At 45.3% G+C, this 57,671-nt stretch carries 33 protein-coding genes and 2 pseudogenes (1 of these 35 running past the window's edge); 14 read left to right on the top strand and 21 right to left on the bottom strand.

What is annotated here, in order from left to right; translation table 11 throughout:
• Positions 1–134 carry the 3' portion of a hypothetical protein gene (locus JGK22_RS15815; protein WP_293186052.1) on the top strand. It extends 34 nt beyond the left edge of the window, so only the last 134 of its 168 coding nucleotides appear in the window; its start codon lies off the left edge, out of view; it ends in the stop codon at positions 132–134.
• Positions 135–300: 166 nt separating this feature from the next.
• On the opposite strand, the gene JGK22_RS15810 is transcribed toward JGK22_RS15815, so the two are convergent.
• From JGK22_RS15810 to JGK22_RS15775, 8 genes and pseudogenes are all read right to left on the bottom strand, one after another.
• A complete protein-coding gene (locus JGK22_RS15810; RefSeq protein WP_293197053.1) occupies positions 301–2,208 on the bottom strand; it encodes an ATP-binding protein in 1,908 nt (635 codons plus the stop codon).
• Positions 2,209–4,143, bottom strand: coding sequence for a response regulator (locus JGK22_RS15805; protein WP_293186050.1), 1,935 nt, complete (start codon positions 4,141–4,143; stop codon positions 2,209–2,211). It lies immediately after the preceding gene.
• A 618-nt stretch (positions 4,144–4,761) separates the two neighbouring features.
• Entirely contained in the window at positions 4,762–7,941 is a 3,180-nt protein-coding gene (locus JGK22_RS15800; RefSeq protein ID WP_293313158.1) for a PAS domain S-box protein, read from the bottom strand.
• Positions 7,938–8,336: a response regulator gene (locus JGK22_RS15795; protein WP_293186045.1), complete on the bottom strand. Its 399-nt coding sequence runs from the start codon at positions 8,334–8,336 to the stop codon at positions 7,938–7,940. Before JGK22_RS15795 ends, JGK22_RS15800 begins: the two co-directional genes overlap by 4 nt.
• A gap of 52 nt (positions 8,337–8,388) precedes the next feature.
• On the bottom strand, positions 8,389–10,944 hold the full coding sequence (locus tag JGK22_RS15790; protein ID WP_293313156.1) for a CBS domain-containing protein: 2,556 nt from the start codon (positions 10,942–10,944) through the stop codon (positions 8,389–8,391).
• A 281-nt stretch (positions 10,945–11,225) separates the two neighbouring features.
• Positions 11,226–14,279, bottom strand: coding sequence for an ATP-binding protein (locus JGK22_RS15785; RefSeq protein WP_293313154.1), 3,054 nt, complete (start codon positions 14,277–14,279; stop codon positions 11,226–11,228).
• A 109-nt stretch (positions 14,280–14,388) separates the two neighbouring features.
• Positions 14,389–15,084: pseudogene (locus JGK22_RS15780) on the bottom strand (IS1 family transposase).
• Positions 15,085–15,151: 67 nt separating this feature from the next.
• Positions 15,152–15,796: pseudogene (locus tag JGK22_RS15775) on the bottom strand (serine/threonine-protein kinase); the annotation flags it as partial.
• 1,205 nt (positions 15,797–17,001) lie between these two features.
• Here JGK22_RS15775 and sds point away from each other — a divergent pair.
• Positions 17,002–17,973 carry a solanesyl diphosphate synthase gene (gene sds, locus JGK22_RS15770; protein ID WP_293193419.1) on the top strand — a complete coding sequence of 324 codons (972 nt, stop codon included), beginning with the start codon at positions 17,002–17,004 and terminating at the stop codon, positions 17,971–17,973.
• A 425-nt stretch (positions 17,974–18,398) separates the two neighbouring features.
• Here sds and JGK22_RS15765 read toward each other — a convergent pair whose 3' ends face one another.
• Positions 18,399–18,863 (bottom strand): hypothetical protein, encoded by a 465-nt coding sequence (locus JGK22_RS15765; RefSeq protein WP_293197056.1) that lies wholly within the window; start codon positions 18,861–18,863, stop codon positions 18,399–18,401.
• Between the two features lie 538 nt (positions 18,864–19,401).
• Here JGK22_RS15765 and hetZ point away from each other — a divergent pair.
• The 3 genes from hetZ to JGK22_RS15750 all read left to right on the top strand — a co-directional run bounded on the left by hetZ (position 19,402) and on the right by JGK22_RS15750 (position 24,382).
• Positions 19,402–20,583, top strand: a complete 1,182-nt coding sequence (gene hetZ, locus JGK22_RS15760) for a heterocyst differentiation protein HetZ (RefSeq protein ID WP_293218245.1) — start codon at positions 19,402–19,404, stop codon at positions 20,581–20,583.
• Positions 20,576–21,649, top strand: coding sequence for a hypothetical protein (locus JGK22_RS15755; protein ID WP_293181761.1), 1,074 nt, complete (start codon positions 20,576–20,578; stop codon positions 21,647–21,649). The genes hetZ and JGK22_RS15755 overlap by 8 nt, the downstream gene beginning before the upstream one ends.
• 339 nt (positions 21,650–21,988) lie before the next feature.
• Positions 21,989–24,382: a transglutaminaseTgpA domain-containing protein gene (locus JGK22_RS15750; protein WP_293313152.1), complete on the top strand. Its 2,394-nt coding sequence runs from the start codon at positions 21,989–21,991 to the stop codon at positions 24,380–24,382.
• A 458-nt stretch (positions 24,383–24,840) separates the two neighbouring features.
• Here JGK22_RS15750 and JGK22_RS15745 read toward each other — a convergent pair whose 3' ends face one another.
• The 3 genes from JGK22_RS15745 to JGK22_RS15735 form a co-directional block, all read right to left on the bottom strand.
• On the bottom strand, positions 24,841–25,455 hold the full coding sequence (locus tag JGK22_RS15745; protein ID WP_293181765.1) for a type II toxin-antitoxin system PemK/MazF family toxin: 615 nt from the start codon (positions 25,453–25,455) through the stop codon (positions 24,841–24,843).
• 4 nt (positions 25,456–25,459) lie between these two features.
• A complete protein-coding gene (locus JGK22_RS15740) occupies positions 25,460–25,942 on the bottom strand; it encodes a type II toxin-antitoxin system antitoxin SocA domain-containing protein (RefSeq protein ID WP_293181767.1) in 483 nt (160 codons plus the stop codon).
• A gap of 292 nt (positions 25,943–26,234) precedes the next feature.
• Positions 26,235–26,705: a DUF4079 domain-containing protein gene (locus tag JGK22_RS15735; protein WP_293270389.1), complete on the bottom strand. Its 471-nt coding sequence runs from the start codon at positions 26,703–26,705 to the stop codon at positions 26,235–26,237.
• Between the two features lie 96 nt (positions 26,706–26,801).
• On the opposite strand from JGK22_RS15735, the gene JGK22_RS15730 reads away from it, so the two are divergent.
• Entirely contained in the window at positions 26,802–28,283 is a 1,482-nt protein-coding gene (locus tag JGK22_RS15730) for an ankyrin repeat domain-containing protein (RefSeq protein ID WP_293181771.1), read from the top strand.
• Between the two features lie 232 nt (positions 28,284–28,515).
• Here JGK22_RS15730 and JGK22_RS15725 read toward each other — a convergent pair whose 3' ends face one another.
• Together JGK22_RS15725 and purH are read right to left on the bottom strand one after the other, a co-directional pair.
• A complete protein-coding gene (locus tag JGK22_RS15725) occupies positions 28,516–29,466 on the bottom strand; it encodes a 2OG-Fe(II) oxygenase (protein WP_293233333.1) in 951 nt (316 codons plus the stop codon).
• Between the two features lie 296 nt (positions 29,467–29,762).
• Positions 29,763–31,307: a bifunctional phosphoribosylaminoimidazolecarboxamide formyltransferase/IMP cyclohydrolase gene (gene purH, locus JGK22_RS15720; protein WP_293181775.1), complete on the bottom strand. Its 1,545-nt coding sequence runs from the start codon at positions 31,305–31,307 to the stop codon at positions 29,763–29,765.
• A 548-nt stretch (positions 31,308–31,855) separates the two neighbouring features.
• On the opposite strand from purH, the gene JGK22_RS15715 reads away from it, so the two are divergent.
• Positions 31,856–33,673, top strand: a complete 1,818-nt coding sequence (locus tag JGK22_RS15715; protein ID WP_293181777.1) for a PAS domain S-box protein — start codon at positions 31,856–31,858, stop codon at positions 33,671–33,673.
• A 360-nt stretch (positions 33,674–34,033) separates the two neighbouring features.
• Here the strand turns inward: JGK22_RS15715 and glcD are convergent, their stop codons facing one another.
• From glcD to JGK22_RS15700, 3 genes are all read right to left on the bottom strand, one after another.
• Positions 34,034–35,509 carry a glycolate oxidase subunit GlcD gene (gene glcD, locus JGK22_RS15710; RefSeq protein ID WP_293181779.1) on the bottom strand — a complete coding sequence of 492 codons (1,476 nt, stop codon included), beginning with the start codon at positions 35,507–35,509 and terminating at the stop codon, positions 34,034–34,036.
• A gap of 13 nt (positions 35,510–35,522) precedes the next feature.
• Positions 35,523–36,386: a DUF6671 family protein gene (locus JGK22_RS15705; protein WP_293181781.1), complete on the bottom strand. Its 864-nt coding sequence runs from the start codon at positions 36,384–36,386 to the stop codon at positions 35,523–35,525.
• A 283-nt stretch (positions 36,387–36,669) separates the two neighbouring features.
• On the bottom strand, positions 36,670–37,062 hold the full coding sequence (locus tag JGK22_RS15700) for a transporter (RefSeq protein ID WP_293150051.1): 393 nt from the start codon (positions 37,060–37,062) through the stop codon (positions 36,670–36,672).
• A 157-nt stretch (positions 37,063–37,219) separates the two neighbouring features.
• Here JGK22_RS15700 and JGK22_RS15695 point away from each other — a divergent pair, with 157 nt between their 5' ends.
• Both JGK22_RS15695 and JGK22_RS15690 read left to right on the top strand, forming a co-directional pair.
• Positions 37,220–38,398, top strand: coding sequence for a glycosyltransferase family 2 protein (locus tag JGK22_RS15695; protein ID WP_293181783.1), 1,179 nt, complete (start codon positions 37,220–37,222; stop codon positions 38,396–38,398).
• A gap of 263 nt (positions 38,399–38,661) precedes the next feature.
• Complete coding sequence (locus tag JGK22_RS15690) at positions 38,662–39,342, top strand: class I SAM-dependent methyltransferase (RefSeq protein WP_293181785.1); 681 nt, start codon at positions 38,662–38,664, stop codon at positions 39,340–39,342.
• 284 nt (positions 39,343–39,626) lie between these two features.
• Here JGK22_RS15690 and JGK22_RS15685 read toward each other — a convergent pair whose 3' ends face one another.
• A complete protein-coding gene (locus tag JGK22_RS15685; protein ID WP_293313150.1) occupies positions 39,627–41,594 on the bottom strand; it encodes a hypothetical protein in 1,968 nt (655 codons plus the stop codon).
• A 252-nt stretch (positions 41,595–41,846) separates the two neighbouring features.
• On the opposite strand from JGK22_RS15685, the gene JGK22_RS15680 reads away from it, so the two are divergent.
• Entirely contained in the window at positions 41,847–42,104 is a 258-nt protein-coding gene (locus JGK22_RS15680; protein WP_293181789.1) for a hypothetical protein, read from the top strand.
• Between the two features lie 135 nt (positions 42,105–42,239).
• Positions 42,240–42,473 carry a hypothetical protein gene (locus JGK22_RS15675; RefSeq protein WP_293151796.1) on the top strand — a complete coding sequence of 78 codons (234 nt, stop codon included), beginning with the start codon at positions 42,240–42,242 and terminating at the stop codon, positions 42,471–42,473.
• A gap of 363 nt (positions 42,474–42,836) precedes the next feature.
• On the opposite strand, the gene JGK22_RS15670 is transcribed toward JGK22_RS15675, so the two are convergent.
• The 3 genes from JGK22_RS15670 to JGK22_RS15660 all read right to left on the bottom strand — a co-directional run bounded on the left by JGK22_RS15670 (position 42,837) and on the right by JGK22_RS15660 (position 45,438).
• Positions 42,837–43,532, bottom strand: coding sequence for a TrkA family potassium uptake protein (locus JGK22_RS15670; protein ID WP_293181801.1), 696 nt, complete (start codon positions 43,530–43,532; stop codon positions 42,837–42,839).
• 267 nt (positions 43,533–43,799) lie between these two features.
• Complete coding sequence (locus tag JGK22_RS15665) at positions 43,800–45,134, bottom strand: TrkH family potassium uptake protein (protein WP_293218229.1); 1,335 nt, start codon at positions 45,132–45,134, stop codon at positions 43,800–43,802.
• A 145-nt stretch (positions 45,135–45,279) separates the two neighbouring features.
• Positions 45,280–45,438: a hypothetical protein gene (locus JGK22_RS15660; protein WP_293181793.1), complete on the bottom strand. Its 159-nt coding sequence runs from the start codon at positions 45,436–45,438 to the stop codon at positions 45,280–45,282.
• Here JGK22_RS15660 and JGK22_RS15655 point away from each other — a divergent pair.
• The 3 genes from JGK22_RS15655 (at position 45,432) to JGK22_RS15645 (ending at position 57,605) form a co-directional block, all read left to right on the top strand.
• Positions 45,432–46,385 carry a methyltransferase domain-containing protein gene (locus tag JGK22_RS15655; protein ID WP_293191414.1) on the top strand — a complete coding sequence of 318 codons (954 nt, stop codon included), beginning with the start codon at positions 45,432–45,434 and terminating at the stop codon, positions 46,383–46,385. The two genes, JGK22_RS15660 and JGK22_RS15655, sit on opposite strands and share 7 nt — an antisense overlap.
• A 300-nt stretch (positions 46,386–46,685) precedes the next feature.
• Positions 46,686–47,681 (top strand): homogentisate phytyltransferase, encoded by a 996-nt coding sequence (locus JGK22_RS15650; RefSeq protein ID WP_293313148.1) that lies wholly within the window; start codon positions 46,686–46,688, stop codon positions 47,679–47,681.
• 123 nt (positions 47,682–47,804) lie between these two features.
• On the top strand, positions 47,805–57,605 hold the full coding sequence (locus tag JGK22_RS15645) for a tetratricopeptide repeat protein (protein WP_293313146.1): 9,801 nt from the start codon (positions 47,805–47,807) through the stop codon (positions 57,603–57,605).
• The last annotated feature ends 66 nt before the right edge of the window (positions 57,606–57,671 follow it).

Raw genomic sequence — 57,671 nt, 5'->3', positions numbered from 1 at the left:
CTCTGGGAGAACCGGCAAACGGCAAAGACATCAGAAATGCTTGTCCGGAAATTCCTACTAAAACTACTGTATCCCAAAGCCAGGTGCTCTGGATACAGTTGAAACAAACTGACAAGTCTGGCGCACACCGCTGATTTTTAAGTTGTATAGGGAGCGAGCTAATATCTTTATACTGAATGATTTTTAGCTTGATGTCATCAGTGAATATGCTAAAATTTATGAGTATTTGTATAAAAAAATGATAAATATATTTAGAGTTTAAGCAAATGACTGCTCACCGATCCAAGCAGAATGCTGATTTCAATGTGTAACAGGAACAGAAAAATAAAAAGTCGAGCCTCGACCAGGTGATGATTCTACCCAAAGCCGGCCGCCATGCCGATCGACAATTCTCTGACAAATCGCTAAACCGATACCTGTTCCCGAATACTCTTTTTGGGTGTGCAAGCGCTGAAAAATCTGAAAAATTCGTGGATGGTGCTGTTCGGGAATGCCAATACCGTTGTCCTGCACCGCAAACACCCAGTTATCCCCCTGAAGCGAAGCGCCCACCTGTACCACCGGCGCCTCGCTGCTACGGTATTTAATGGCATTGCCAATTAAATTTTGAAACAGTTGCAACAGTTGAAAACAGTCACCTCTTACCATTGGCAAATCGCCCCTAGTTACAGTAGCTTGATGCTTGCGGATTGCCAACTGCAAATTAGCGCAAGCATCCTCAAAAACCTGATTGCAATTTATCAGCTCAAAAGGTTTTTGACTGCGACCGACTCGCGAATACTCCAGCAAGTCATCAATCAGCGCCTGCATCCGCACGCAAGAATTAACAATATTGCCGACAAATTTATTCCCCTGGGCATCAAGTTGGTTTTGATAACGCCGTTCTAATAGTTGAGCGTAGCCTGCAATCGTGCCCAAAGGTGCTTGCAAATCGTGAGAAGCCACGTAGGCAAACTGTTCTAATTCGGCATTAGAACGAGTCAGTTCTTCAGCATAACGGGTTTGAGTTTCTAAACTTGCTTGCAGCAATTCTTGTACCAGCTTGCGCTCGGAAACATCCTCGATCGCACAAATCAAATATTGCGCGGTTCCCTCAGCATCGCGCATTACCGAAACAGTAACATTCGCCCAGCGCACTTCCCGATCTTTGCAGATCAAACGCTTTTCCCGAGAAAAAGTTTGAATTTCCCCGCATAACAGCAACCGCACGTATTCTCTGCCAGCTTCGATGTCATCAGGGTGAGTAATTGCCTGCCAATCAAGCTGCAACAATTCCGATTCTGCATAGCGGACAATTTGGCAAAAGCCGGGATTTACTCGCAAAAATTCACCTGAAAGTGTAGTTTTAGCGATGCCCACTGCTGCTTGCTCAAATATCGCGCGGAAACGTTCTTCACTTTCTCGCAGGGCAATTTCTCCTCGTTTGCGATCGGTGATATTGCGAAATGTGACTGCCAGACCGTCGTTTAATTTGACCGCGACAATGTGCAGCCAAGCACTTGTCTCTGAATTGTGTTCGTAATAAAATTCTTGGTCTAAAATTTCTCCGGTTTCTACGACAGAAACGTACAAATCAAATAACCCATTATTGCGAATTTCGGGAATTTCTGCCAACAAATGATTGCCAACTATCGCATTTAATGGCCGACCAGAAATATTGTTGGCAGCAGGGTTGACTAACAGCCACAGGAAATCTACAATCTTTCCCTGACTGTTGCGGACGGCAGAATAAGCCACCACACCGTCTAAGGAACTATTTAAGACGCTAGCAAGCAGCGACTGCGACTGTTGCAGTTCAGTGTTTTGCTCTTTTAGTTGCTGTTGCAGTTTTTGCAAGCAGACTTGCTTGTCGATGCGCGCTAAAACTTCTTCTACTTGAAATGGCTTGAGAATATAGTCGGCGCCGCCCACTCGAAAAGCTTGTAATTTATCATTAATCTCATCTAATACACTTAAAAAAATTACCGGAATTTGTTCAGTTTCCGGTGTAGCTTTCAGTCTCCGACAAACTTCATAACCGTTCATTTCCGGCATTCTGATGTCGAGCAAAATTAAATCGGGGCAATGGGCGATCGCAGCCTTCAACGCCAGTTTACCGCAAATAGCTCGACAAACTTGATACCCCTGGGCAGTTAGCAGCTCGGATAAGAACCGCAGATTGCTCGGTTGGTCGTCAACCACCAATACTTTAATTTCACTATGCTCCATTTATTTTAAAATAGATTGAGTTAAATCCATTATCCTATCGAGTCGGTAATCTGCCAGCAAATCTTTTAAAGCCTCAGCTAACGTTGGATGAGTTTCCGAAATGCGATCGACAATTTGAATCGCCAGCTCTTCATCAACATCATTAACTGCGTCGTAGAGTTCCTGCACCCAACTTCGAGGCATCTGGGCGAGCAGCGGCGAGAAAAATGAATCTGGTTTTTCGCTCACAAAATAACGCCGTAAAGCCCCGACAGGGAGCGCGGGCAATTCTTGATAGATATAGCGCACTCCCAAGTAAGAAGCGATCTTATCAAAGAGCATTTGCTCTTGAAAAGGTTTCCGCACAAAATCGTCGCAACCTGCGGCAAGAATTTCGCCTTTTTTTTCCTCAAAAGTGCTAGCAGTCAGAGCAATAATTACAGTTCGACGCTCAGATGGTTTCTCTTTAGCTCTAATTTGTCTGACGGCTTCAAAACCGTCCATTACAGGCATTCGCGTATCCAGCCAAATTAAATCAGGGTGCCAACTTTCCCAAAGTTCAAGAGCTTGGAAGCCGTTTTCCGCTTCTCGGACTTCAAAACCAATTGGTTGCAGCATTTTCACCAGCAGCAGCCGATTTTCTTGATTGTCGTCAACTGCTAAAATCCGATAAATCGGTTGATCTGGTTGTAGTGCGATCGCCCGCTGCGATGTCGCCACTGTTATTTCAGATGAAGTAGCGGGAAATACTCGGATATTAAATTTAAAAATGGTTCCCTCACCTAAAACACTTTCTACCTCAATATCTCCGCCCATGATCTCTACATATTTTTTAGTGATTGTCAAACCCAATCCCGTACCGTCAGCCGCTTGTTTGCCAGCTTCTGTTTGCACGAAAGCCTCAAATAACTTGTCAATTTCTGCTGTTGCTATGCCAACTCCCGTGTCTTCAACTTCAAACAAAATAAAATAGCAATCGTCCGAAGTAGAATTAGGATAAACCTCCGATTTTGCGGGCTGGTGGTTGGCTTGCACAGCGCGCAGCCAAATACTGCCGCAGTTTGGTGTAAATTTTAGGGCATTTCCCAGCAAATTAATTAAACATACGCGCAGCTTTTTTTCATCAGTTTTGATGTATTGGGGAACATTCGGCTGCACGGAAAATCTTAGTTGCAAATTTTTGGTTTCAGCTTTGATTTGAAACATCTCTTCGAGAGTGTCGAGGAGTTGATAAAGGTCAAAGCTGCGTTCATCTAAGCCAATGATCCCGGCTTCTATTTTGGACAAGTCTAAAACATCGTTAATTAATTCCAGCAAATGTTGACCGCTGCGGTTGATAATTCGGAGATTTTCAATATTTTCGTGGCTGAGTAAAGAGTCGCGGCTCATGACTTGGGTAAAACCCAGGATGGCGTTCAGGGGAGTCCGCAATTCGTGGCTCATGTTGGCAACGAATTGACTTTTTGCTAGGGATGCAGCGGCTGCGGCTTCTTCGGCTTTTTTGCGTTCTATTATTTCTTGTTGCAGTTCGGTATTGCGATCGATCAATTGTTTTTTCAGTCTTTGGATGGTCAGTTGATGTTCGATTCTCGCTAAAACTTCTGCTACATGAAACGGTTTGGTGATAAAATCTACCCCTCCTACTTTAAAGGCGGTTACTTTGTCTAATACTTCATCTAAAGCGCTAATAAAAATAACTGGAATTTCTGATGTTTTCGGATCGAGCTTGAGCTGCGTGCAGACTTCATAGCCGTCCATTTCCGGCATTTTTATGTCGAGCAAAATCAAGTCTGGAGAACCTGAACGCGCTGCTCTGATTGCCATTTTGCCGTTGATTACGCCCCGGACTTTGTAGCCGCGATCCGACAGCGTTGCTGATAAAACTTGCAAATTTTCGGGAGTGTCGTCAACAATTAATATGTTGCCTTTATTATTTTCTGTTTTATTGGTGGTCATTGATGGTATTTTGTGTTAAATTTATAATTGCTGAAATTATGAAAACCGATTAAATCGTCATTATAGCACTCGCTCCAGCATCAACTACTTCTATATTTACAGAACTTACCTACAAAAAAACGATAAACCGGGTTTTTCAACCAAGATAGAGAGCCTTCAACAGTTGACAGTTGACCGCTTGACAGTTGACAGTTTGAGAGCGACCTCTACCTATAAAGAAGAGGATTGGAGTAATGAATAGTCTGATTTTAATTTCTCCCTCGAAGGCGGGCGGGCTTTCAACCAATTCTTTCTGGTAATACGATTTTAGATGGGGAATGAATGATTCCATCAGGGTTGGGAGTGCTGGCAAAGCAGTTGCTTTTTTTGTGTAACTGGTATAACGAGATATTTTCGTTATAAAACCCAGTTTCTTCGTCCACCTTTATACTGATTTAAATAATCATCAAAGATAGTTTAGCCGATCGCCCACGAGCAAGTTTAGCAATAGTCGATCGACCTCAACCATCAATAATCCTGAGCCCGCCCCTCTCCTCTCCCCTCTCCCTTCCCCCCTCTTCCTGATGACTGATGACTAATGACTGATGACTGATGACTAATGACTTCTTCCTTCTTCCCTCAAACATTTCTAAATTCCTCAATCAAATCAATAATCCGATCGCACCGGAAGTTATTCGCCAAATCGGCGATCGCGCTGCGGTAAGGAGCATCAACAGGAGGAATCGACAACAGCAGCCGAAAAATCTCCTCGTTATCAACCGAATCCGCCGCCTCGTACAACTCATCAACCCATTGGGGAGGCATAGCTTCAAAAAATGAAGAATTCAGCGCAACAGGCAAAGGAGCCGTCACAGTCGGCGCCGAAACGTCACCACCAGCCACAGCATCAGAACTTAGCGAAGCTTCTCGATCGTAAACATAGCGGACACCCAGATACTTAGCCATCTTTTCCAGAATGACTTGTTCCCGAAAAGGCTTCGCGACAAAATCATCGCACCCAGCAGACAAAATCACCGATCGCTCTTCATCAAAAGCACTCGCCGTCAGAGCAATAATCACCGTTGCTTGACCCTTCAAATGCGCTTTAATCTGTTTAGTAGCTTCGTAGCCATCCATCACCGGCATCCGCATATCCATCCAAATCAAATGAGGTTCCCAACTCGACCACATGGACAAAGCTTCAACGCCATTTTCAGCCTGCCGCACAGTAAAACCGAGACATGACAGCATTCTCACCAGCAACAAACGGCTTTCCAGGCGATCGTCCACAGCTAAAATGCGGTATTCCGGCTGTCCGGGTTCCAGGCCCACAACGCGACGAGTTGTTTGAGCCACCTGAATTTCCACTTCATTAGGGAGCGAAACTTTAACATCAAATCTAAAAATGCTGCCGTTACCGACGCTGCTTGTCACCGTCATTTCTCCTCCCATTAACTCAACGAACTGTTTGCTGATCGGCAAGCCTAAACCAGTTCCTTCATGAGCTTTTTTTCCGCTTTCTGTCTGAGCAAAAGGCTTAAACAAACTATCCATTTCTTGGGCAGAAATTCCCGCCCCCGTGTCTTCCACTTCAAAGAGCAAGCAGCAATTTGCGATCCTCTTCGAGGGCTGCGCTAACGGCGGAATCTCTTCGTTATTTCTATTTGACAACAGCTCATGTTTGATTCTCAAGTTGACACCACCTTCCGCCGTAAACTTGATCGCATTTCCCACCACATTAATTAATACTTGACGCAACTTACTTTCATCTGTTTCTACATATTGAGGGAGGTTGGGCGCAGCATCACAAATTAACTGCAACCCTTTTTTTTCGGCTTGCAGCTTCAGCATATCTTCAGTATTTTCTAGCATTCTGTGCAAGTCGAAGGTGCTGTTATTGAGTGTCACCAGCCCGACTTCGATTTTTGACATTTGCAGAATATTGTTGATCAGATCGAGCAAATGTTCCCCGCTGCGGCTAATAATTCCTAAATATTGCTGTTGGTCACTACCGAAGGCTGCGTCGCGCGCCAGCAGTTGAGTGAAACCGAGAATCGCGTTGAGGGGAGTTCGCAATTCGTGGCTCATATTCGATAAAAATTCACTTTTCGCCCTGTTCGCTCTGTCGGCTTCTTCTTTGGCTTTTTGCAGCGATATTTCTGCTTGTTTGCGCTCAGTAATATCGCTGGCAGTGCCTGTGGTGCCGGTGATATTTCCTGCTGCATCCAATCGCGCGATCGCCTTTGTATTGACATCTATCTGCCTGCCGTCTTTCCCTAATACTATACTTTCGTACTGAAACACAGCATCTCCCGTCAGCAAGTGCTGCTGAAGTTCTCGATTCCGGTCTATTTGTGCTGGCGCTAAGAAATCGCTAAAAGAATAGCCGAGCATTTCTTCCGGGTCATAACCGTAGATTTGTTTGACAGCTTGGTTGACAAAAGTCAGGTGTCCTTGGGCATCGCAAGACCAGATAATATCTTGGGAAGTTTCAACTAAATGACGGTATTTTTCTTCGCTTTCTGCTAATGCTATTTCCGCCAGTTTGCGGGCAGTAATGTCCATCAAAGTTGTGAAGAGTTTAGTCACTTGCCCTTGTTGGTTGACAACTACTTCTCCTCTGGATTCGATGTAGCGGATCGAGCCGCCTTCACTTGTCTGTGACGGGCAAGTATCCGCAGCAATTGTCGATTCCGGGCGCAGGATGCGATATTCCAAACTGTAGGATTTGCCGCTAGCAATAGCAGCGTCGATCGTTGTTTGCCATTTTTGGCGATCGTCCGGATGCACGTATTGTGCAAATTCACTTAGTGTTGGCGCAGCCTCGGTTGCATCGAGATCGAAAATATGAGATAATTCTTCCGACCAAGTAGTTGTATTGGCAGAAAAATCGCATTCCCAATTGCCGACGCGGGCGATTCTCTGCGCTGCGGCTAAAGATGCAGCTAGAGCCCGGAGTTTTTCTTCTGCCAATTTGCGATCGCTAATATCTTGAATCACCGAAATCACGCAGGTTTCGCCGTGAATGTCAATGATTTCAGCAGACACCAGCCCGGTTCTGAGTTCCCCAGTTTTAGTGCGCCAATCAAATTCGTAGTTACGAACAATTTTTTGTTCGTCTAACATTGCAAACAACTTGGCGCGGGCTTGTGTACTTTCCCAAAGATTCAAATCAAGCGCCGTGCGATCGATAATTTCTGCTGCCGAATAACCAATTGTCTGACAAAAAGCCTCATTGACTTCTAAATAACGACCGTCTTTAAGTCTAGTAATAGTAATTGGGTTGGGAGAAGAACGAAAAGCTTTAGCAAACTTTTCCTCAGACAAGCGCAGTTGTGCAGTCCGCTCCTCAACTAAAGTTTCCAATTCTTGATTCAGCTTTTGGAGTTGAGCATTTTGTTCCCCTAATTGCTTCTCCATAAAATAGCTGTTGACCGCTTCTTTTAAGGTCAACTTCAAATCTTCTGACTGCCAAGGCTTAGAGATGTAGCGGTACAATTTAGCATATTTAATAGTATTGGCCACAGCTTCGAGGTCTGCTTGCCCCGTCAGCATAATTTTGATAGTTTTTGGCGAAATTATGTGAATCTGCTTCAGCAATTCGTCCCCTTTGATATTGGGCATCAGGTAGTCGGAAATCACAGCCACGATTTCGCAACCCTCTTCCAGCAATTCATCTATCAACTCTAAAGCCTCTTCGCCGCCTTCCGCAGTTTCTAATAAATGTTCTTCTCCCAGGGCTTTTTTTAACTCTATCTTCAAACTTTCAAGGATGATCGGTTCGTCATCCACGCAAATAATCACAGGTTTATTGTTCATATTTTTGCTAAACCAGATTTTATAGTTTCTACTAATTCTTGACCGTCCCACGGCTTGTACAAACAGCGGTGCAAGTTTGCCTGCTCTTTCACCCGTTGTATTGCTATTTCATCAGCTTGCCCGGTCAGCATAACTTTCACAATATTGGGATATTTTTGGTGAACCCGGATCAAAAATTCATCTCCTTTAAGACCCGGCATCAACCAGTCAGATACTATGACCAAAATATCGCTTTCCTCTTCTCCTTGAATTTCCTCAATAATTTCGAGAGCTTCATCGGCATTTTCTGCTACTTCATAGAGGTAATCATCACCAAATTCTTTTTTCAGTTGAATCTTCAAACTGTTTAAGATTACAACTTCATCGTCAACACACAAAATTACTGGTTTTGGCATAAAATTTTACTCTTTTTTGATTTTAAAATTAACGGGCAGATTGAGCCAAATTTTAATTATTGGTCTCAGTGATTTCGATAGGCAAGGATACAGTAAATTTGGTTTGACCAGGCACGCTTTCTACTTGCAGTTTACCTTGGTGTTTTTTAATGATTTTATGAACGATATCCAATCCCAAGCCGCTGCCTTCTCCAGGAGGTTTAGTAGTGAAAAATGGCTCAAAAATTCTAGGCATAATCTCTGGAGGAATGCCGGGGCCGCTGTCGGTAATACTGACTGATATTGCGTTATCTTGGTGTTTGACCTCAATTTTTAACAGTCCTTTGTTGCCCATCGCTTGTAAAGCATTATGAAGCAAATTTGTCCAAACTTGATTTAGTTCATCAGGATAGCATAGCATAGAGGGTAAATCATTAACATAATTCCTGACGACTTCCACACCATGTTTGATTTGGTAGTGGTAAAGCGTTAAAACAGTATCAATCCCGTCGGTAATATTGGCGATCGCCTTGGAACCCGACTGGTCGTAACGAGAATAGCTTTTCAAGGCAAAAACAATTTTGGCTGCCCTATCTGTCGCAGTAACAATATTTTTAGTGCTTTTTTGTACCGTAGCAAATTCGTAAGCGGTTTGTAAAATATTTGGACTTGCGCTGTCTTTCAACAAAGGTAAAAAACGTTCTAAATTATTGCAAATACCAATATCTAACAAGGTACAAGCAAGGCTGTCAGCGTCGTCAATTTTTTCTGATTCTAATTGCCGCTGCAAAAGTTTTTTCAACTGACGTTTTTCTTTACTAGATAAGTTGTCTGTTTCCTTACTTGAGTTGTACAGCATGGCAAAGAAATCCTGCTGCCGTTCCGGGGATAGTTGCTTGAAAAATATCGGTAACTGGTGCAATTGTTCGGCCCAGAAGTCGGCGATGTTCTGCACCGAGGAGCGAATCGCCCCTAAAGGAGAATTGATTTCGTGGGCAACTCCGGCAATTAACTGTCCGAGGGCTGCCATTTTTTCTGATTGAATCAGCTCTTGTTGAGTGCGCTTCAGTTCTTCTAGGGTATGAGCTAATTCTACATTTTTTTTGCACAGCGCTGACTCTGCTAGTTTGCGGGCGCTGATGTTGCGGGCAACCCAAATCACTGCATCTTTTGAGAACAGAGAAATACAGGCGGAAAACCAAATTTCGCGATCGCCAACTGTTAAACTGTAGTCGAAATTGAGGGTTTGTTGCGTCTCTAACACTTGCTGAACTAGCATCCACCAATCATCGGGGTTGTCGTCGTCAAAAAAATGTTCGACCGTCAGGCTGACTAGATCGCAATCCGGCTCATAAACTGCCGCCGTATTAGTCGGCAAAACCTCTATGTTTCCATGAATATTTAGTACGAGAACGATGTCTGTCATCGCTTCAAAAACTGCACGAACTTTGGTTTCAGAAAAGTGTAATTTTTCTTCTAGCAATTTGCGATCGCTAATTTCTTGCTGTAATTCTTGGTTGCTGGCTCCTAGTTGAACCGTGCGTTCTCGAACTCGCTGCTCCAGTTCGGTGTTGAGGCGGCGGACTTCAGCTTCAGCGGTGGCGCGGTCTTGTATTTCCTTCTTTAACTGACTGTTCGTGTTAATTAATTCTAAAGTACGCAGCTTAATTTGCTCTTCTAGATTTTCATTTAATAACCGCAACTGTTCCTCTATTTCGGTTCTGCGAAGCGCTTCTTTTTGCAATTGTTCGTTCACTTTTTTTAACTCCAGGATATTTTCGGCAACTGTTTCCTGCAAAAGCTCGACATTCGCGTGCATTTCTACCGGATCTAAGGCGTGCAGCAGGCTACTTTGGGTGACAATTCCGGCTAAATATCCTCCATCGTCCACCACCACCAACCGCCGGATGTGGTGATCCTGCATGAACTGGTGAGCCTCCCACAATGTGGCTTTTGCCTGCAACGGCATCAGGGGAAAACTCATCGCGGCGGCGGCGCGAGTGCCAGCGAAATCGAGTCCGGTAGCTTGGAATTTAACAATGTCCCGTTCTGTAATTATGCCCACTGGTTTCTGATTTTTGTTGTCGCACTCATTGCAAATGACTATGCAGCTTTTGCGCTCAGTTGCCATCTGTTTTGCCACTTCTAAAACTGAGGTGTTAGTTGAGGCAATTCTTACTTCTGCGGTCATAATTTCTTCGGCGCGCCGCATTTGCAGCAAGTCGCCCGGTTTCAGGATTTGACGGATGCTTTCTCCGGTGATGGCGCCCAGCAAGTTTCCGCTGTTGTCTGTAACGGGCAAGTGACGGATTTTTGCCGATCGCAATATACTCAATATTCTGAAGATATTCCCCGCTTTATCAAGGGAAATCGCGATCGGCTTTTCAGTCATTACCTCAGCAATTATCAGCCCTGCTAGCGGTATTTCGCTCGCAGTTATTTTCACAACATCGCGCTCCGTAAAAATTCCGATCAGTTGCCGCTCAAACGCGATTAAAATGCAACTAGCCCTCGCCTGAGTCATGGCGGCGATCGCGACTTTCAAGGGTGTATCTGGAGGCAGTACCGGCGGTTTGCGGTCGATCGCCTGTTCTAAGAAGCTTTGGCTATCAAAAACTGTTATTGACATGGGCAAATCAAGGGGGAGATGCAGGTGGAACCGGCAATTAATGCCATTTTAGCTTTGAGCTTTGACAATGACTGCACCCTGACCGCGATCGAGGTCTGACATCCGTCTAAAGTTGTATGTTTGGTCGTGCCTCGGTATAATTTTGGGGAGCATCTCAATTTTGTAAAAAACATTTTTTTTCTTTGAGTGCTGTCCCCGAAGAGCGAGTTATAAAATACGCGAGCGGGGACAGCACTATAAAAGCAAAAATGAGATGCTCCCTAATTTTTATTGTAATAGAGCTAAACGGCGATCGGAATTGACACGATAAAGCTCGTTTGACCGATCGCAGATGTTACTTCTATCTTACCCGAATGTTTTTCGACAATTTTCTTAACAATATCCAGTCCCAAGCCGCTGCCTTCTCCAGCGGGTTTTGTGGTAAAGAACGGTTCAAATATGCGCGGCAAAATTTCCGGGGGAATTCCTGTGCCGTTATCCGTAACGCCCACCAACAGGATCTGATTTTCTACTCTGACATCTAATGTTAAAATTCCGCAATTGTTCATTGCTTGCAGGGCGTTGTGAATCAGATTTGTCCAAACTTGATTGAGTTCGTCTGGATAGCACAGCAATTCAGGCACTCCATCTTCATAATTCCTGACAACTTCTACTCCGTGTTTGAGTTGGTTATAATAAAGAGTTAATATAGTTTCAATTCCCTCAGTAATATTAGCAATTACCTTTTCTCCCGTAGAGTTAGAGCGAGAATATGCTTTTAAAGCAAAAACTACTTTTGCAGCTCTATCTGTAGCTGTGATAATAGTATTCGTACTTCTTTGCAAAGCAGTAAATTGATAGGCTTGCTGTAAAATATCCGAGCTAGTGGGGTCTTGCAGCAAAGGCAAAATTGATTCGATATTGTCGTAAATGCCGATATCAACTAAAGTGTCGGCTACTGTTTCTGGATTTGCCACAGAATTGTTTGATAGCTGCTGAATCAAAGCTCTTTTAAACTGGCGTTTTTCTCGGTTGGAAAAGAGCATCGTCCGCGACTGGTATTTGGGGAGCAGCGTCAATAAATCCGAGTAACCTTCTGGGGACATTTTGTGGAAAAAATCCGCGATTTCCGCCAGATTTTGATTGAAAAAATCGGCTAAATTCTCGACAGACGATCGAATCGCACCCAGGGGAGTATTGATTTCGTGAGCGACACCAGCAACTAGCTGTCCCAATGCTCCCATTTTTTCGGATTGAATGAGTTCTCGCTGCGTTGCTTGCAGGTGTTGCAGGGCTTCCGAGAGTTCTCTAGTGCGATCGGCTACTTGCATTTCCAAGGTTCTGTTGTACTCTGCTACCAGTTTCTCAGCTTGTTTGCGATCGGTGATATCGCTGAAAGCAGTAATCGCATAGACAATATTGTTTTTGTTGTCAAAAATCGGTTGCGAGTGCATTTCCAAAGGCACAATCTTCCCATCTCTGCGGAATTCTAAATTATCGGCGATCGCACTTTCGCCATTGAGAGCTCGCCAAGCCGGCAGTTGTTGTTCAGAACAGGGGCTTTCCTTTCCTGATATATAAATTTCAGAAGCTGATATCAACTCTTCACCTGTAGCTGACGGCGCCAAAATTCGATCCAGCAACCGCTGTCCAGTTTCATTGATGTAGGATACCTTACCCTGGGGATTATGTACAGTTATTCCCACAGGTAAAGCTTCTAAAAACTGCGTCAACTTGCTTTGACTTTCCCGTACTTCTGCGTAAAGTTTAGCGTTAGCAATAGAAACAGCAGCCTGCGTCGATAACAGTTGCAAAACCTCTACCCTGTCATCAGTAAAAGCACTCGTAGTGAGATTGTTCTCTAAATAAACCATCCCAATTAATTGACCTTGATTCAGCAAGGGCGCGCACAATATAGATTGAGAATTATGTCTGACAATATACGGATCGCGCGTAAATCTTCCTTTGTTAGCTGCGTCACTTTCTACAACATTTTGTTTCCTACGAGCGACATAATTAATAATGGAAACAGGCAGGCACTTTTCAGCAGGAACCGACTGCAAAACATCCACGCGATCGCCATCTAATTTTCCCGAAGCTTCTACCAAAAACTTACCTCGGCTTTCCAAAATCAAAAAACCATTTTCTGCCCCCGCATTTTGCAGCATAATTCTCATCAACTTCGCCAGCAACTTGTCCAGCACAATCTCGCTAGCGATCGCACCAAAGGCTTTCATCACTGCCGCCAAATCAAAAGTTTGGCCCGAATCGTGGCTGCTGGAAATATTAGTAACTGTAGCGCTGTCGCTGGCAATGCTAGTTGACACTGGAATTCTGATTAAAAATTGGGGATAGTGTGTTTCCAAATCCTCAACTTTAGCTTGAGCTCCCCAGTGAGTGTAACCATAGTGAGCATCAGCCAAATAAACTCGTGCAATCTTCTCTTTTCCCCAACCGATATAGAACTTAGCTGCAAGTTCGTTAGCGAGAGCTTCTTCGTTAAGATATTCGTTTTGCTTCGCCAAACCAATCGCGCGATCGTACTCCTCCATTGCCTGAAAATTATCGCCCAAAACCCGATATTTCTCAGCCTCAACCAGATGAAATTTGTGCAAGTGATTCATGGGGGCGCGTGCAGCCCATGTCTGCATTTTCTTTTGGTTTTCTCCTACTCTTTCGAGCAGCATCTCTCTCTCCAATACATCCGCCTCAGAACAAGCAGCTAGTGCAGCCAAAGAATCATAAAAATGAAACACCGGCACAGTTAAAAAACCAGTTCCTCCCATTAAACCTTGTCTAAATTTACCTGCATTTTCCAGTGCTTGGCACAAATCCCCGAATAAATAACACAGTATTAGCTTGTGCAAATAAAAGTAATGTATTCCCGTGCGATCGTTCGCTTTCGCCAGCAACGGTAGCAGATGCTCTTCTTCGCAAGCTGTCCCCGATAAATTGCAAGGATTCTCTGCTTCACCCAGCAAGTTAAGCACCGCTTGATGAAATATTTGATTGCACTGCAAGTTGATTGATTGCTTGAGTTGAGCCAGCAGGTTGCTAGATTCAGCAATTTCGACTTTTAGATTTGTAAGTTCTTGCCCTACCAAATAAGCATATTGAGATTTTTGTTTGGCACAATAAGCGACAAACTCAAAATCTCCGTTTTTGAGTGCACTTTGATAGCTTTCTCGGAACATTGGCAGGGTTTCCCTGACATGATATTTGCTGTGAGCGATACAAGCTGCTACTATATATAATATTTTCCCTTTGAGGTTTTTTGCATTGAACATTGATGCTAAGTTTAAAGCCAATTCCCCTAACTTATTTGCCGATTCAATGTCTTGAGATTCGTAGTTCATAACTACGCCCCAAGCTGCGTAGAAAAAGGCAGAAAGCGGTGAATTTTCAGGTAGTCCCCTGAAGGAAAGGATCGACCGAATAAAACTGAATTCAAAGAAAAGTAGGCATTTAGAGTTGTAAATTAGCATTGTAATGATGGACAAACCGCCAAATTGCAGCAATATGATTTTCTAATTTTTTAGAGAAGGCTAAGCTCTTTCTTACCAGTCGAGAAACTCGTTGTCGAATAGTACAGTTGAAGCGCTCGATATAGCTAGTCAAACCACTATCTTTATCTACACGGCGTGATGACGTTTGCTGGGTAATACAGAATCATAAGCACAAAACGTGGTCGGTATAAATTACTGCACATTGACGGTACACTGGTGGTATTGAATCCCATAAAGCGCTCGCCGATGCTGCGCTACGATCTCCAATATGTACACCAACAATTTCCCTAGTCTCGGCGTCCAATGCCAGCCAGACCCACTGCTGATTTCCTTTACTATCAACGAATGACCATAACTCATCCATCTGAACATTCAAGCGCTTTTTTTCCTTGGGAGTCACTTCCACTTGCTTCTTAACAGCAGCCGCTTGGCTATTAACGTATCGCTGCACTGTATCTTCTGACACTTGTAGTACCCGAGCAATTCCCGCCTGAGAAATACGTTCAAGTAGCATCCGTGACATTAATTCCTTTTGTTCTTTTGTAATAGGTTTCCATGCCGGATTTAAAACAAATTGACGATGATGCCGAGTTTTACCGTTCCGACTAACTTCTTTTGAGCCACAATTAGGGCAACAATTAATTTCTAATGTCATATCACGCTATGGCAAACACTTCTCTAATTATAGCTTGCTCCGATCCTTTCCTTCAGGGCACTACCCTGGTTTCAAACGGCAGTTGGCCCGTCAGCATTTCATAGAGAGTTGCGCCGAGAGAGTAATAGTCGGTGCGATAATCTAGGCTGCGGTTCATTCTGCCAGTTTGTTCTGGAGAGATATAGGCGAGAGTGCCTTCTAGAATATGGGGATGCTTGAGGGTGGGTTGTTCGGTTAATTTGTCGGGCGCGAAGACGCTGGCTATCCCAAAGTCAATGATTTTGAGTTGGTTGGTGCTGGGATTGAAAACTATGTTGGCAGGGTTGATATCTTTGTGTATGATGTTGGCGCTGTGAATGTCGCCCAAAATGTCGGCTATTTGAATGGCGAAGCTCAGAGATTCGGATAGAGTAAAGGGGCGAGAGTGCATCAAGCTTTTGAGAGATTCTCCTCCGAAGTCTTCGAGAACGATCGCCAAAGTGCGATCGTACTGTTCTAAGCTGTAAGCTCGGATGACTCCTGGGTGATTTAAGCTGCGGATGATGTCATATTCTTGTTTGTGACGGGCGAGTGCAGCCGGAGTGGGGTACTCTTGCTTGAGTATCTTGAAGATTACGTGCTGGCTGTCGGTCGATCGCACGCCCCGGTAAACTAGAGATCGATCGCTTTCATAGATTTTCCTGAAAATTTTGTAGCCTGGAAAGTGGAGCATAACCGCAGAATCTTAGAGAGCAGCAGCGTTTATCCTAGTGTAGCCACTGATATGTGTTAATCGCTACCACCACAAATATTCTCAGACTTGCCTGTAAGCTCTCAACCACGAGCTCGATCGATCGCAAATCCTCAATCTAAAATCCTCAATCTAAAATCTTCAATCTAAAATCTAAAATCAAATAACCCTGCCTTTGTGTGCAAGCATTCAAGGCAGGGTTATTATGGAATATTCGGAATTCTGAGCGAGTAGTCCATGGCGGGCGAGGCCGGATTCGGCTGCCAAGCGTTGCACTACTCGCCCAATCGAGTTATTTTAGAGCTACGTTCGGCCAACATCAGCACTATATAAATAGTCATTACATAACCGGCGGCTAGAATGGGAATAATTAGAGGAATATCGCGATAAATCATAATTAGAACCAAAAGTCAAGGACGAGGAGGAGGACGGGACAAGTTCAAGACCTACTACATTAATTCAGCACGCAAGACTATGCCTTGGTTCTGAAGGCTACTTTTCCATATCAGGCTTGCCGAAAAACTTAGGCGTTCCCGGTGAGTCGATTTGAGATTTTCCATTTTTCGATTTTAGATTTACTCGGCAGATAAATCTGGGAGCTTCAACTAAGATCTAAAATTTTGGGCTACCCACGACAATTGTCGTGGCTTCTACCCGTTTTTGGGCGAGGTCAATAATGATTTACTGCTTTACAGATGCTTGAACAGCGTAAAACCATCCACTTTAGCTGCTTTGAGCTACCGTGCACATCTCATGCGCTAGTCTTAACTCCTGAAAATTTTTAGCCACAAGAAACTAAAAATCTGTCCCAGAAATTTTCGCTGCGATCGACTAACAAGGCTGGCTCTACGAAACTCTTACAGGCATCTGAAAGCTACCTGCCAGCCAGGCTCAATTACAGCCTGTACTTAATGTATAGAATTGTTTAAATCCTTAATACCTATAATAACACAGCGTTTCTGGGATTTAGTTATTTTTTGGCAGTGTGCTTAACAATTCGATACAATAGGAGCAACCCCTCTGGCAGCAGGCTACTCGCCTCTGGCAGTTGGGCGAGTCCTCGCTGGCGACAGACCACAAATAACTGCCGATCGCCTAGATTTTTGTTCCCTATTGCAGAGAATTGTCTTAAAATAAAGATATGATATGTAAAATTTTGTTACTTTACGGCTTGAGTCGGCGTATCCATGATCTCTAGCACTCTCCTATTTTCCTCGGTTGAAGAAGACCTGCGACTGTTGACAGAAAACTTAAAACAGTTAGTGGGTGCCCGTCATCCCATCTTGTACGCGGCTGCAGAATACTTATTCGGCACAAAGGGAAAACGGGTGAGACCCGCAATAGTCTTGTTGATGGCCAAGGCGACGATGCCCGATCGGGAAATCACCGAAAAACACCGCCGCCTCGCGGAAATCACAGAAATGATCCACACAGCCAGTCTAGTCCACGACGACGTGGTGGACGAGTCGGATCTGCGGCGGGGAGTACCGACAGTACACAGTCGGTTTAACAACCGAGTGGCAGTATTGGCGGGAGATTTTCTGTTTGCTCAATCTTCGTGGCACTTGGCAAATCTGGACAACCTGCCAGTAGTCAAACTGCTTTCAGAAGTGATTATGGATTTAGCTGAGGGCGAAATTCAACAGGGACTAAATGGATTTGACACCAGTTTGTCGATCGAAGCGTACTTAGAAAAAAGTTATTACAAAACAGCGTCTTTAATTGCCAACAGTTCTAAAGCAGCGGGCTGTTTGAGCGAGGTTTCAGCAGAAATAGCAGACGATTTGTACAACTACGGTCGCAACATTGGTTTAGCATTCCAAATAGTAGATGATATATTGGATTTCACTGCTTCAACGGAAACTTTGGGGAAACCCGCAGGCTCGGATCTGATTAGTGGTAATTTGACAGCACCAGCACTATTTGCCCTAGAAGAAAAGCCTTATTTGGAAGTTCTAATAGAACGCGAGTTCGCCCAAGAAGGAGATCTAGAGCAGGCTCTGGCGCTGGTAGCAGATTCTCAAGGTATAGAGCGATCGCGAGAACTAGCAACAAATCACGCACAGAAAGCTGTCGAATACTTAGCTGCGCTGCCCCATTCAGAATCCCGTCAAGCCTTGATTGATTTAGCAGATTACGTTTTGAGCCGGCTGTATTAGAGGTTAAAAAGTTGCACGGTAGGGGAATTGGTAATGGGGAGTTGGTAATGGGGAATTTCCTATTACCAATTCATCAGAAATTTAATTATCGCGCTTCTTAAGGATGGCGAATTAAATAATTTACACATATTTGTGGGATGGGCCAGAAGAAGCATAAAACTTGTGGAAGTTATTTAATTTTCATTCCTAAGTGAGTTCCCGAGAGCGCAAGCAATGAAATATTACCGATTACCTATTACCGATTCCCGATTCCCGATTCCCTGACATACTTCACTGCCATTGAGAAAGGGAGAATCTCATTTTTGTAAAAAGCATTTTTTTCTTATAGTGCGAGCGTCCCCGCTCGCGTATTATACGATACGCGAGCGGGGACGCTCGCACTATCTAAATGCAAAACTGAGATGCTCCCTTGAGAAAGGCTATATTTAGGCAATATCTGGCGGTGGAGCCGATCGATACTGTTGCAAGTAAACATTGATTAAGTCTTGCACTTGTCGGCGAGGGATTTCCGTCCCGACTTCCTGATTGCCGGGATTTTCAAAAAAAACAATACTGTCGAGACCTTCAAGAGCAATCATCTGAAATAAAATGTGAGTGACAGGCAACTGTACGGGCTTGACGCTCCCGCCCCCAGCCACGGCAGCGGAGGACGCATCTTTAAGAGTGGGAAAAGCATAAATCACCTTCTTCTCCTGTCCCGGTTGCTTGAGATTGCTCAAAACCACGATCGCCCAACTTTCGTCTACCGATTGCAGGATCGAGTATTCGAGGTGTTGTAGCTGTTGGGCAATTAAAACCAGCGCCGGGGCGATCGCCTCTAAGATTTGTGGCGTCGAACCGTCAGGTGGAGCTTGCTCGATTAGTGCTTGAATCTGTAGATCTAAATCCATCAGTCAGTTAATTTGAGATTTGAGTTTAAGAATGTCAGGGTAACAGGTGCAGGTGCAAGTATGTGATACCTAGCACTGCCCCATATTAAGCTAAAATGCGAAATCTGAAGTCCCATAAATTTGATTAATAAATATGAAACATATACCCAAATATAGCCTTTTTTAGCAAAAATTCTGCATTTTTTAGACCAATTCACGCTTTACCCTTCAAGTCTAAAACTATCGTGCCTCATGCTCGATTTAATTGCTCCGGGTGTCGGTGGCTGATGCAAAATTTATACTGAGGGAATAAAAAAAACGGTTTATCCTAAAAATTATCTCGTGTTCACAACCAAAACCCCCTGGTTAAACCTGGTTGGTGGCGGATAGTACATCCGGGACACATCAAAAAAAGCAGTCGTCAGTATTTTTGTAGAACAGGAGATCGAGGACATTGCAGTTTGTCCTGTGCCGGAAATACCGGAGCAAGTAGCGGTAGAAAAAAAATCTCCATACTGCTACATAACTGTGCTAATTTCAATGTGAGCTGTAAACAATCATGCGGGAAATCTGCCAGAGCGTGGAAACCATATTTCAACTGCTGTTAGACGAACTCAAAAAGTCCACTCGCGCGTCTGAGCAGAATTGCCAAGATGTAGCAGGGCGACTCGCAGCAGAAGTCAACAGGATATGCACAGAAAGTCAGAGAATTCAAAACTCGGGAGACATAGAGGGTTCAGCCCAGAGTCTAGCTCAGCACCGCTTGCAACAATGCCTCCACTATTATAGTTTAGGCTCCGGGCCCGGGCGAGTAGAATTGCACAGTACCCTCAGCGCGATCGTCTATCGCTACATCACCCCTCCACAGGTGCAGTCTAGCTATCAGGCGCGAGTAGAACTGATCAAAGATTTCTTGCAAGGATTTTATCTGGAAGCTTTAAAGGCATTCCGGCGGGAAACCGAACTGCCACCTACCTACAGTCCTCGCACTCGCTTAGAACTAGCAGAGTACATGGCCTTTGTAGAGCGTTTTGGCAAGCGACGCATTCCTTTGCCTCGCAACCGGAGCCAGCAACTAATTATTTTGCGGGCCCAAACTTTTTCCCAGCAGCAACCCAAAGAAACCTCCGTGGATATGGAACAAGCCGCCGATGGAGGGGCTTCAGATTCCGACCAAACTTGGAACGACACGTCGGTGCACTCGGTGCGGGAAGCGATGGCAGGACAGGGTTCCTCGGCAATTCGCCCTCAAGGCGAAGAGTCAGAATCTCTGCGGCAAAATGTGATTGATGAATTAGTGGCGTATTTGAAAGAGCGCAACCAACAAGAATGCGCTGATTATTTCATATTGCGCTTGCAAGACTTGCCGACTAATGAAATAGAGTCGCTTCTAAACATAACTCCCCGTCAAAGAGACTATTTGCAGCAACGCTTTAAGTACCATTTGCTCAGGTTTGCCATGTCGCACCGCTGGGAACTGGTTCACCAGTGGCTGGAAGCAGACTTAGATAAAAATCTGGGTTTGCTGCCTTCCCAGTGGCAGATATTTGGCGACCAAATCGGGCCAGAGGGGCAGCGTTTGTTAAAGTTGAAGCAACAGGGTCTGTCGGAGTCAGCGATCGCGCAAACCCTCGGCAGCACGGTAGCCCAGGTACAGAAACGGTGGTTTAAATTACTCGAACTTGCCTGGGAATTACGAAATCGTTCAGATTCCGGAGAAGGGGCATCTAGTGATGAATAACGAAACGAACAGGGATGCAGAGGCTTTCGAGCGCCATTTCTTAGACTGGGTATTGCAGGCGCCGATCGAGAATGCCTCTAGCGAAGATGAGGAGAACTTCAATCTGCCCCCTTCTTCAGAAGAGTGGGGCAACGAAGACAATTCTGGGGTGGAATACTGGGAATGGGACGAACCAGACCCGCTGGATTATCAAGTGAGGGGGCACAGCAATGCACCCGCACAACCGCTGACTATTGGAGATATACCGACCGTGCAAGACCGTTTTCAGACCTTGTTAAAAGAAAGGCTTAGAGCCGAAATCGAATCCAACCCGCCTCTGTTCCCCTGGGAAACAGAAATTAAAAGTTACGACCACGACTACCCAGACGATGTAGCCCCCCAATGGGTTCCCCCCCTACACATCTGGACTCCCCAACTACAAAATATTAGATGGGGTCGCCTGCCAATTCCGATCGCCCAAGGGGTTTTTGCTCAACTGCTAGAACCTTGTCAGGAATTGGTAATGTTGTCACTGCGGGAAGGAGCAAAGTTAGTCCGCGCTGTAGATAGCTTGTTTCCAGACCAGTCTCAGGAACTTAACGAATTAGCTGGTATGGTACTTCTGGGTGCGACAAGAGGAATTACAGCTTCAGAAGTAGAAGATTTACCGAATTACGAAGTGGCAACTACCGATCAACAAATGCTCATGTCGCTGTTGGCCGCCCGAGAAATCATTGACTCTCTAACTTTGGATTGTCCTGTAAATCAGCCGCCGGTTTCCCGAGAATGGTTGACAGCTTTGGGTTCGCTGACTCTGCAAGCTCAATACCTGTCCAACCGCAATACAGAACCACCAAGGCCGTGTTTAAGAGTTGAATGCGAATTTCCTGGGGGAGGAAGTTTGGAACTCAAGGGAGGAGATGCCGAAGCAACTGCACATCGTCCGAATTCCGGGCATTTAAGTGTGGAGTTGTTCGATCCGCAACCGGATAAGATTTATGCCTTAGAAGTTCGATTCCAAAACTTCGAGACTAGACCTCTGATGTTTGCTATTCGTCCAGTTTTGTCAGGACAAGATAGCAACTAGAAAGTTTAGTTGACAGTTGACAGTTGATAGTTGACAGTTGACAGTTGACAGTTGACAGCTACCTCTACCTGGAATGAAGAAGATTGGAGTAATGAATACTCTAATTTTATTTTATCCCTACAAGGGAGAGGCTTTAAGCCAAGTCTTTCTGGTAAAATTAGAGTAAATAATGTATGTTTTTCCTCTAGGGTTTGACCTCACACACAAACAAATTCAATCCCCCGACCTCGCTCGTGAAAAGCAAAAAAAATTAGATTTTAGTTAAAGCCCTCTCAGATTTATCTGTGGATTCAATCTAAAATCTAAAATCTAAAATCTAAAATCGTTGGATGGGTGCACATGACAACTGATAACCTGCGAAAGATACCTGTTTTGGGTAAGCTGTGGGAGCAGATTGAGGCAATGCCTCCGCCGGTGATTGAGGATTCTTTGCTGCTGCGAATCCTGGTTCAGTTGTTGGTAATTGTGGGCATTGTGGCGACAGACGTTGCTGCTGAAGAAGCGCTGAACCTGTGGGCTGTGCCTGTTAGCATTGTGGGGGCAACTTGGAGTTGGTACCGCCGCCGCGATCGCAATGTGGCTGCTAAGTTCTGCATAGCTATTGCCATGCTGGTGGCGCTGTTGGCTTTTTTTACCCGTTTGGTAGGAGAATTGAACGATACCCGGTTAGTTTTGGCGCAACTGTTAATTAACATTCAAGTGTTACACAGCTTCGATTTGCCGCGCCGCAAAGATTTGGGCTATTCGATCGTCATCGGGTTGATTTTGTTGAGTGTAGCGGCGACTATCAGTCAAACGCTGACTTTTGGGCCGTTGCTAGTGGTGTTTTTGGCTTTAGCGCTGCCGACTTTGGTGTTGGATTATCGATCGCGCTTGGGACTTTCCAAGGCAGACGATAGCAAGCAGAAAGTAGAAAGTGCAGCCAAAAATAAGAACTGGTCACTATTTGCTGCTACTCTATCCCCCAAGTATTTTGGTTGGCTGCTAGCGATAACTCTCGGGTTGGGGCTGACTATTTTTGCGTTTTTGCCGCGCCTCCCGGGCTATCAGTTGCGGACTTTTCCTGTCAGTGCTCCCATTCAATATCAGGGGGAGTTTGACTCGCGCAGCATTTTAAATCCGGGGTATGTCAGAGGGGGAAATGAACAAGGAAGTGGCGGAGGAAGGGGGAGAAACCCAGACAAAGGGCCAGGAGAGGTGGACTCTACTTTTTATTACGGTTTCAACCAGCGCATCAATCAGAATTTGCGGGGGGAAATGAAACCCCAAGTGGTGATGCGGGTGCGATCGCAAGCGGCGGGTTTTTGGCGGGTGTTGGGCTTTGACAAGTATACTGGTCAGGGTTGGGAAATTTCTCGCAACGATCGAGCTGAAAAGGTGAATAGACCTAGGTGGTCTTTTCAATTTTATCTGAATCCTTTTCCGAATGCGCCTCGGATTCAAGAGGTGATTCAAAGTTATACTATTATTGCTCAGTTGCCGAATTTGATTCCGGCTTTGGCTAAGCCGAAGGAACTGTATTTTCCGACGATGGATGTGGCGGTGGATGCGGAGGGCGGTTTGCGATCGCCTGTGGAATTGCGGGAAGGTTTGACTTATACGGTGATTTCTAATGTACCTGTTCGCGATCGTTCCGGGTTGGGGCAAACTGGTACTAATTATCCGAAAAATATTCGCAAGTTCTATTTGGACGTGCCGCCGAAAATTGCCGCCAAGGTGCGAGAAAAAACCGAAGAAATTTTGTTGGCGAGAACAAGAGTAGCTAAGTCAGACAGGGCGATCGATTCTCCCTACGAAAAAGCTTTGTATTTAGCTCAATATTTGAAGCAAAATCCGAATTATAAACTTGTAAAAGCTTTGCCTTACTTGGAAGAAACAGAAGATTTAGTCGAAGGTTTTCTGTTTGGCTATCAAAACACGCAAGACGGTAAAAAGGTTACAGGCGGATATCCCGACCATTTTTCGACGGTACTGGCAATTATGCTTAGATCGATCGGGATTCCGGCGCGAGTGGCTGGCGGTTTCGATACGGGAGAATTCAACCCGTTTACTGGTTTGTACGTGGTGAAAAATACTGACGCTTTCTTGATGACAGAGGTATATTTTCCCAAATACGGCTGGTTTGGTTTTAATCCGATTCCCGGTTATCCGTTGATTCCGGCTTCGGTGGAAGACAACCAGACTTTTAGTGCGCTGGAATCGTTTTGGAAGTGGATCGCGGGTTGGCTACCGACGCCCCTCAGAAGCGGCTTGGATTCAGTGTTCGGTTTTGTAATTCGCTGGATAAGTTTGATTGTAGGCTGGTTTTTGGGCCAGTTTGCGAAGGGCTGGGTGGGGTTGTTTATCGGTTTGATTGGGGCGATCGCATTTGGCTTCATTGGCTGGTTAATTTGGCAACTGTGGCGCAAGTGGCGCTACCGTCGCTGGCTGGGGAAATTGCCGGCTGTGGAGGGGGTTTACCAGGAAATGTTGAAGGATTTGGCGAGCCGGGGATTTGCCAAGCAGAAAGCTCAAACGCCTTTGGAGTATGCTGAGGCGATGCGGCGCGATCGTACAGTTGATGAAGCAGAGGTGATTGAGGAGGTTTCGCAGGCTTACGTGCGCTGGAAGTATGGCGGTGAAGCGGGAAATTTGACTCAGTTGCGGGAGTTGGTGAGGAATTTGAGGCGATCGCACTTAAAGAAACTGAAAAACCGCTGGTTGTCAAAATTCACAACGCCCAACCTCAAATAAAGGTTCGTAGTGAGGACTTTAGTCCGCATCAATCAGAAGACTCAAAGGTTCGTAGTGACGAATGCAAGTCCGCATCAATCAGAAGACTCAAAGGTTCGTAGTGACGAATGCAAGTCCGCATCAATCAGAAGACTCAAAGGTTCGTAATGAGGAATGCAAGTCCGCATCAATCAGAAGACTCAAAGGTTCGTAGTGAGGAATGCAAGTCCGCATCAATCAGAGGACTCGCATTCCCAACGATCAAACCAATTGTATTAGGGTTTATAGCCCCCATTCCGCACCCAGGGAAAACCCATGAAAAATAGATATTGCGATTGCTTCGTCCCTCGCAATGACAATTGATAACTCAATACGGTTGGGTTAATGCTCTTCTCTCAGAAATGAAGAAGTTTTATCTTTCTGTGGTTGGGACTATATTCTGATGGCTATATTAAGTGCAAGTTCAGAGATAATTAATCTTACCATAATTCTAGATCGCTTATGACTTTTTCTAAATCAATCTTTTTCGTCATGTCCTTCGGCAAATAATCAAAAACTTTCTCTAAAACTTCCACAGACACATTCTCGATCAACCAATCATCACTAGAATCATTCTCCAGATTCAAAAAATACTTTAAACGTTCTTCTATCGACTCCTTATCTCCTTTATCCACTTGTCCAACTCGCTCAAACCAATTCCCTTGGGAGTCCTTAAAACAATTAGCATCAATAGTACATATCTGATGCACTAAAGCCAATGAATTGCGATCGAGACCATTTTTGCTAGTCGAGTTAATCGGATACGCTGTTGGCAAACCTTTACAGGTTTCTTGGAAAGTTAAGGGAATCACGGTAAAAGTTTGTAAGCATTCAGACTTATCTTGAAATTGGTCGATTTCCCAAAAGAGATAATGATGCTCTCCCCGCAAAACCCTACTATAATTAACTATTAGTTTACAATCAACTGTCTTGCATTCCATCTCGTCTGGTTGACTTAAATCATAAATGTGATTATGATTGTGTTGGCAACGAAGAGATACTTTCTGGGGATTCACTAAATAAATCCAACCTTGACGAGGTGTTTTTCCAGCCACATTATCACCCTAATTCATTGATTAATTTTTGTCTTTCTGTCTCTAGATTCAGCCTCACCACTTGATCTTGTTGATGGCTATCTTTAACCTCAATCATTGGCGCAGTGCTGTACACATACTTTAGCAACTTCTGGATTTTATCCTGTCCTGAACCTGCCCATTCTTTCCGAATGTTTTCTAGCATTAGTTTTAGTCCTACAGGTAATTCTAAATCATCGATATTACCTGCTTCGGCACCAAGTCGGATAAATATAGTTTCTCCCACAAATTCTTGAACAATTGTTTTGCCATTCATTTGATTTAAGGCGACTATTATGTCTTCGTTCCAAGGGCTATAGTGATAATAACGCCAATTGAGCTGCGTAAGTTGTTTGTTTGTCCATTTGACAGCATAAAGGTCGGCTAAATATAAGAATTTGATTAATTGGTTTTTTGTAATGTGGCCTTTGGTGGCGCAAACAAAATAGTTGATGAGGGTTTCTAGCATGGCTTTGATTTTTTTAGGGTGCGTCGCTATTATAAAAATTCATTAATTCCATCGATAATCTGAGCGCGATGTATCTTACGACTGTTGGGAAAGACTAAAAGATAGGGTTGTTTATTCAACTGTTGAACAACCAAGGTGCGTCGCTATGAGATTGTCGATCGCGACACACCCTACGAATGTTACGATTAAAGAAACCGGGTTTTTAGCAGAATTTACGCCTACAGCGAAGTAAACGCGTGAAAAACCCGGTTTCTGGACACCCGCGCGCAAGTCCTGAATCGTACTTTAAACGTTACATTTTACTGATGATTCTTTGCACGATTTCTACACCTGTTACCGCTTGCCAGCCAAACAGCCCCAACAGCCCCACATTTAGAACGATGTGAGTGTATCTCGCCCAATTTTGACCTTTTTGCATGAACGGAGTCAGGGAGGCTGAAATGGCAATTATGGCGGTCATTCCCAAGCCGGCGACTAAGTGCGGGGCGACAAATAGTTTGCCGTTGTTGATGTAGGTGACGGCCATTGCGCCGATCGCACCTGTTACCATCAAGCCTAGCAGCAAAGAGCCCATCTGATGGTGCTTGATATTGAATTTGCCCTTAATTAACTCTTTCTTGACATCACCTTCCGCACTTCTGGTACGGCGGATTTGAATTCCCAGATACAAAGCATAAAATGAGATTGCTAGCAATACCCACATTAAAACTGGGTGGAAGAATTGACTCCAAACTTTCACAGACTGCGGAATTTCCAGATTCATAGTGTTCTCAGGATTAGTAAACATACTTCATAAAACTTAGCATACCAGTAAGTCCGTCTCGTGCGACGGTACAAATATACGGTATGAGAGACTATTATGCCTGCCACTAAACAAGACGCTGTATTGATCCAAGCTGCCAAGACTGGCAACATTATTCACGTCCAAGCCTTACTCGCTAAGGGCGTTGACGCTAACGCCAAAGACTCTGAGGGGACGACGGCTTTGATGTTTGTCGCCCAAAAGGGCTATACGGAAATCGTGCGTATTTTACTAAACAATGACGCTAATGTCAACCTCGCAAGCAGACGTTTTGGCCTCACGGCTTTGATGTTGGCTGCGGCTAACAAACAGGCTGATGTTATGCGGCTGTTGTTGGCTGCGGGTGCTGATGTTGATGCTAAAAATGATGATGGAAGTACGGCTTTGATGGCGGCTTCTCTCAAAGGTGATATCAATGTTGTCCGGCTGTTACTTGATGCTAAGGCTGATGTGAATGTCCGAGATAAAGATGGAGATTCGGCTCTGAAAATAGCTGCTTTGTCGGGACACGAAGCTGTTGTTCAAGCTTTGGCTGATGCGGGTGCTGTTGCTGATAATTCTATGCTATTTTCAGCTATTAGTCAAGGTAGCGCTAAAATTGTCCGAATTTTGCTCGATCGCGCTGCGGATGTTAATCTTAAAAATCAGAGGAGCAAAACTCCTTTGATGCTGGCTGCTACGGCGGACAATTTGGCGGTAGTCGAGACGCTGCTAGCCGCTGGTGCTGATTTGGAAATTCCCGACAAAGAGGGCGAAACTGCTTTAACTTTGGCTGCGGATTGCGGTAATGTTGATGCGGTGCGAGTTTTGCTGGCTGCGGGTGCTAATGCGAATGTCAAAAGTGGAGATGGCGGGACGGCTTTGATGGCGGCGGCTGCTGGGGGAAATTTGCCGATCGCACATATCTTACTAGATGCTGGCGCGGATCTCAACGCGAAGGACAGAGATGACGAAACTGCGTTGAATTTTGCCGTGGTTGAAGGCTGTCAAGATGTGGTGGAATTGCTGTTAAACCGAGGTGCTTATGTCGGTTCGAGAAATCGGTTGGGCGATACGCCTTTGCTGGTGGCGGCTGTTCACGGTCACAGTGCGATCGTATCCGCTTTGCTGCAAAAAGTAAACTCAAATCGTCCAGATTTCCTGAATGCTAAAAACTTTGGCGAGACAGCTTTGACTCTAGCTGCGTTTCACGGACATACTGAAACGGTGAAAGCCTTGCTTGACGGCGGTGCAGATCCGAATATCCCGGCGGATTTGGGGAAAACTGCTTTAATGAAGGCGTGCGATCGCGGTTATATGGCGATCGTCAAAATATTAGTCGAAAAAGGTGCAGATGTCAACTTGCTCGATGAATCCGGCGCAACCGCTGTGATGTGGGCCGCCCATCGCGGTTATGCTGATGCTGTAGAGATTTTAATCGCTGCTGGTGCAGAGTTAAATCACAAAAATCCGGGAAATTATACAGCTTTAATGTTAGCTGAATTTAAAGGTTATTCCACTGTCGTGAAATTGCTCAAAAATGCCGGAGCTCAGGAGTAAATATCGCATCGTGGGAGATGAAGACGGCGGTTGAAACCGCGTCTATACAAACCAACCAGACGGCGGTTGAAACCGCGTCTATACAAACCAAGTCCGCCTCCGCGGACTGAAGAAAATGCTGTGTCAAGAAAAAACGTAATGTTAACCATCCATTCTTCAACCCGCGGAGGCGGGTTTTGTTTTTGTAGACGCGGTTTCAACCGCCGTTTTATCTTAACCCGCAAATCTTGTCTCAATCGGCTTTACGCACCCAGCCATTAATAGTAAACCTACTATCAGCAAAAGCTTTAGAGGGACAGCTAACTCGCAAAACTTCGTGCATATAGCGACTCAGAAAAAATACAATACTATTATTCCGAGGTTCAACCGTTCTGAATGTCTCATCTGCAACATAAAAATTGTTCTCGACTTTGCTGTCGTAAATCAGCAATTCCCCGCCGGAAAAAGCCTTAGGTTCTCGGTTGAAATAATAAACGTAAGTAAAAAATCTGCTGGCGGTATCTGGTGAACCGCTATCGTTGTGAAGTTTGTAAAAGTTGTTGTCATTGTGCATAGTTAACTGAGCTTCTATGTCACCCAGCGGAAATGCTGGGATATTTAATTTACGCAGCACATCGGGGAGAATTGCTTTAATGCGATTCACCATCAGTGTAGAAAATTCCGGGAAGGAGTGGAGCACCATTGAGCGACGGTAATCTTCGGCATTTGTTGAGGTACTGGTAGTTACAAATTCTGACTCTTTGGCTAAAACATATTTGATTAGTTTGTTCTTTTCTGCGGTTGTCAAAAAGTTATCTATTTGGGCGTAGCGAGATATTAAATCGTCATTTACGGGTGCAGGGGCGGGAATTTCTGCGGGAATTTCTGGGGGAATTTCTGGGATAATTTCTAGGGGGATTGCTGGCTGCTGCGGTTGCGGTTGCTGCAAGAAAATTGGGGGTTCGGTGACTAATCCGACGAGATGTTCGGCGGGAAACGAAAGGCTGGAACGCCCGTCGTCTATGGGGATTTGGAATAAGGTGGAAAAACCTACTGTCTGTTGCTGGCGATCGACTAATGCTTTGACAAGGTTGTGCAATAATGGTGTGTCGGATTTGAGCGTAATAGTGCACTGATGTCCGCCGGTAAGCAGGATTTTAACTTTTACGTCTTGGGGTTTAATTTGCTGTTCACTGTAAGTCATAATTTTTTTAAGGACGCAACTGGGAACTCGTTAGGACATAATAGTGTTGATTGGTGTCACAGTCTTCTCGATCCCCCCTAGCCCCCCTTAAGAAGGGGGGGACAAGAGTATCAAAGTCTCCCGTCTTAGTAAGGATAAGAGTATTCTCAAAGTCCCCCTTCTTAAGGGGGATTTAGGGGGATCTAGACTCGGATACCAACGAGAGATACAAAGAATTTTAGACTTAAGTTGACACCGGCGAACACTATTGTATCCCTATCATAGGCTACACAATTAAGAATTGCTAGGTATTATTCCTAATGCAAGAAGTGGCGGATATCAGTGAAAACCATGGTGATTCCGAGTTGGTTGGCGGCTGCGATCGAATCTTTATCGCGCATACTTCCTCCCGGTTGGACGATCGCAATTATCCCCGCCTCAGCCGCCGTTTTTACGGAATCGTCGAAGGGGAAGAAGCCATCGCTAGCCAAAATCGCTCCTTTACTCTTCTCTCCCGCTTGTTCCAACGCTAGTTTAACCGATCCGACGCGGTTCATTTGTCCGGCGCCGACACCGATTGTAGTGCGATCGCGCGTCACAACGATCGCATTTGATTTAACGTGTTTCGCTACTTTCCAAGCAAACAGCAATTCTTCCCACTCTCCCGCCGTCGGTTGCTTCTCGGTAACGGCGCGCCATTTGCTAGTTTCTTCTACTACATTATCCGATTCTTGCACCAGCAAACCGCCTGCAATTACTTTCACAGTTTGCGCTGGCCCTCGATTCAAATCCGGCAAAATCAATACTCGAACTTTCGCCTTTTTCTTGATAATTTCTTCCGCTTCCGGTTCGCACCCCGGGGCGACAATACATTCTAAAAATGTCTTAGTTAGCGCCGTTGCAGTAGCAGCATCAATCGGGCGATTCAGGGCAACAATTCCGCCAAAAGCTGAGACTGAATCCGTGTCAAAAGCTTTTTGATACGCTTCCGAAATAGTCGAGCCCAAGGCTGTACCGCAAGGATTTGTATGCTTCAAAATCGCGGCGGCGGGAGTCTCGGGAAATTCTACAATTAGCCGCCTTGCTGCTTCTAAATCTACTAAATTATTGTAGCTCAATTCTTTGCCTTGCAGGATGGTGCTAGTTGTCCAGCCTGTCGGTGCATTTCCGCTTTGATACCAGGTGGCGGCTTGGTGGGGGTTTTCGCCGTAGCGGAGTGTTTGCAGCTCTGTTCCCGATACGCTAAACTCCTGTGGTAGCTTCGATTCTGGCTCGGATTGGCTGCTGAGATAATTTGCGATCGCGCGATCGTAATTTGCTGTATGCTGAAATGTTTCTAACGCACATTTTTGCCGAAACTCTAAGGATGCTTCCGCGCCGTTTTGCCGAAGTTCTCCTAAATAAGTATTGTACTGTTCTGGATTGCACAAAACTGTCAAATGAGCGTGATTTTTAGCTGAAGCCCTCAGCATCGCCGGCCCGCCGATATCTATATTCTCAATTGCGTCTGCTAGAGTAACTCCAGGTTTGGCAATAGTCTGTTCAAATGGATACAAATTGACTACAACTAGATCGATCGCCCGAATTTGATTTTCCGTTAAATCCGCGAGGTCTTGTGCTACATCGCGGCGTGCTAAAATACCTCCGTGGATGCGCGGGTGAAGTGTTTTGACTCGCCCGCCCAAAATTTCGGGAGAACCAGTATATTCCGCAACTTTCGTGACAGGGATTCCTGCTTCTTTGAGGGCGCTTGCTGTCCCGCCGCTGCTAATTATGTCAAATTCAAATTCTTCTACTAGACTGCGCGCTAAGTCGATTAGCCCGGTTTTATTGGATACGCTCAGAAGTGCTAGACGTGCCATTGGTTTGAAATTGCGATCGCAAAAATAGACAGGTTACATTGTATATCAAATCTGTCCGCAGGTAGATATTTTGCTAATTGGTAATTGTGATTATTTCCTGAGAGTTAAAGCATGAGCCTGCTTGTGAGCCAGCGAACTTACTTCAAAATCATATAATAATTTATACTTGGCAATTGCTTCTAAATATTTAGAATAGGGGGAGTCGATAGTGTTATTTTGTCCCCTAGGAGGCTGATTGAAGCCATTTCTCGCCTTAATGGTTAGTTTGCCAACTACGTAAATCCCGATGTTGTTGAAATTACTTACTCAAGTGGAATAGATCATTCCATGGAGATAAATATTAAATTTCAAAAATATTTTAGGATGAATCATAAAGGTAATGTGTTAGCATCGAAGGGAAATTGTTTTCTGCCTAGATTAAAATAAAAATTTCGCGATCGCAACACCTTAATAAAAAAATGGTAGGTTTAAATATGTTTTTTCATGAAGCTGATTCAGAAAATAAGGTCAGTAATATTAGAAGTACCCACAAAACACTTTCTAAAAATATGAACAATAGAATGGACTGTCAAGAGTTACCCCAAAAAATAGCCGATGATTGCATAGAAGCCAATTTTGGACAATCTGACAGTATTAGTATTTGCGAAATGCAAAATATGCAAGAAGCAATTGAACAGTTAGAACACGATTTAAAAGCTAGTGAATCTCGGTTTCGGAATGCGATCGCCAAAAATGCCGACGGTATCGCAATCGTCAACAAGCAAGGGATTGTCTGCTTTGCCAACCCGTCAGCAGAAGCGCTCTTTAACTGCAAAGCAGAGCAACTTTTAGGCCAAGCATTTTTTGGCAATTTGGTAGTAGAAGGTTCAGCTTGCGACATTGAGATGGACACGGATATTATTCCCCAAGTTGGAGAAACAGAAGCAGCAGGAATGCGCGTCGTGCAAACAGAAGTTGAAGCTATTCGCCAGCACAAAGCAAATGCTGTAGTAGAAATGCGGGTGGTGGAAACAGAATGGGAGGGAGAAATGGCTTATTTAGCCACGTTGCGGGACGTTACCGATCGCAAGCGCGCAGAAGAAATGCTTTGGTTGTACGATCGGGCTATGGCTGCTACCAGCACCGGAGTTACCATTGCTGACGCCACCGATCCAGAACATCCAATTATTTATTGCAATCCCGCCTTTGAAAGCATGACAGGCTATCGACGGGAAGAAATTATCGGGAAAAACTCGCGATTTTTGCAAGGAAGCGATACCGATTCCGAGGCACTAGAAATAATCCGCCAAGCCTTGACAACCGAAAGCGAATGTCAGGTAATATTAAAGAATTACCGCAAAGACGGAACAATTTTCTGGAATTCTTTCTCAATCTCTCCAGTGCGCGACAAAAAAGGCAAATTAACTCATTTCATCGGCGTACAGAGAGACATCACAGATCGCAAACAAGCCGAAGAATCCTTGCGAAATTCCGAAGCACAAAGCAGAGAACAATCAGCACAACTAGCAGCAGCACTTGACGAACTAAAAAATACTCATTCCCAATTAGTTCAAAGCGAAAAAATGTCCAGTTTGGGATTGCTAATTGCCGGAGTCGCTCACGAAATCAACAACCCCGTCAGCTTCATTCACGGAAATCTCGCTTACCTCAAAGATTATATCCAAGACTTATTTCACCTCCTAGAACTTTACCAACAAAATTATCCCAATCCAGTCGCTGAGATTCAGCAAGAAACAGCAGAAAACGATCTCGACTTTTTAGCTGAAGATTTACCCAAAATCATGTCTTCAATGAGCGTAGGCGTCGATCGCATTTGCCAGATTGTGCAGTCGCTGCGGAACTTTTCGCGGCACGACGATTCACAAATGAAACCAGTTAACCTCCACGAAGGTATTGACAGCACGCTGTTAATTCTCAATCACCGCTTGAAAGGAAACGGCGAAATGCCGCCAATTCAAATTGTCAAAGAATACGGAAATTTGCCGCTTGTAGAGTGTTTTGCCGGGCCGATAAATCAAGTTTTTATGAATATTCTCAGCAATGCGATCGATGCTTTAGACGATCCGAACATTAGGGAAGATTTTCAAGAAATGCCGGAAAATTTCCGCCAGATTAGAATTTGTACCGAAGTTATCGGCAATGTTGTAGAAATCAAAATTTCTGACACCGGGCCGGGAATAACTGAGGAAGTCAAGCAGCGCATATTCGATACATTTTTTACTACCAAACCCGTTGGGAAAGGCACGGGAATGGGTTTGTCAATTAGCTATCAAATTATTGTAGAAAGACATCAAGGAGAATTATATTGTACTTCGGAATTGGGCAAAGGCACGGAATTTATTATCAAAATGCCGATCGCACATTAGTGTGGTTAGCCATAATAAAAATTGTTTGTAGATGCAGCAGACGGCGGTTGAAACCGCGCCTACACAGGCAAAACCCGCCTCCGCGGGTTGAAGAGAAGAGTAGTCGATGAAAATTATTTTACCCTTTTCCGTCGGCGTCCGGCGGACTACCCTTCGGGAAGGCTAACAGGTTTTTATAGGCGCGGTTTCAACCGCCGTCTGCATCTGGGTAATTGCTCTCTTCAACCCGCGGAGGCGGGTTTTGTTTGTGTAGGCGCGGTTTTAACCGCCGTCTGCATCTGGGTAATTGCTCTCTTCAACCCGCCTCCGCGGACATCGCTTGTGTCGCCGCGGTTTCAACCGCCGTCTGCATCTGGGGATTTAAAAAACCTCCGCACCCTCCAACTTCTTCATAGTTTCAACCTTAGCCCTCGCCGCTTCCCCGCAAGTCTTCGGAGTCGGAAACATCTTTCCAGGATTCGCCAAACCTTTCGGATTAAAGACGTGACGCACCCACTGCATCGTCTCCAAATCTACCTCCGAAAACATATCCGGCATAAAACACTTCTTATCAGCACCAATCCCGTGTTCCCCCGAAAGACTGCCGCCAACTTTCACGCACAGCCTGAGAATTTCCCCGCCCAATTCTTCCACCTTTTCCAGCGCACCTTTTACCGAATTATCGTACAGAATCAGCGGGTGCAAATTCCCATCTCCCGCATGAAATACATTCGCAATTCGGTAGCCGTATTTCTCGCTCAAACCCTCAATTTCTTTCAAAACATAAGCCATTTGCGTGCGCGGAATTACCCCATCTTGCACGTAATAATCAGGACTGAGATGACCCGCCGCCGCAAAAGCAGCTTTCCGCCCTTTCCAAATTTTCATCCGCGTTTCCGGATCGTGAGCCGTGGTGATATTTCGCGCTCCATTCTGCTTGCAAATATCAGAAATTCGCTGTTTATTTGTAGCAACTTCCACTTCTAAACCGTCGATTTCTACGAGCAGAATTGCTGCCGCATCGCGCGGATAACAACCAGTTGCTACGACATCTTCCACAGCATTAATGCTGATATTGTCCATGATTTCCATGCCGCCGGGAATAATCCCAGCACTGATAATATCGGAAACCGATTCGCCCGCTGCTTCTATGCTAGGAAAATCTGCCAACAGAACGCAAATAGATTCCGGCGCTTTCAGGATTCGCAAAGTAACTTCTGTGGCGATGCCTAAAGTGCCTTCGGAACCGACAAATACACCAGTTAAATCGTAACCTGGCATTTCGGGAATTTCGCCGCCGACATCGACAATTGAACCGTCGGGAATTACCAATTTCAATCCTAAAACGTGATTGGTTGTCACGCCATATTTGAGGCAGTGTACGCCACCAGAATTTTCGGCAACGTTGCCGCCAATCGAACAAATAATTTGACTGGAAGGATCGGGCGCGTAGTAAAAACCTGCGCCGCTAACTGCTTGCGTTACCCAGTTATTAATTACTCCCGGTTGTACGACTACTTGCTGATTTTCTAAGTCAACTTTCAGGATTTTTCGCATCAGGGCTGTGACAATCAGCACGCAGTTTTCTACAGGTAAAGCGCCGCCGGAAAGCCCGGTTCCTGCGCCTCTAGCTACCCAGGGAATGGAATTGCGATCGCAGATTTTGACCACATTTGCCACTTCCTCGGTAGTTCGCGGCAATACCACCAGGGCGGGGCGCTGGCGGTAGCTAGCAAGTCCATCGCACTCGTAGACAATCAATTCTTCACGGCGCTGCACTACGCCGTTTTTGCCGACTACAGCCTCAAATTCTTTAATAACGGGTTTCCAGTTGCGATCGGTTGCTACGGCTATCATTAGTAACTTATTTTTAAGGGTTGCAATACTGACACTGACCGGGATCGGCAGTCTCTCGACCGTCGGGAAACAGTTCTTCTTTAGTATAACCGCAGTTTTTGCATTGATAAATAGTCGATCGCACTAGCTGAGTCGGAAAATAGCAAAGTCCGCAGGGCAACCCCATTTTCCTCTGGGAAATCTCAAATCCCGGCCAACCGCACTCCGGGCACAATTGCTTAAATTTTTTAACTAAATCGAGAGTTGCATTTTCGATGTTTTTCATCCGAGTGGGATTGTACATCGCCCGCATATCTGTTTCGACGTGAACTTTGCCAGTTGAGGATTTTGTTAAGCCTGCTGTCACCGCATCAAAAAGTTGTTTTTCTGTCACAATGCCCTTAACAATTTCACCCTTACCGAGTGCAGCATCGCCAACTACAACAACCAGTCCGTGTTCGGGAAATCCAACTTTTTGGGCAAAATCCTCGGCTTCTTCTATACTTGCAACTAACTGGTGACTGTAATTAGTTTCCAATGACAAAGATTCGCCGACAAGTTCGATATTGTTAGCTCTATCTAATAAAATTACAATTTCTCTGTTGGCTGGCAGATACGGCATCATTGGGTGAGGGCCAAAAGTACCTTCGCTCGCAAATGCTAGAGTTTCGCCCGCAACTTCTAAAGCTTTTTCTGCTTTCTGGCGAGCCGCTTCTATTTGAGTACCTAAACGCTTAACTTCTCTAGTGAACGTGCCGAATGCGTCAGTATCAAAATTCGCAGGTACGCTAATTATAACGCCTAATTCTCGTTCCAAAATGGGAGCCATCACCCGTTCTTTTTGGTGCATAGTAGCAAGAACTGCGGTGCGATATCTCAATAATTGAAGTAGATTCATAGACTCAGAGGACAGAGACATATTGCAGCATTATTTCATAACAGAGGACTCACATACACCCTGCGACCTAAATTATCAATTCAGCACTCAATTATCAATCTTATACCATCTCAACTGTTGCTACAACATAATTTTTGAGTTGGTTTGCTCAATTTGCGATGGCATAGGTGCGTCGCAATGAGACGATCGATTTTATACTAGGGATTTTTAATTGCGAGGCACCCTACCGCTAAAATTATTCAATCTTCAATCTTCAATCTCAAATCTCAAATCTCAAATCGTGTTAATTGCCGCCAGTAACTCCCCCAGCCTGACCTCTGAGTACAAAAATTACTCCCGTCATAATTAGCCCCACGCCTACCAACCGCAGCGGTGGCAAAGGCTCGCCAAATACAATTTTGCCACCCAAAACAGTAAACAAGTAACTAATTGACAGTAAAGGCGAGACTATGCTAATGTTGGCGCGAGACAAAACTACGATAAAGCCGATCGAAGAAACTGCATACAAACACAGGCCTCCAACTATCAAAGGCTGAGTTGCCATTGCGATAACTTTTTCAACTAAATTAGCAGCGCCAATCGGCCCTAATATTTTCGCTCCTGCTTTCAGACTAAATTGACCCACAACACTGCACAAAATAGCAGCGAGCAAAACTAGAAAAACGCTTCTACTCATAAGTTAAGTAACCTAGTATTACAGCAAAAATTGCCATCCCCAAAAACCGGAAAAACTTTACTTAAGTTTTGTTGAGTTTTCTTCACCACTAATAATTTAAGCATAGATACTGGAACAGTAAGTATTGTCGATCGCCAGTAACGCCTGGAACAAACATATGGCAGAACAGACCAACACCAGCGAGGAATACAGTCTCGAACTCTCGATACTCATGCCCTGCCTCAACGAGGCAGAAACTTTAGAAATCTGTATCGAGAAGGCACAGAAGTCCCTGCGCGAACTTAATATTGCCGGCGAGGTCATCATAGCAGACAACGGCAGCACTGACGGTTCTCAAGATATCGCCACCCGATTGGGGGCCCGAGTCGTACCCGTAGCAGCCAAAGGCTACGGCAGCGCCCTAATGGGAGGCATCGTAGCCGCGCGCGGAGTTTATATTATCATGGGCGACGCTGACGACAGCTACGACTTTTCGCACCTCGGCGCCTTTGTCGAAAAATTGCGGGGAGGCTGCGATTTAGTCATGGGAAACCGCTTTCAAGGGGGCATCAAACCAGGGGCCATGCCGCCGCTGCACAAATATTTAGGAAATCCGGTGCTGACATGGGTTGGGCGGTTATTCTTTTCAAGTCCCGCCGGCGACTTTCACTGCGGGCTCAGAGGTTTCAGGAGAGACTCAATTTTGAAACTCGACTTGCAAACAACCGGTATGGAATTTGCCAGCGAAATGGTCGTCAAAGCCTCGCTGTACAAGTTGGCAATCACTGAAGTCCCAACCGTACTCTCTCCCGACGGCCGCAGCCGCCCGCCACACCTGCGAACTTGGCGAGATGGCTGGCGGCACCTCCGATTTTTGCTGCTGTACAGTCCCCGGTGGCTGTTTCTGTATCCCGGTACGGGGCTGATGATGTTGGGTTTAATAGTTGGCATTTGGCTGTTGCCCGGTACTCAAAAAATCGGGAGCATCAGCTTTGATGTACATACGCTATTGTATGCTGCGATCGCAATTATCGTCGGTTTTCAAGCCGTAACATTCGCTTTCTTCACCAAAATTTTCGCCATCAGCGAGAAACTGTTGCCGCAAGACCCCAAACTCAACAAAATATTTCGCTATGTCACCCTAGAGACAGGATTGATCGTGGGAATCACGCTAATATTAATCGGAATAATTGGCTCGTTCTTGTCATTAACTATCTGGAGCAAAACAGATTTCGGTTCTCTAGACTCCTCTAAAACTCTCCGTTTAGTTATTCCCTCCCTCACGTGCCTGACAGTAGGTTTGCAGATGGTTCTGTCTAGCTTTTTTCTCAGCGTTCTGAGCTTAAAACGTAGGTAAAATAATTCAACCTCAAATCTTATTACAATTGTCAGCAAAGATAATTTGAACCAGCCCAAAAACAGATACAGGCTGTCGGCGCATGGAGTGGATATCCCCAGACTTTAGACCAAATTTCAAGCTACCCAATTCATCTGTGGAGTAAATCTAAAATCTAAAATTTAAAATTCAGAATCGACAGACTTGTCCAAATGCTGCGTTAAAGCGGTCAGGAACAATCAGACTTCACCCATCTAATCTGTACATCGAAAACCTCAAATCCTATGACAGTAACTGAAAACAATTCCAGCGAGTATATCGGCCCCAAGCTAGGTGGTTTCGCCACTAAACTATCTTGGTACGCCCGCCAAAAAATGTTTGATTTGCTCCTGGGATTAGCCAATCCCAGCGACGACACAACCGTCCTGGATGTAGGAGTAACTTCCGACCGTCGCGAAGATTGCAATTTCTTTGAAAAACTCTATCCATACCCCCATAAAATAACCGCAGTCGGCATGGAAGATGCTGCCTTTTTAGAAGAAGAATATCCCGGTTTAACATACGTCCGTTCCGACGGGTTGACTTTACCATTTCCCGACAAAAGTTTTGATTTAGTCGTGAGTTTTGCCGTAATCGAACACGTCGGCAATAGGACTCAGCAAAAAGCTTTTGTTCGGGAACTTTGCCGAGTCGGCAAAACTTGTTGCATCACCACTCCCAACCGCTGGTATCCCGTAGAATTCCACACTGCTGTTCCCCTAATTCATTGGTTTCCCCCTTCTTGGTTTCGAGCTTTGTTGAGATTGCTCGGCAAAAACTTCTTTGCCAAAGAGGAGAATCTCAACCTATTATCCGAGAAAGATGTGTTAAAGATGCTCCCAGCAGATGCTCAAGTTTCTACCAGACATTTTCGGCTTCTCGGTTTGATATCCAATCTGCTCTTTTATGTTAAAAATCCCCTTTGATTAGATAAGGATCGCGAATTAAATAACTTACAATTTTAATTGTTATTGTGGGATGGGCGTCCCGCCCATCCCACAAACTTGTGTAAATTATTTAATTTGCGATCCTTATTTAATTCTCATTCCTAAGACTCGGCGGTTGAAACCGCTACTACACAAACGAAGTCCGCCTCCGCGGACTAAAGAGTAAAGTTATTGTAGGGTGTGCAATGCGTACCTTACTGCTATGAGTAGCGTATCATGTAAGACTTTTTTCAGCTTGCTTTGATTCTAGCAACTGTTCAGAACTACAAACCCATAGAGATGGCTTTAGTTCCCAAATCTAACACAAAATTTTCTCCGTCTTCATAAAGTTTTTTGCGACTTTTTGCAAGTTGCCGCACGTTATCGCGAAAATCGTGAGAGAGTTTTGCTTGCAGTCGAAACCAAGATGACAATCCAGGCCCCGAAGTATCTACATCTGCGGGATGATTGAGACTCCAAGACGAATAAGCTATGTATCGAATAGATTTTGAAACTAAATAGTTTGCTAAGGCTTCAGGGCCTTTGAATACAGGCATACCGGGTGGCAAACTTGCTCCCCCCGGCCAGTCTGCTAGGAAAATTTGATTGCGTTTGAAGTCGAGGATAAAAGGTGCATCTAGTCTGGTCAAAACTGTTTCTCCCTGTGGCACAGACTCCTGTATTGCTACGTACTGCGACTTTTGCTTTGCTGTAACTAATGATGGATTTGTCAGCCCAAATTCTATATTTTTTACATAAGCTGAGTAAGTCTGTTTAGTGATAGCCCAGTTATAGCTAATTGCCAACCCCGCACAAAATACAGCAGCAATAAAAAAGTTGGCTGCTCCGTTTTTGTTTAATGCTCCAGTGTCGGTCATTGCTACCGCGATCAATATTAAAATTGCTGGGAAAAGGTGAGAAAACGAATAGCGAAAAGGGTCGGCATTTTCGGTAATTACACCTACAGCAATTGTCGCCAATCCCGCTGCAATTGTCATTGATAAAACTGCTTGGCGGTTCGAGAACGAAGGTTCTTCGGGTAAATTGCCAAACTTCCATGGTCGGATGCTCAAGCTCAAACAGCCGAGAAATATCAGTATAAAAACATAAATACCTTGGAATGCTCTCATGGCGCTTTTCGCAGTTCCTAATAACGTCGAACCTGATTTGAAGGTAATGCCGTAGGCGGAGGCGTGATAGCCTTTTCCCAAAAGAGGATACAATAGAGTGCCTGAGGATTGATACATTGAAATCATCCAAGGCAGTAGAAATACTCCCACTAATACTGTTGTCAATACCAATTCAAATAAAACTTTTTGTTTGGATTCGGAGCTAATTAAATAGCAAATATAGCTGGTGGCAAATAGAAAGACACAGGCGGGTATTAGCGATGATTTTAAAGCACAAATAGCCGCTGCAATTAAAGCTAATATACAAGCATTTGCCGCCCAATGGTTGCGTTCTATCTCTTTACTGTCAAGCGTCCTGAACAAACTTACAAATAAAGCGACTGGCAGCATGAGACTTGTAGTGTTGGCTTTGGGAAGTGGAATCAAAAGCAAGAATAAAATAGTGAAGACGATTCGTTTGGTTGAAACTTTATTTTCTTTGAAAAATCCTAGGATTAGTCCGACAGTAATTATCAGGGGCAAAGCGGGGTCGATGAGGTTGAGATTAGTGTCGGAAAGTCCGCTTAAAATCAATGCTTGGAGAAATGACTGCCCACCTAAAGATACTATTCTTCGTTCGCTAAAAGGGTCTGAACCCATCGAACCGAGTTGCAGCATTTTGTGGGGAAATACTAAGTAACCGTGGTAGTCGTCGCTAGTATTAAATCCGTCAGCATAGACCATATTTGCAAAGTTGTGTCTACCTGTATAAAGCCATCCGGCGTATTGAATTAAAATTAGTAGACTAACTATGGCAATGGCTGCTAAGATGACTTTATCTTTGCGGCATTCTTGAAATAAGTGCCAGATATTATTAATAATTAATTGTCTGTGATTTATTAAATCTACTAGACAGTAAATGAGTCCCAAACCTAAAAAAAATAGAATTGTGGTTTGGGAAATAGTCCAGGTTGCATTTAAGATGCCGCCAATTAGAACGCTAAAAGCTAGACCCCAAGCGGCTCTTTGTCCCCAGTCAATTCGCTGGTTGGGAAACAGGATGTGGTTGAGGACTTTTCCCCAACCTATGAGGGATAGTAGCAGGCAAATACCGTAGAAAAATGAGATGAGGTATGACATCATTGCTGTAGGAGTTGTATCTATTAAATAGTTAACTTTTTAGTTGATTAGTTGTCAAGTGTCGGCTATTTTTATAGGGAGGGTTTTCGATTATACAATAGAGGGTGGTTTTCGTCAATTTATTGTTGATTGTTTATATTAATTAATGGCGATAGAAAAGGCTGTTAATGGCTTGGGAATTTATTTTTTAGTGAGAGATGGGGAAGCAAAGATCGATCGCACGCTCGAACACAAAAAGATCGATCGCCCAGCAATATGTTCTTTCCTGCGATGGAGGGAAAGGTTAGCGGGGCGATCGGCATTCTACAGACATCGTGTCTGTACAGACAGCAAAAAGGCAGGCTACCGGAAATCGGCCCAGCCTTTGTACTGTCGCATTTTGTCGGGAATCTATTGCAGAAGTGCGATCGAGGGTGCATCGCAGTTCATCTCCAGGTATTCGGCTGCGATCGCGAATCCCGAAACCAAAATTCCCAAATTCTGCCTTCGGAGAGAGTCGAAGCTCAAAATTAAACAAGTGTGGCTACAGCTTATCAATGACCTAACATTAAATTTTATCAAAGATTCTGGTACGTTTCCGAATTTTTCATGTATCGTTACAATATGCTCATCTGCCATATCTAAAAAAAATTTAATGAGGTAAAAGCCATGATCGCAAGTTGCTTGATTCCGTTTACGCTCTGCTTGCTCGCTGGACTCGTGACTGCTGGGACTGACAAGAGAACGCTAGACGGGATTCCGGCTCCCATAGCTGCAATTATTGGGGTGTGTTCGTTAATTTGGTTTTTTGCGGTCTGTCCTTGGCCTGTTGAACTCGCTCTAGTGTTGGTGGTGCTGGTTTTTGGCAAAGCTTATTTGCAAGATATCTTGAAAGTCGGTTGAATTCTGAGGGCTAGCGCTCCTAGATTTGGGCTTGCGCGACGATCGATCGTTGGGTGCTTCTATTTTCTTCAAAAATTTTCGATTGTGGCGATGGTTTCCGTTGTGTTCTGCGAGCAAACCGCCACGGCCAAAGCAACCGCAGCATTGGTATTTTTATTTAGGAATGATAATTAAATAACTTACAATCTTTATTGTTATTGTGGGATGGGCGTCCCGCCCATCCCACAAACTTGTGGAAGTTATTTAATTCTCATTTCCTAGCTAGGGCTTGCAATTCAAGTCTCAGGTGGTGCCTCGATCGCAGATAATATAAGGTGCGCTTGCGGCGCACCCTAGAGATCGAGCAAGTAAAATGGCGATCTGTTAAATTGGCAAGCGATTGATATCTTTATTAGAACCAATTACTACCATCACCTCGCCGTTTTTCAAGCGTTCGTTTGGCTGGGGATTGATCTCGAACTTGTCGGCGCGACCGACTGCGAGCAAGTTCAAACCGTACCGGCGCCGGAGATCCAAATCCGCAATGGTTTTACCGTCAAATTTTTCAGGAACGAGCAACTCAACAATGCTGTGATTTGGGTCGAGGTCAAAGCGTTCTAAAATGCTGGGTTGTGTAAGAATGCGGGCTAAAGAGCAGCCCATTTCTCGTTCGGGAAAAACTACATGATCGGCGCCGACTTTTTTCAACAGTTTTAAGTGAGTTTCCGAGGAAGCTTTGGCGATGACGTGAGTTACCCCGCCTTCCTTGAGGTTGAGGGTGGTGGTAATGCTTTCGGCGAGGTAATTGCCGATCGCCACAATCACTGTTTCAAATTCAAATATACCGGCTTCCTGTAGAGCGCTAGGCTCTGTAGAATCTAACTGCAAAACGTGAGCCGAAATGCGATCGCTCAAAGCTTGAGTTACTTTTTTTTCGTCGGTGTCAACTCCCAGGACTTCGTAACCCAAGCCGTGGAGAGTCGAGCACACAGCTCTGCCGAAACGTCCCAAACCAATAACTGCAAACTGCTTGTTTTCCGCGCGCAAACTGCGGAAAAATCTTAAAGATGAAAGGTTCACGCTCATATTCAGCGCTGAAGGTCTGGATATTCAAATTTTAGCATAGACAGCGCTGCCTCCTTTTGATTTTTGAGTAAATAGTAAAAGTTGATTTGGGTTGTGATATCGTTTCCGGTTGCATCGGAATTATATATTTGAATCGTTGAGCGTGCGAGCGTCTCGCTCGCGGCCTGAATCGCGAGCGAGACGCTCGCACTACATAATTCCGATGCAACGGGATTTGATATGACCCATTGTTTAGATTATCAGAAACGAGGCAGGATTTTGCTATCCGACTAACAAACTTTCCTCAGCATACTTAAAAGTTCTGGGTTTGGGGTCGCCGAATGCGGCACTCATCAGCAGCAGCACGCCAACCCGACCTATGTACATTGTCGCAATCAAAATTAATTTGCCGATCGCCGAAATCTTGGCTGTAATCCCTGTGGAAAGGCCAACTGTACCAAAAGCTGACACGGCCTCAAACAGCACTTGGATAAATTCTAGTTCGGGATTGGTCAGTTCAATTAAAATTGCAGATGAGAAGGCGACTAACAGCGAGCCGAAGACTACGCTAATGGTTTTCAGAATCAGGGCTGCTGGGATTTGACGCTGATAGGACTGCACCTGTTCCTGACCTTCGAGAACTGCTGCGGTACAGCTAAACAATATCCTAAAAGTTGTGGTTTTGATGCCGCCGCCGGTGCTACCGGGACTGGCGCCGACAAACATCAGCGCGATGGTCAAAAATAGCGCGGCTTCGCTCATTTTTCCAATGTCAATTGTATTAAATCCTGCCGTGCGGGGCGTCACAGATTGAAACCAAGCTGCCATCACCTTTTGAGGAAAATTTAGAGGCCCGAAAGTTCCTGGGTTGTTGTATTCCAGCACTAAATATGCTAGGGTTCCTAAAATTAAAAGGACAGCAGTTGTACTGGTAACGACTTTGAAATTCAGGGAAAAAACTGTGCAGATGGGGCTTTTGTTGAAGCGATCGCGCAGCCACAGGTACATTTCCATAATTACTTGATAGCCGATGCCCCCAAATACGATCAATCCGGTGACTGTGAAGTTAATCACAGGCGAATTGACGTAGCGGATTAAATTATCTGAATAGATGCTAAATCCGGCGTTATTAAAAGAATTCACACTGTGAAAAATAGCAGACCAGAGACCGTCTTTAAATCCGTATTCTGGGACAAAAACTAACATCAGCAAAAACACTCCAGTCAATTCAAACAAAGCGGTTGTTGCTAGAATTGACTGCACGAGTTGTAATACTCCGGCTAGTCCCGATTTGTCAAGTGATTGTTGCAGGGCAATTTTGTCTTTTAAACCAAAGCGGCGGCCCAATAGCAGCAGTAAGAAAGTTGTGGCTGTCATGTAGCCTAAGCCTCCTATTTGCACCAGTAACACGAGGCACAGTTGCCCCCAAAAAGAGTAATATTTTCCGACATCTACAACCGACAACCCTGTGACGCAGACAGCGGAAGTAGAGGTAAAGAGTGCTGTGATTGGATCGCTCCAAGTTCCATCAATTGTGGAAAATGGCATCATTAGTAGTAGAGCACCTGCGGTAATGACGGCGATGAATCCTAAACAAATAGTTCGCGAGACAGTCATTCGATTTTAGATTTTAGATTTTAGATTTTAGATTGGGGATTTTGAGATTTTGAGATTTTGGGATTTGGGATTTGGGATTTGGGATTTGGGATTTGGGATTTTAGAGGGAACCCACAAATCGATTTTAGATTTTTGATTTGGGATTTTAAAGGGAACTCACAAATCGATCGCCTGGCCCGAAATCAGGATATCTCTGCGAGTGCGAGTGCCGGCTGTCGATCGCACTTTCGCCGCCAAGTTCGATGACAACAACAGGACAATCACGGTAGAATTCCTGTAACAACTTGCGATCGTGCGATGACATCAACACTTTACCAGCAAATTCAGCAACTCTACGACGCTTCTAGCGGTTTGTGGGAGCAGGTGTGGGGCGAACATATGCACCACGGTTACTACGGCCCGGATGGAAACTTAAAGAAAGAGCGCCGACAGGCTCAGATAGATTTGATCGAGGAACTGCTCTCCTGGGCCCGAGTGCCGACAGCCGGAGCGCTATCAGAACCTTACCGCATTCTGGATGTCGGTTGCGGCATTGGTGGGAGCACGTTGTATTTGACCGAAAAGTTTGGTTCGATCGCGCAAAATAATTTAAAGTCGGATGATGGGGTCGATCGCGATTTTAGTCGATCGTCGGAACCAAATCAAAAGGGCGATCGGGTGACAGCCACCGGCATTACGCTGAGTCCGGTACAGGCAAACAGAGCAAAGGAACGCGCTAAAATTGCTGGACTGGAAAGCAATGTTAACTTTTTAGTAGCAGATGCTTTAAATATGCCTTTTCCTGATGAGTCCTTCGACTTGGTTTGGTCGCTCGAAAGTGGGGAACATATGCCCGACAAAATTAAGTTTTTAGAGGAATGCTGCCGCGTGCTCAAGCCGGGAGGAACTTTGATTTTGGCAACTTGGTGTCACCGCCCGCTGGGAGAAACAGCGGGAGAATTGACTGATGCAGAGAGGAAGGAATTGGCAGAAATTTACCGAGTTTATGCTTTGCCTTATGTGATTTCTTTGCCGGAATATGAGGAGATTGTCCGCAGTTTGCCTCTGACAAGTATTCGCAGTGCTGATTGGTCAAAAGCTGTGGCTCCTTTTTGGGATGTGGTGATCGATTCTGCTTTGACTCCGAGCGCGATTTGGGGTTTGTTGACGAGCGGTTGGACGACTATTCAAGCTGCACTTGCTCTGGGGTTGATGAGTCGGGGATATGAGAGCGGATTGATTCGTTTCGGGCTGATTTGTGCTGTAAAATAAATGGAACAGTTGACAGTTGACAGTTGACAGTTGACAGTTGACAGTTGACCGAAGGAAGAAGGAAGTTCGGCAACGGATGTAACGGATGTAACGGATAGAAGGAAGAGGGAAGAAGGAAGGAAGAAGGAAGAGTTGACAGTTGACCGAAGAAATGAAGTAAAAAGGAAGAAAGAAGGAAGGAATGAAGGAAGAAGGAATGAAGAAGTTCGGTTGATGATATTTCTGGCGGCAAGTTCAATCAAGTAAGGTGGACAATTTCCATCTTACTTAATATTATTTTTTGGTGCGTTTGTAGGATTTATGAGCAACGATTCGATTGGTAAGTCTTGGATTGATGAAAATGGCTCGGCTCCGCAAAGCTGGGTGAGCGCTTTTTGGGAGTTTTCTCGGCCGCATACGATTATCGGCACTACCTTGAGTGTACTGGCTTTGTATGCGATCGCCCAAAGCACTCGATTATTTGTGAATCCTATACTTCTGCCGCTAGCTTTTGCTTGGTTGGCTTGCATTTGCGGCAATATTTATATTGTGGGATTGAACCAGTTAGAAGATGTTGAAATTGATAAGATAAATAAGCCGTATTTGCCGATCGCCTCGGGAGCGTTTTCTCGCAAAACTGGGGAGTTGATTGTAATTGCAACGGGAATTATAGCGGTTGTGACTGCTGTTTTGCAAGGCCCGTTTTTGCTGGCTACAGTTGGCGTTAGTTTGGCGATTGGGACTGCTTATTCTCTGCCACCAATTCGGTTGAAGCGGTTTCCTTTTTGGGCGGCGCTGTGCATTTTTACGGTGCGCGGGGCGATCGTCAATTTAGGGCTGTTTCTACACTTTAATTGGGTTTTGGGTTTGGGAAGGGCGAAAAGCGTTTTTACGGGCTGGAGCTTAAATAGTCTGTCTTTGGCGATTCCGGCGGAAGTTTGGGTGCTGACGGTTTTTGTGATCGTGTTTACTTTTGCGATCGCCATTTTCAAAGATATCCCTGACATGGAGGGCGACAAGCAATACAATATTACTACGTTGACGATCGAGTTGGGCAAGCAGGCTGTGTTTAATTTATCTCGCTGGGTGTTGACGGTTTGCTATTTGGGCGCGACTTTGGCGGGAGCAGTCGTGTTGTCTAATGTTAATTTAGTGTTTTTGGCGGTTGCTCATTTGGTGGCTTTGGGTTTGATGTGGTTTTGGAGTGTCAAAGTTGATTTGGACGAGCAGAAAGAAATTGCTGATTTTTATCAGTTTATTTGGAAGTTGTTTTTCTTAGAATATTTGATTTTTCCCGCAGCTTGTTTGTTGGGATGAAGGCAGTTGGCAGTTGGCAGTTGGCAGTTGGCGGTTATTGTTATAGTAAAAAACAACAAACAACAAACAACAAATAACAAACAACAAATAACAAACAACAAATAACAAACAACACAGACAACTATGGCTTCTAAGAAAAAAATCCAAAAATCTGCCGTCAAAATGCGTGGTGAAGATTCTTTGAATATAGCTTGGGAATATCATCAAGCGGGGCGTTTGTTAGAAGCTGAAAATTTGTACCGGCAAATTGTGGAAGCGCAGCCGGAGTCAGCAAATGTGTTGTGTTTGTTGGGAATTGCAGTCAGACAGCAGGGAAAAGTGGCTGAGGCGATCGACTTTTACGATCGCGCGATCGCCCAAAACCCCGATTTTGTAGAGGCACATTTAAACAAAGCCCATGTTTTGATGGATGTCGGCGCTACTCAAAGGGCGATCGCCAGTTACGAACAAGTCATCCAACTTTCACCAAATACCGCACTAGCATACAATAATTTGGGCTGGCTCAAACAGCACTTGGGCGAAATAGACTCGGCAATTTCATATTATCAAACAGCGCTCCAGCTCGACCCAAACTTGCTGGAAACTGCACACAATTTAGCAGGCTTATTAAAAGACAAAAATCAATTAAATGAGGCAGTTGCCTGTTACCTGCACGCTTTAAAAATTAATCCAAAATTGACATATTCTCTAATCGGATTGGGAAGAATTTTTCAGCAGCAAGGTAAATTGCCCGAAGCTTTCGACTGCTACCAGCAAGCTATAGCATTAGAACCTAACAATCCCGAAGCTCAAAACAATGTCGGAGCATTTTACCACGAACAAGGCAATACTAAAGCAGCAATTTCCCACTACCGACAAGCATTAAAACTTAAGCCGGACTTCGTGGATGCTATTAACAACCTCGCCCACGCTTTGGTCGATTTAGGAGAATTTCAAGAAGCTTTTGCTTGTCACCATCGAGCCTTGGAATTGCAGCCAGACAACGCCATCGCACACCTGGAATTAGCCTTGACTTTGCTATTGTTTGGAGATTTCCAGCGCGGTTTTGCTGAATATGAGTGGCGGTGGCGCACTTCGCAAGTAGAGGCGAGACAATTTCCACAGCCGCTTTGGGATGGTGCGGATTTGCAGGGGAAAACTATTTTACTCCACCTTGAGCAAGGCTTCGGCGATTCGATTCAGTTTATTCGCTACGCGCCGATGCTTCGGAGCCGAGGTGCTAAAGTTATCGTGGCTTGCTATCCAGATTTGATGCGGTTGTTTGCGACTGTTGTCGGGATTGAATATTTATCAGTTTGTTTTGAGGATTTGCCAGCATTTGACTTTCACGCACCGCTGATGAGTTTGCCGAGGATTGTGGGGACAACTCTGGAAACAATTCCCGCAAATGTTCCTTATTTAGCTCCGCCTGCTGAGTGCAGTTTTGCACTTGCTTCTGATGCAAAGTTAAAGGTGGGGATTGTTTGGGCGGGAAGTCCGCAGCGCCGTAAAGATAATCAACGTTCTTGTAGTTTAAGCGATTTTATGCAATTCTTGGATGTTCCGGGAATTGCTTTTTATAGTTTACAAAAAAACTTGTCGGAGTGCGATCGCACTTTGTTGCACCAGCATCTAGTCCCGGATTTGAGCGCGCATCTGAACGACTTTGCTGATACGGCTTCTGCTATATCTCAATTGGATTTAGTGATTACTGTCGATACTTCTGTGGCACACTTGGCTGGTGCTTTGGGTAAACCGGTTTGGGTGCTGCTGTCTTTTGCTCCTGACTGGCGCTGGCTGCTGGATCGCGAAGACAATCCTTGGTATCCAACTGCAAGGCTTTTCCGCCAAAGTCAGCCGGAAAGTTGGCAAGAATTGTTTCAGGATGTGCAGGCGGCTTTGAGTTTATTTGCGATCGCAAATTCTGCTACTTCTGCTGAGGATGCTGCCAAAAATCTACCTCTGGAAATGACAGGCGCTAGCTTGGTTGAGGAAAACAAACAAATATTTGTGACTGCGGGCGAAGCTTTAGGAAATGACTCAGCAGCCAAGCATTTGCAGGGAATTGAGATATCTGTTGTCGCAACGGGCGACGAAAATTCGGCTGTTTTAGATGATTTATTGCAACAAGCAGAACATTTAATGGAAACAGGCGATAAGCTAGAGGCGATCGCCCTTTACGAACAAATTATATCTCTCGCTCCCAATTGTTTCCAAGCGCGCATTAATTATGGTTTTCTCAAACACGAAAATGGGGAATTAGATGCAGCTATTCCCCATTACCAAGAAGCTTTAGCGCTCGCTCCCAATATTCCTCAAACAGCTTACAACTTGGCAAAGATTTTTGAGGAACAAGGTAAAGTGGAACAGGCGATCGCACATTACGAACAAGCTCTGGCTGCTGAACCGGATTTCGTGCCCGCACTGATTAATTTAGCGGTGGCGCTGCAAGAAAAGGGCGAACTGTTAAGGGCGCTCGATTTGTACCGCCGAGCGCTGGAAATTCAACCCCATAGCTGGGAAGCTTACAACAATTTGGCAACTGTTTTGCAAGAACAGGGCAATTTAGAAGAGGCGCTGGAGTATTATCACAAAGCGTTGGAATTGCTGCCGGATTTTGTGGAAGCTATCAACAATTTAGGCAGGACTTTTCTGGAAAAAGGCGCGGTTGAAGATGCGATCGCCTGCTACAGACGGGCGATTCATTTGAATCCGGATCATGCTAGCGCTCACCTGAATTTGTCCTTGGCTTTGCTGTTGGCGGGAGATTTTGCAAATGGCCTCGCCGAATACGAGTGGCGCTGGCAGATTAAAGAATTTAAAACAGGCCATTCCTGTTATTTGACGGCGCCGGGAAATACGCTTTCGGCGAGAGAATACCGGCCGCTGTGGGATGGTTCCAATTTGCAGGGAAAGACTGTTTTGCTGCACGCGGAACAAGGTTTAGGCGATTCGCTTCAGTTTATTCGCTACGTTGAGATTGTCAAAAATCGAGGCGGTAGGGTAATTGTTGATTGTTACCCGCAATTGCGCCGTTTGTTTGCCATGGTTGATGGCATTGATTTGCTGATAGTTAGAGGTGAACCGCTGCCGGAATTTGACGTGCAAGTGCCGATGTTGAGTTTACCCTATGTTCTCGGTACAAGGCTAGAAACAATTCCGGCAACTACTGCTTATTTGTCTCCCCCTGCGGATGCTGAATTTGCGCTTTTGCCCGATCGCAATTTGAAAGTTGGGATTGTCTGGGCGGGGAATCCCAAACACCGCAAAAATATGCAGCGTTCTTGCGGTTTAAGTCAGTTTCTGCCGCTTTTGGACGTTTCGGGGGTAACTTTTTACAGCTTGCAGAAGGAGGTTTTAGAGGCCGATCGCGCGCTGTTGAATGGAACGCCGATCGTCGATTTGAGCCCGCATTTTGGTGATTTGGCTGATACTGCTGCTGCGATCGCCAAACTGGATTTAGTAATTACTGTCGATACGGCTGTCGCCCATTTGGCGGGGGCTTTGGGCAAACCGGTGTGGGTTTTGCTGGCGTTTTCCCCGGATTGGCGGTGGTTGTTGGAGCGCGAAGACAGTCCTTGGTATCCCAGTGCAAGGCTGTTTCGGCAACGGGAAAGGGGAGGCTGGGAGGGTGTTTTCGCTAGGGTGGCGGAGGCTCTAGGCGCTGTTTCTGCTGGATTTGTGCCGTCGGAGGCGGCGGATGCAGAGTTGCGGTTGGGCCGAGATTTGCAACAGCAGGGCAATTTGGGCGGTGCGATCGAGTGTTACCAGCGGGCGATCGCGATCGATCCGAATTATGCAGCAGCCCACAGCAATTTAGGTGTTGTCAAACAGCAAAGCGGGCGGTTAACAGAGGCGATCGCGCATTACCGACAAGCCCTAGAAATAGACCCGAATTTGGCTGAAACTGCGAGCAATTTGGGCAGCGCGCTGGCGGAAGCAGGGGAGAATGAAGGTGCGATCGCCCAATACCAGCGGGCGCTGTCTTTGAACCCGAATTGCGCGGAAGCGCTGGTTAATTTGGGCCTGCTGCGGGAAGAGCAAGGGGATGTGGGGGAGGCTGTCAGGTTGTACGAGCAAGCGATTCAAGTCAATCCTGATTGTGCTGTGGCTTATTTGAATTTGGGCATTGCTTTGGAGGAACGAGGAGAGGAAACGGGCGCGAATTACGATCGCGCGATCGCAAATTACGAACGGGCGATCGCTCTCGAACCCAATTATGTAGACGCCTTGCACAACTTAGGATACGCCTCGATCCGACAGGGCAGAATTGCAGATGCGATCGCCTATTACGATCGCGCTATGGCGGTGCAACCAGATTTAGCCGAAACTCTGATCGGTTTGGGGAGTTCCCTGCAACAGCAAGATAAGTTAGATGAGGCTCTAGCCGTTTGCCAGCAAGCGATTCAGCAGTTACCAGCCAATGCTGAGGCTCGCTGCAATCTGGGAATTGTGCTGCACAAACAGGGCAAAATTGCAGGTGCGATCGCCTGTTACCAGCAAGCTTTGAGCCTGCAACCCGACTTTCCCGAAGCTTTGAACAATCTGGGTAAAGCTTTTGAGGAAGCCGGAAATATGGCAGAGGCGATCGATTGTTACCGTAGGGCGATCGAGTTGAAACCGGGTAATATGAATCCCCTCAACGGTTTGGGGAAAGTGTTGCACCAAGGCGGCCAATTTGCGGATGCTGTCACCTGCTACAGTCAAGCAGTTCAATTCAATGCGACTAACCCAGAATCTCACCTAAATTTAGGTTTGGCTTTGCTGCTGTCTGGAGAGTTGCAGCGCGGTTTTTCCGAGTACGAATGGCGGCTCCTAATTAAAGAAAAAGAGTTTCCGTGCCACAACTTTATTCAGCCGATTTGGGACGGCAAAGATTTGGAGGGAAAAACTATTTTGCTTTGCCCGGAACAGGGTTTGGGCGATGCAATTCAGTTTATCCGCTACGCAGATTTAGTCAAGCAAAAAGGCGGCAAGGTAATTGTTTGGTGTTTGCCGCACTTGCAGCGGTTGTTTGCCCAAGTTTCGGGAATCGATGAGTTAATAATTAATCCCGACGATGCGCCTGATTTTCAAGTTCATACGCGGTTAATGAGTTTGCCGCACATTCTGGGAACAACTTTAGATACTATACCAGCTAATGTTCCTTATTTAGCTCCACCACCCGGTTTGGAATGCGCTCTTCCGAACACTCCTAATTTGAAAGTAGGGATTGTGTGGTCTGGAAATACTCAACATTCACAAAATAAGGTACGATCGTTCCCGCTAGATTTGTTGGCAAAACTGTTAGAGATTCCCGGAGCAGATTTTTACAATTTGCAAAAGCAAATGACAGCAGACGAGCGTGCTTGGTTAGATCGAATGCCCGTCACAGATTTAAGCTCTAATTTGCACGATATGGCAGTTACTGCTGCGGTAATCTCGGCTCTGGATTTAGTCATTTCGGTAGATACTTCTGTAGCGCATTTGGCGGGTGCTTTGGGCAAACCCGTGTGGATTTTGCTGTGTTTTGTGCCGGATTGGCGGTGGATGTTGGAGCGCGAAGATAGTCCTTGGTATCCGACGGCGCGCTTGTTTCGCCAGTCAGCAGCGGGGGATTGGGAGGGAGTTTTAGATCGGGCTACTTTGGCGCTTGAAGCAAAAATTCATGAGCATCAGGAAGCTCGACAACCAATAGAAATTCAGTCTAATATTGAGTTAGCTAAGAAACAATTCGATCGCGCAAATCTGCTGAAATCCCAAGGAAGGCTTGCCGAGGCGATCGCATATTTCAAAAATGCTTTAGTTTTGCAGCCAGATTCCATCGAGTCCGCTACTAATTTAGCCGTTACGCTGCACCAAACAGGCGATTTAGCCGAAGCTGCCAACTATTATCAGCGCGCGATCGAAATTGACCCGAACTGCGCCCAAGCGCAAAATAACTTGGGTATTTTGCTGCAAGATCGGGGAAATATCGCCGAGGCTGTAATTTGCTTTCAAAAGGCGATCGCCCTAAATCCCGTTTATGTCAAAGCCCTGAACAATCTCGGCGCGACTCTCCAGCAGCAGGGCGAGATTCAAAGTGCGATCGTCTATTTTCAGCAAGCACTTTCCCTCAATGCCAATTACGTACCCGCCCTCGTAAATTTGGGCGTGGCGATGCAAGCAAAATGTCAGCCAGCGGAGGCCGGGCGGCTTTACCAGCGTGCAATTGAAGCAGAACCGAACAATTCTAAAGGACACTATCACCTGGGAAATTCATGTTTGGCTGCGGGCAAAATAGAGCAGGCAATTTCTAGCTTTGAGGTAGCAATATCTTTGCAGCCAAATTATGTAGAAGCCCTGACTAATTTAGGCAGTGCCGTGGAACTATTGGGAGACGTAAATCGGGCAATTTCATGTTACAATCAAGCTCTCGCAGTAGCTCCAGACTGTGTTAAAGCTCACTTCAATTTAGGCTTAGTCTTGCTGTTGACAGGTGACTTGCCGCGCGGCTTAGCAGAATACGAGTGGCGGTGGCACACAGATCAGGCGAAAAAATTGCCGCGGTTGAATTTTGACAAGCCAGTTTGGGACGGTTCAGATTTGAACGGACAAACTATTTTACTCCGCTGCGAACAAGGTTTGGGCGACGCAATTCAATTTGTCCGCTACGCCACAATTGTCCAGCAAAAGGGCGGCAAAGTCATTATATCTTGCTATCAAGAACTGAAGCGTTTATTTAAGCAGATTCCTGGTATCGAACAAGTGGCGGTGCGGGTGGAAGAATTGCCCGATTTTCAAGTGCAAGCACCGCTGATGAGTTTGCCGCACATTCTCGGAACAACTTTAGACAATATACCCGCCAATGTTCCTTATTTAGCGGCGCCGCCGAATTGGCAATTTTCGCTAAATTGCGATCGCAATTTCAAAGTAGGGATTGTCTGGGCGGGAAGTTCGGAACATTTGAAGGATTTTGTGCGATCGAGCGATTTCAGCTATTTCTTGAAATTCTTAGATATTCCCGGTGTCAGTTTTTACAGTCTGCAAAAAGAAGTGTCGGCGGATGACATGACTTTGTTAACTCAAACTTCTGTCATAGATTTGAGCGACAATTTGAACGATTTTGCCGATACTGCGGCGGTGATATCGCAACTAGATTTAGTTATTTGCGTCGATACCGCTGTGGCGCACTTAGCCGGTGCGTTGGGCAAACCTGTCTGGATTTTGCTCTCATTTATGCCCGATTGGCGGTGGCTGCTGACACGGGAAGACAGCCCTTGGTATCCCACTGCGCGGTTGTTTCGGCAGTCAAAACCTGGTGATTGGGATGGCGTGGGCGATCGCATAAAAGTCGCTTTACAAGAGTTAATTCCCACTCCCACTGAGGCTAAATCATCATCAAGTGCGATCGCAGAAATAGACGTACAGTTTCACATAGCAAAGGCATTACAAAAACAAGGTAACAAAGCAGCCGCAGCCGCGCGCTACCAACAAGTAATCGCCGCCTCGCCCAACCACGCCGAAGCCCACACTTATTTAGGTTATCTCAAACAGGAAAACGGACAAATAGCCGAGGCAGTTTCGCACTACCAGCAAGCACTAGCAATCAATCCCAACCAGGGCAAAACGAACTTATATTTAGGTTATGCCCTGGAATCACAAGGAAGAGTTGCGGAGGCGATCGACTGCTATACTAAAGCAATTCAACTATCTCCAGAATCTCCAGACTTGCGTTTAAGACTAGCATTTGCTTTGCTGTTGACTGGCAATTTCCAGCCTGGTTTTGCCGAGTACGAATCGCGCTGGCACACTCAAGAATTAGAACAACAATATACCAATTACCCGCTTTGGGATGGTTCAGATTTGCAGGGGAAAACAATTTTATTGCATCCAGAACAAGGTTTTGGCGATGCGATTCATTTTATCCGCTACGCACCTTTAGTCAAGCAAAAAGGCGGCAAAGTTATGGTTGCTTGTCATAAATCGCTGAAGCGTTTGTTTGAAAAAGTGGCAGGCGTAGATAATGTAGTCACAAACCCGCAGAATTTGCTAGATTTTCAAGTGCAAGCGCCGCTGCTAAGTTTGCCGCGAATTCTGGGGACGACTTTGGAAAACATACCTGCAAATATTCCTTATTTAGCTGCGCCCGATGATTGTAAAATTTCCCTAGGATCGAACAATAAACTAAAAGTAGGTATTGTGTGGGCGGGCGGGCCACTGCACCGCAAAAATCACGAGCGATCCTGTAAGTTGAGTGAGTTTTTGAAGTTTTTAGATGTTCCGGGCGCGAGTTTTTACAGCCTTCAGAAAGATTTGTCGGCGGGCGATTTAACTTTATTGAATCAACAGCAAATCCCCAATTTAAGCGAACATTGCCTCGATTTTGCCGACACCGCAGCGATTATTTCACAACTGGATTTAGTAATTTGTGTTGATACTGCGATCGCCCACTTAGCCGGTGCGTTGGGCAAACCTGTCTGGATTTTGCTCTCCTTTATGCCCGATTGGCGGTGGATGCTGACACGGGAAGACAGCCCTTGGTATCCCACTGCGCGGTTGTTTAGGCAGTCACAGGCGGGTGATTGGGATGCCGTGGGCGATCGTATAAAAGCAGCCCTAGAACAGCTAATTACCCGTTTCCAGGCTCTACCTACTAACGCATATCCAGAGGCTCAAACTGAAAATCCCCTCTCACAAACTCCGCTACAAATAATAGAAAATACTCATTCCCAGACTCTACCTGGTAATATATATCCAGAAGTTCTTCCTCAAAATATCCCCCCAGAAACCCCGCCACAAATAACAGGAATCGGCATCAGTTGGCCAGTCAGCATCACCAGCGGCTGGGGCATTTACGGCATGAATTTAACACTGCAACTGCTGCGAAATCCCGCCTGGGAAGTTGCACTTTTAGTACCGCCGTCCATCACCTCAGAATCCATCAATCCGCTGCACAAATCACTCTTGTCACCCGCAGTAGAAAAGCAGAAACAATTTCAGGAATTAGTAACAGCAAATTCCGACAAACAAATCAGTTGTAACTTTCCTGTACTTTACGCTTTGGGGAATAACTTAGCATCCTCGGGAGTTGAAAATCACCTAATCAGCCCTTGTCAAGTAGGAGTCATCTTTTTTGAAGACACCCGCATTACCGCAGCAGCCCTAGAAACAGCCAAAAAATATCGCGCCATTGTCGCCGGCTCCCACTGGAATGCCGATGTTTTGAGAAGCTGCGGCTTGACTAACGTCGCGATGGTAAATCAAGGAATTGACCCCACAATTTTCCATCCTGCACCTAAATCTAACTTATTTGGCGATCGCTTCGTCATCTTCTCCGGCGGCAAACTCGAATATCGCAAAGGGCAAGACATTGTAATCGCCGCTTTCAAACGATTTCGCGCCAAACATCCAGAAGCTTTACTACTAACAACATGGCACAACTTCTGGCCTCAGTATATGCTAGGAATCGAACAAACCGGAAATGTTGCGGGACTTCCCAATATCAACCGCGACGGAAGTTTAGGAATTTCGCAATGGTTGGCGGCTAACGGCTTACAAGTTGAATCTTTTATCGACATCGGTTTAATTCCCAATCACCTCGCCGGACAAATATTGCGAGAAGCCGACTGCGCTGTTTTCACCAATCGCTGCGAAGGCGGCACTAATTTAGTCGCAATGGAAAGTATGGCTTGCGGAATTCCTACTATTTTATCAGCAAATACCGGACATTTAGACTTAATTTATAGCAATATTTGCTATCCTTTGTCGCATCAAGGACGAGTTAAACCGACTGCTCATTTTCCTGGTGTAGAAGGTTGGGGAGAGTCTGATGTTGAGGAAGTTGTCGAGGCTTTAGAGCAAGTTTATACTAATCGCGAAGAAGCGAAACGTCGCGGTTTAGCAGCGGCGAATTTTATGCTCGATTGGACTTGGGAAAAACAAGTTAAACGCTTTTTGAATATTATTGGCGGGCTATATACATAATTCCCGTAGGGGCGGGTTCACCAACAATAATCGCCCCAAAACTAACAATTTCAAAAACCCGCCCTC

The organism is Microcoleus sp. PH2017_08_TRC_O_A (genome assembly GCF_020738665.1).
Classification (GTDB): Bacteria; Cyanobacteriota; Cyanobacteriia; order Cyanobacteriales; family Microcoleaceae; genus Microcoleus.
This window is presented reverse-complemented; position numbering and strand designations above follow the sequence as displayed.

Bases quoted from the DNA above. Each gene is read 5' to 3' on its own strand.
- JGK22_RS15650 (WP_293313148.1), top strand. From the start codon at position 46,686: ATGAGCAACGATTCGATTGGTAAGTCTTGGATTGATGAAAATGGCTCG.
- JGK22_RS15735 (WP_293270389.1), bottom strand. From the start codon at position 26,705: ATGAATCTGGAAATTCCGCAGTCTGTGAAAGTTTGGAGTCAATTCTTC.
- JGK22_RS15725 (WP_293233333.1), bottom strand. From the start codon at position 29,466: ATGACTTACAGTGAACAGCAAATTAAACCCCAAGACGTAAAAGTTAAA.
- JGK22_RS15755 (WP_293181761.1), top strand. From the start codon at position 20,576: ATGAATAACGAAACGAACAGGGATGCAGAGGCTTTCGAGCGCCATTTC.
- JGK22_RS15665 (WP_293218229.1), bottom strand. From the start codon at position 45,134: ATGACTGTCTCGCGAACTATTTGTTTAGGATTCATCGCCGTCATTACC.
- JGK22_RS15660 (WP_293181793.1), bottom strand. From the start codon at position 45,438: ATGTCATCGCACGATCGCAAGTTGTTACAGGAATTCTACCGTGATTGT.
- JGK22_RS15740 (WP_293181767.1), bottom strand. From the start codon at position 25,942: ATGCTAGAAACCCTCATCAACTATTTTGTTTGCGCCACCAAAGGCCAC.
- hetZ (WP_293218245.1), top strand. From the start codon at position 19,402: ATGCGGGAAATCTGCCAGAGCGTGGAAACCATATTTCAACTGCTGTTA.
- JGK22_RS15805 (WP_293186050.1), bottom strand. From the start codon at position 4,143: ATGACCACCAATAAAACAGAAAATAATAAAGGCAACATATTAATTGTT.
- JGK22_RS15680 (WP_293181789.1), top strand. From the start codon at position 41,847: ATGTTCTTTCCTGCGATGGAGGGAAAGGTTAGCGGGGCGATCGGCATT.
- JGK22_RS15800 (WP_293313158.1), bottom strand. From the start codon at position 7,941: ATGAACAATAAACCTGTGATTATTTGCGTGGATGACGAACCGATCATC.
- JGK22_RS15705 (WP_293181781.1), bottom strand. From the start codon at position 36,386: ATGAATCTACTTCAATTATTGAGATATCGCACCGCAGTTCTTGCTACT.
- JGK22_RS15785 (WP_293313154.1), bottom strand. From the start codon at position 14,279: ATGAACTACGAATCTCAAGACATTGAATCGGCAAATAAGTTAGGGGAA.
- JGK22_RS15655 (WP_293191414.1), top strand. From the start codon at position 45,432: ATGACATCAACACTTTACCAGCAAATTCAGCAACTCTACGACGCTTCT.
- purH (WP_293181775.1), bottom strand. From the start codon at position 31,307: ATGGCACGTCTAGCACTTCTGAGCGTATCCAATAAAACCGGGCTAATC.
- JGK22_RS15790 (WP_293313156.1), bottom strand. From the start codon at position 10,944: ATGTCAATAACAGTTTTTGATAGCCAAAGCTTCTTAGAACAGGCGATC.
- glcD (WP_293181779.1), bottom strand. From the start codon at position 35,509: ATGATAGCCGTAGCAACCGATCGCAACTGGAAACCCGTTATTAAAGAA.
- JGK22_RS15690 (WP_293181785.1), top strand. From the start codon at position 38,662: ATGACAGTAACTGAAAACAATTCCAGCGAGTATATCGGCCCCAAGCTA.
- JGK22_RS15795 (WP_293186045.1), bottom strand. From the start codon at position 8,336: ATGCCAAAACCAGTAATTTTGTGTGTTGACGATGAAGTTGTAATCTTA.
- JGK22_RS15765 (WP_293197056.1), bottom strand. From the start codon at position 18,863: ATGGATTTAGATCTACAGATTCAAGCACTAATCGAGCAAGCTCCACCT.
- JGK22_RS15700 (WP_293150051.1), bottom strand. From the start codon at position 37,062: ATGAGTAGAAGCGTTTTTCTAGTTTTGCTCGCTGCTATTTTGTGCAGT.
- sds (WP_293193419.1), top strand. From the start codon at position 17,002: ATGATCTCTAGCACTCTCCTATTTTCCTCGGTTGAAGAAGACCTGCGA.
- JGK22_RS15750 (WP_293313152.1), top strand. From the start codon at position 21,989: ATGACAACTGATAACCTGCGAAAGATACCTGTTTTGGGTAAGCTGTGG.
- JGK22_RS15810 (WP_293197053.1), bottom strand. From the start codon at position 2,208: ATGGAGCATAGTGAAATTAAAGTATTGGTGGTTGACGACCAACCGAGC.
- JGK22_RS15695 (WP_293181783.1), top strand. From the start codon at position 37,220: ATGGCAGAACAGACCAACACCAGCGAGGAATACAGTCTCGAACTCTCG.
- JGK22_RS15685 (WP_293313150.1), bottom strand. From the start codon at position 41,594: ATGATGTCATACCTCATCTCATTTTTCTACGGTATTTGCCTGCTACTA.
- JGK22_RS15730 (WP_293181771.1), top strand. From the start codon at position 26,802: ATGCCTGCCACTAAACAAGACGCTGTATTGATCCAAGCTGCCAAGACT.
- JGK22_RS15645 (WP_293313146.1), top strand. From the start codon at position 47,805: ATGGCTTCTAAGAAAAAAATCCAAAAATCTGCCGTCAAAATGCGTGGT.
- JGK22_RS15715 (WP_293181777.1), top strand. From the start codon at position 31,856: ATGAACAATAGAATGGACTGTCAAGAGTTACCCCAAAAAATAGCCGAT.
- JGK22_RS15675 (WP_293151796.1), top strand. From the start codon at position 42,240: ATGATCGCAAGTTGCTTGATTCCGTTTACGCTCTGCTTGCTCGCTGGA.